Source organism: Hoeflea sp., from assembly GCF_039975035.1.
GTDB lineage: Bacteria > Pseudomonadota > Alphaproteobacteria > Rhizobiales > Rhizobiaceae > Hoeflea.
Window position 1 is genome coordinate 1 of sequence record NZ_JBDWHW010000241.1, and the last position, 55,122, is coordinate 55,122.

The following is a 55,122-nucleotide window of genomic DNA, read 5'->3' on the forward strand; positions in this document are numbered from 1 at the left end:
CCGATCACCGGATCGAGCTTGCCTTCGCGCGCGACCTCGGTGAGATCGCGTGCGTATTTCTTCAGGGCATCGAAACCCTGCTCGGCTCCGGCGCTGTCAGCGGTCCGACCTTTGCGGATATCATTGATTGTTTGGTTAAGAGCCTGTGCCGTCAGACCGGCATTCTTCAGGATCTTCGAGGTTTCCGCCGAGGTTTCAACCACCAAGGCCAGAAGCAACCGCTCAACCGTGACAAAACTGTCGCCGGCCTTCTTGGAGGCGTCTTCGGCAGACTGGAACACCTTTGCGACGGGCGGCGAAAGGTAGAGCTGGCCGTTTCCACCGCTGACTTTCGGCAATTTCGCCAAAGCCGCCTCGTTGGCAAGCCGGACATCGGCGGGGCGACCACCGGCGCGTTCAATCAGCGACGACGCCATGCCCTGGTCGTCATCCATCAGCACCTTGAGCAAGTGCTCCGGCATGAACTGCTGATGACCTTGGGCCAATGCGTAAGATTGCGCCGACTGGATGAACCCGCGAACGCGTTCCGAGTATTTTTCAATATTCATGGTCTGCTCCTTTTCACGCCCCGCCCTTTTTGGCACGGGACAGTAGGTCCGGACAGGCTCCCGCAACCGGCAAGCCCGAATGATAAAACTGATATGGGTATTCACAAACGCGTGAAAAGACCTCCCAATCAATAAAAAACCCCGGTTGCGAACAACCGGGGTTAGGAACATCAAAGAAACTCGGGGGAATCAGTCGGCTCCCGCCGGCTCGACTGCAGCCGGAGTGTCGTCGGCCTTGGCCGCTCCATCGGCACTGTCCTCAGTGCGCACCCGCTTCGGTCGCCCGCGACGCCGCGGCGCTGGCCGTGGCGCGGCATCGGCTTCCGGGACATCCTGACCGATAGCCACTTCCGCCGGCACGCCCTCGATCACCGGTTGCGGCGCATCAGCGTCAAAAGCCGGCTTGGGCTGCTGATCCGACCGTGGTTGGCGTTCACGCCGTTCACTGCGTTCCGGGCGATCATTCCGGTCGGCACGATCCTGGCGTTCGCCGCGATCCTGACGATCATTGCGTTCACCGCGATCTTGTTGCGGCTGCCGTTCCGAACGGGCCTGCTGGTCGTTACGGTCGCCGCGTTGATCCTGCGAGTTGTTGTTGTTGTTGTTGTTGTTGTCATCATCTGCATCGCGATCATCATCGTCCTGATCCTGCGAATCGCGGTTTTGCGATGCGTTATCATCGCGCTGGAACCGTTCCTGCATCTGGGCCTGCGCCGTCAGAATGATCCGGTTGTAGTGTTCGGCGTGCTGCAGATAGTTCTCAGCCATGACCCGGTCACCCGAACTCTGCGCATCACGTGCGAGGTTCATGTATTTTTCCGCCACATGTTGGGCAGTTCCGCGGATTTTTACATCGGGACCGGAGCTGTCGTAGGTACGCGATAACGGGTTCTGGCCTTTGCGATTGCCGCCACCGTTATTTGGATTGTTTCCGCCGCGTCCGCGACCGCGCTTGTTTTGCTGTCCTGGCCTCATTCGATAGTCACCTGGTTATGTTCCTGAAAAAACTGTTGGGCGCGTTGGCCGAAAACCGGCTCGCAGGTTGCGCCGCGACAGAGGATCGTCCACCGATCCCGTCACCGTTATGGGTTCAAATGCAGATACCCGCGCCAGAGGCTGTCCTGTGAACCAGCCGCCAAACTGGCGGGTTCTTGGAACCGAGCCACGTCGGATCGAATCTGTTTCAAGACTTGCTATCCGGCGCTGCCCGGGAAACTAGCCATGTTTGCCTGCGATTCCAAGCCTTTTCTTGCCTGTCCTGCGAAAAGTCACTGCAAGTCGTTGCCCGGCCGCCTCAGTTCTTGAACAAAAGCACCCTGTCAACGCCACCAAGGTCCGCGATAACGCCCGACAATTCAAAGCCAAACGAGACAAAAAGCGCCGCAACCGAGACCCTCTGGCCGGTCCCGATTTCAAGCGCCACCAAGCCTCCTGGCTTGAGTCTGTCCGGCGCCTGGGCGGCAATCGTCCGATAGGCGGACAGACCGTCGGATCCTCCGTCGAGCGCCAGCACCGGGTCATGATCGACCACCTCCCGCGCCAGCGATGCCAGATCTGCGGTTGGGATATAAGGCGGATTGGAGACGATGAGATCAAACCTCGTCTCAATACCTGCAAACCAATCGCCGGTTACCGCGGCATAACGTGTCGACAAACCAAGCGACTTTGCGTTTTCAAGCGCCGTGTCGACGGCATCCGCCGACACGTCAACGCCAAGACACCCGGCTTCGGGACATTCGGCCAGCAGGGCCAAACCGATGGCCCCTGTTCCTATACCCAGATCCACAATGCTGCATGATCCGTTCGCTGCCACCGTCGAGCGCACGAACGGAAGAACTGCGTCAACCAGGGTTTCGGTATCCGGCCGCGGCTCAAGCGTTGCCGGGGAAAGCCCGAGCGACAGCCCGTAAAACTCCCTTGCGCCAAGGATACGGTGGACCGGCATGCCGTTCAGACGGTCCCAGGCCGCCTGCGCCAACCGCGCGCGTTGGGTGCCGGTCAGCGCGACATCCCCATCCGTCACCAGATGATGCGGATCAAGTCCAAACGCACCTGCCGCCAGCAACCGGGCATCCAGATCGGCTGTTTCCAGACCGGCCGACCGGAACATGGTTCGAACGCCCAGCCAGGCATCGCCAATCGTCCGCGCGCTTGCGAAATCAGGCCTTGTCATGGCCGCCAAGCGTCGCCAGCTGGCCCGCCTGATAATCGGAGATCAGGGCGTCTACGATTTCGTCGATCTCGCCGATCATCATCTTGTCCAGCTTGTAGAGCGTCAGGTTGATCCGGTGGTCGGTCACACGTCCCTGCGGAAAGTTATAGGTGCGGATCCGCTCCGAGCGGTCGCCGGAGCCAACCTGGCTCTTGCGGTCCGCCGACCGTTCGCTGTCTGCCTTCTGCCGCTCCATGTCGAAAAGGCGCGAACGTAGAACCTGCATGGCCTTGGCGCGGTTCTGATGTTGCGATTTCTCCGAAGATGTCACCACAAGCCCGGTCGGCAAATGGGTAATCCGCACAGCCGAGTCCGTCGTGTTGACATGCTGTCCGCCCGCGCCCGAGGCCCGCATGGTGTCGATCCGGATATCGTCGGGCTTGATTTCAATGTCGATGTCCTCGGCTTCCGGCAACACCGCAACGGTTGCCGCCGAAGTGTGAATGCGACCCCCCGATTCGGTTTCCGGAACCCGTTGCACGCGGTGCACCCCGGACTCGAACTTGAGCCGCGCGAACACGCCTTTGCCGCTCACCGTGGCAATAATTTCCTTGTAACCGCCGGCTTCGCCCTCGCTCGCCGACAGGACTTCCACCTTCCACCCCCGCGACGAAGCATAGCGCTCGTACATCCGGAACAGATCGCCAGCAAACAGCGCCGCCTCCGAACCACCTGTACCGGCTCTGATCTCGACGATAGCGCTGCGCTCGTCAGCGGCATCCTTGGGCAACAGCATGATCTCGATTGCCTGTTCAAGCTCTTCGATCCTGTTCCTGACTATCTTGAGATCCGCTTCAGCCAACTCGCGCATTTCGCGATCGGTTGACCGGTCTGCAAGCATGACCTCCAGATCGGTGCGCTCGGCCTGCGCCTTCTGAAGCTCGCGGATCTCGCCAACCAACGGCTGCAGCCCCGAATATTCAGAGGCCAGTTTTACATAGGTTTCCGCATCCGGGCCTGCGGACATGCGGGCCTCGACCTCGTCAAACCGACGTTCGAGTTCACGAATTTTCTGGGTCGGCAATTGTGCCATTGTCTGATCCTAAAGGCTCACGCCGTTGGCGTCTGCAAAGTCCATCAGAAACTCGCGCACTGTCTTTTCGCTCCGCGTGTCGGCGACTGCGGGCAACAAGCCTTCCTCAAGCCTGGCCAGATCGAGCGACAACAGCATCGATTTGACCGGGCCTATGGCTGCCGGCGACATCGAAATATTGCGGAACCCCAAACCCAGCAACGCCATCGCGGACAGCGGCTTTCCGGCGATTTCTCCGCACAGCGTCAGGGACGTACCGGCCTTGTTGGCCGCCACAACGATCTGACGCAAGACCCGCAGGAACGGCCGGCCCAAGGTATCGAAACGGTCGGCAACGCGGGAATTGCCCCGGTCAACAGCCATCACGAACTGAAACAGGTCGTTTGAACCGACGGAAACGAAGTCCACTTCTTCCATCAATTCATCAAGCTGCCACAACAGGCTGGGCACCTCCAGCATCGCGCCAAACTGCAGGCTGCGCGGCAACTGATGACCGAAGCGCGACAGATGCCGCACTTCCTTGTTGAGCAGTTCACGCGCCAGCCGGATTTCGTTGACCTCGGTGACCATCGGCAACATCAACTTGAGCTCAGTGCCTGCGGCGGCCTTCAGCAAGGCCCTCAACTGGGTGCGCAACAAACCCGGGCGATCCAGCGAAAGCCGGATGGCGCGCCAGCCGATTGCCGGATTCTCCTCTTCCGCCGAGCGGAAATAGGGCACAACCTTGTCACCGCCGATATCCAGAGTCCGGAAAGTAACCGGGCTGCCCTCAGCCTGCTTGAGCACGCTGCGGTAGAGACTTTCCTGCTCATCGACCTTGGGCATGGTCGAGGCGATCATGAACTGCAGTTCCGTTCGGAACAACCCGATGCCGCTGGCGCCGGACTCGCTCAATTGCGGCAAATCCACCAACAGGCCTGCATTCATCTGCAGCGTGATATCCTGGCCGTCGCGGGTGCGCGGTTCAACCGTACGCAGGGCCCGGAACTGTTCCTGCCGCGTGGCCCGGAACCGCACCTTCTCTGCATAGGCGCTCTCAACGTCTGAGATCGGACGCAGATGGACAATGCCGTCCTCACCGTCCACGATGATCGGATCGCGGTTCTCCGCCAGTGAGGCTATGCCGATCACCTGGCCGACAACCGGGATTCCCATTGCCCGCGCAACAATCACCACATGGCTGGTGACGGCGCCATCTTCCAGCACCAGCCCGCGGATTGCCTCACGCGGATAGTCGAGCAATTCCGCCGCTCCCATGGCGCGGGCCACGATGATCGCATCCTGCGGCAGACCGGAACCGCCCGGAACAAAGCCGGTCAGTTGCCTGAGCAGCCGGTTTGCCAGATCGTCAAAATCATGCAGCCGCTCGCGCAGATAGGGATCGGTCATGTGGATCATGCGGGCGCGGGTATCGCTCTGCACCTTTTCCACCGCTGCCTCGCAGGTCAGCCCGTTGCGGATGGCTTCCTCAAGCTTCCGCACCCAGCCACGGTCATGGGCAAACATCCGGTAGGCCTCAAGCACCGCCCGGTGCTCACCCTCCATCGAAACCTCCCGGCGCGACAACATGTCGTCAATCGATACCCTGAGCGATCCCAGGGCTTCTTCAAGACGTTTGAGCTCGGCGTCGATATCGTCATTGAGAAGTTCGGTGACCACGATACGCGGTTCGTGCAGGATGACATGCCCGAGGCCGAATCCGTCCCCGTATGCATCACCCTCAATCGTTACCGGTCGGCTCAGATCAAGTTCCAGTCCCGGCCGGATAATCTGCTTGAGTTCACCCGTGGCGATCATTTCGGCAAGAACCATTGCCGTGGTTTCCAGCGCCTCGACTTCTTCCTCGCGGTATTTCCGGTGCGCCTTGTTCTGAACGACCAGCACGCCCAGTGACCGCCCGGCCCTGAGTATGGGAACACCCAGGAAGGAATTGTAGATTTCTTCCCCGGTTTCCGGCAGATAGGTGAAAGCGGGATGCGACCGCGCATCGGACAGATTGAGCGAACGGGCGCTTGATGCGATGGTACCGACGAGGCCCTGACCCATTTTCAGCTGCGTCAGGTGTACTGCATCCTTGTTGAGACCTTCAGTCGCAAACAGCTCCAGAGCGCCATCGGCGCGCAGCACGTAAAACGAGCAAACTTCGGCGACCATATTGGCCGCGATCTGGCGGACAATACGGTCAAGGCGCTCCTGCGGCTCAAGGGGCTCCGCCATCAATTCGCGAAGCCGCCTGAGAAGGACGCGCGGACCCGCTGAAAGGTCTCTCATCGCGCTTCATTCTCCCAATTCGTGTGGCCGGTCCGGGACTGCTCCCGGCCGGTTCAATGTTCGGCTTTGGCCGTTCGATTTTGTCTCGTTGGACTAAGTCTTATCCAGACCGTAGACGGAATGCAAAGTCCGAACCGCAAGTTCGGCATAGGCTCCGTCGATCAGGATGGAAATCTTGATCTCGGAGGTTGTTATCGCCTTGATGTTGATCGACTTTTCAGCAAGCGCCTTGAAAGCGGTGGCCGCGACGCCGGCATGACTGCGCATGCCGATACCGATCACGGAAACCTTGGCCAGACCTGATTCGCTCTGGACAACGTCATAACCGATCGCCGGCTTCTCGCCTTCCAGCACCGAAAGCGCCTTGTCGGCATCACTCGACGGGACGGTAAACGTCATGTCGGTGCGGGATCCGTCCTCGGAGATGTTCTGGACAATCATGTCGACATTTATATGGGAGTCGGCAAGTGGCCCGAATATCGCCGCAGAAACGCCCGGCCGGTCGGCAAGCCGCCTGAGCGAAATCTGCGCTTCATCCTTGGCGTAGGCAATTCCGGTAACGACTTCCTGTTCCACGATTTCTTCCTCGTCGCAAATAAGAGTTCCGGGCGGATTGATCAGATCGCTCATCTCGGGCGCATTCGGATCGTCAAAACTCGACCGTACAAAGGTCCTCACCTTGTGCACCATGGCCAGTTCCACTGAACGGACCTGCAGCACCTTGGCGCCCAGGGAAGCCATTTCCAGCATTTCCTCGAACGCGATCTTTTTCATCCGTCGTGCCTTGGGCACAACACGTGGATCGGTGGTATAGACACCGTCGACATCGGTATAGATGTCACAGCGGTCCGCCTTGACGGCCGCAGCGATTGCCACAGCGCTGGTATCCGATCCGCCCCGGCCGAGTGTGGCGATCCGGTTGTCCGGGCCGATCCCCTGGAATCCGGCCACGACCGCAACCTGCCCCATTTCGAAACGCCGGATGAGTTCGCTCCCGTCGATATCGAGAATTCGCGCGGCGCCATGGGCATTGTCGGTCTTCACCGGAATCTGCCAGCCTTGCCATGAACGGGCGTCCACGCCCATGGATTGCAGCGCAATGGCAAGCAAGCCGCTGGACACTTGTTCGCCGGAAGCAACAATCGCATCATATTCGCGGGCATCATAGACAGATGCACTGGCGCCGGTGACCTTTGGCATTGCCTGCACCCAGCCGACCAACTCGTTGGTCTTGCCGGCCATGGCAGAGACCACGACAGCCACCTGGTGCCCGGCGTCAACTTCACGTTTGACATGCCGGGCAACATTATGGATCCGGTCAAGGTCGGCAACCGATGTGCCGCCAAACTTCATCACGATGCGGGCCATATTGAATTATCCGCTGGCTGGCCCGTTTCCGGGCAAGAAAAACCGCTCCTTGTTCGGGAGCGGAGAGTGGCGGTCTCATAACCAAATTTCCCGCAGCCTGCAACCGGATGGATCGTGCGACTTTGCCGACCCTTGACAAGTCCGGCCCGACGCCCGAGTTGAAGGCACAGGATTTAACGCTGGAGAGACCGATGGACCCGACCGCAAGGACAACGATTGATCAGGTCGAAGTCGAGCGCTTCTCGGCTATGGCGGCGGAATGGTGGGATCCGCAAGGCAAGTTCCGTCCGCTGCACAAATTCAATCCGGTGCGCCTGACTTACATTCGCGATCATGTTGCAGCGAATTTTGGCCGTGATCCCAGGGGTGACAAGCCCTTGGCGGGACTTAGGATTCTCGACATCGGCTGTGGCGGCGGGCTGCTCTGCGAGCCTATGGCGCGCATGGGCGCGGAAATGCTGGGTGCCGATGCATCGCAGACCAATATCGAAGTGGCCACAATTCACGCCAGGCAAGGCGGCGTCAATGTCAGTTACGAGGCGGTGACGTCGGAGCAACTGGCCGAGCGCGGCGAGAAGTTTGACGTGATCCTCAACATGGAAGTCGTCGAACACGTCTCCGATGTCGATTTGTTCCTTACGTCTTGCGCCGAAATGGTCAAGCCCGGCGGCCTGATGTTCATCGCCACCATCAACAGGACCATGAAGGCGATGGCACTCGCGATCGTCGGAGCGGAATATGTACTGCGCTGGCTGCCGCGCGGCACCCATCAATACGAAAGGCTGGTGCGGCCGGAAGAAATCGAAAAGCCGCTTGCGGCATCGGGATTGCGCATCATTGACCGGACCGGCGTATTCTACAATCCGCTGCAGGATCAGTGGAACCTGTCGCGGGATATGGATGTCAACTACATGATGCTGGCCGAGAGATCGAAAGCCGTCTGATTTCAGACCGGCATCGACCGGACTTGCTCCAACATATCCTGTTGTCCCGGGGCATTTGCCTCCACCAGAGCCTTCACCCGTGCGCGATCAACCTGTGTTGGTTGTCCTTCCATGGAATATGGGTGTTTGAACGTGAAAGCCAGCGGCCCCGGACCATGATCGTGCAGCCGCTCGAGCTTTCTGGCGCCTTGCTCCCAGTCCGGTCGTCTGCCCGCTTCAATCCACCACAACACCAGCGGCGGCCAGTCGTTCCTGGTGTTCCAGTTGCGCGCATTTTTGAGCGCCTCGGCATGCACTCCGGCATAGGAAAACGCCGACAGGCTTTCGATATCTTCCCACAGTGACAATGATGATGGCCCGGAGTCATGCCCGCTGCCCATGATAAAACGCGGGAACACCTGAACGCCCCAGCTTCCCGGCCCCGGCTCACCGACATAACCGGATCGTCCGACGAAGCCCGCAGCTTTCTCCGCTGCTGCAAAATTCACCGGTTCGCGGCGCACAAAACCCTGCACTTCGGGAGCATCGTAACTGGCGACATGCAGGCCAAAATTATACATCGCCAGATGAAAGCCGGACGTGCTCATTTCAACTCAGATCTTCGGGAAATTCCGGCAGGGGCGCTATTTCGATGCCTTCCTCGACCAGTGACCTGGCGTCTTCCTTCGAGGCCTGGCCAATGATGCCGCGGGCCTCGGCTTCGCCATGGTGAATCTTGCGCGCCTCGTCGGCGAACCGGTCACCGACATCCTCCGAATTCTGCTTGACCGCTTTCACCATATCCCGAAGCTTGCGCATCATGTCGCGCTTTTCCGGATCCATTGCCAATGGTCGCGCCGGAGTATCCCGCGAGACGGCGACCGCCGGTGCCATCAGCGCCTTGCCGACCTCGCGTGATCCGCAACGCGGGCACTCGACCAGGCCGCGTTCGCTTTGCCCGTCGAAATCCGCGCTCGATGCAAACCATCCCTCGAACTCATGATCCTTGTCGCAATGCAAAGAAAACCGGATCACGCCACTTGCGCTCCCTTGGCTGATTGCAATTCACTTTCAATCCGGTAACTCCGGGCGTTCTTCAGATTTGGAATCCTGGCCCGCGCAATCTTGACCTCTTCAAGCGCCAGAGTGGCGACAATGACACCGGGTTCGCTGCCCTTGGCTTCGGCAATCACCCGGCCCCACGGATCGACGATCAGCGAATGACCATAAGTCTCCCGCCCGTCCTCGTGCACGCCGCCCTGCGCCGCCGAAATCATGAATGCGCCGTTTTCAATTGCCCGGGCGCGCTGCAGCACATGCCAATGCGCCTCGCCGGTCTGTCGGGTGAAAGCCGCCGGCGCGGTCAGAATCTCTGCGCCGGCAAGCGCCAGATCGCGAAACAGATGCGGGAACCGGATATCGTAACAAATGCCCAATCCCAGTGTTGTGCCATCCAGATCAACAGTCCGGGCAACCTCTCCCGGCCGGTAAACCGCACTTTCACGCCAGCTCTCGCCATGGTCGAGATCAACGTCGAACATATGGATCTTGTCATACCGGCCCAGTACACTGCCATCGGATCCGAACACCACCGCCCGGTTTGCGGCCATTCCTCCACCCACGTCAATTGCCGTGGAACCGATATGCAGACAGATGCCAAGTTCGTCTGCCAGCGCCGAGGCGGCGCGCAGCACCGGATCATCGGACTCTGGTTTAAGAATCCGCTGCAACCCTGCCCGGTCTTTCTGGATGGCGCCGGTCATCTCCGGCGTTTGAACATATCGCGCGCCACCCGAAGCAGCTTCGCGAACCAGTTCCTGCATCACCGCGATGTTCGCCTCCGGCGTAACACCCGAACGCATCTGGACTGCGGCGACAACAAGTTCGTTCATGGTTCAGGCTCCTGCCAGCATCGTATCGAGCTTGCCGGCACGCTCGAGCGCGTGCAACTCGTCACAACCTCCGACATGAACGCCGTCAATGAAGATTTGCGGAAACGTCGCGCGACCGTTCGCCTTGGCGATCATTTCCTGTTTCAAATCCGGCGAAAATGTCGCATCGTGCTCAGTGTAGCCCACACCCTTTCCATCCAGCAACCGCTTGGCCGCCGTGCAAAATCCGCAAAACTGTCGGGTATAAAGGGTTACGTCGGCCATTCGGTTCTCCAGCTGTTGTGCCGCCAATCGGGCTCTTCAGGCATATATGGTTTCCTCTCCCTGGCTTGCAACCCTGGCAAAGGTCAACACATTGACCTGGCTGGCACCGCCGCGCAGCAGCGCACGTGTCGCCGCCTCAACTGTTGAGCCGGTGGTGAACACGTCATCGACCAGCAGGACTTTCAGCCCGAGCAACCGCTGCGCCTGTGCGGGCTCTATCGAGAATGCGCCCCGGACATTGTCCTGCCTGGCTCTCAACCCCAATCCCACCTGTTGTCTTGTCTTGCGAACGCGGCGCATCGCGCCGGCCATGAACGGTTTGCCCGACAACCGTGCAAGCGCCCGCGCCAGCTCCGCTGACTGATTGTAACGCCGCGCAAACAACCTGCCGCGATGCAACGGCACGGCGACGATCACATCGCTGTCGTCGATCACGTCCCTGCCTGCCCGAACCATCCATGCCGACATCATCACCGCCAGATCAGCCCGATCGGAATATTTCAGCCCATGGACGATATTGCGTGCTACCCCGTCATGAAGCACTGCCGCGCGGGCTCTTTGATAAGGGGGCGGATTGGCGATCGCGTCAGGTGACTCAAGACCCTCGCCCCTGTCATGATCGAACGGCAGGCCGGTAATCTCGCAATAGGGGCGCTCTATGAAGCGCACCGTCCCCCAGCAATCAGGGCACAACGCCGCGGCCTTTGCGGTCATTTTCCCACATCCGGCACACACCGGCGGGTAAACCACCTGCATCAATTGTGCCGCGCATCGCCCAAGCGAGCCTCTCAACCCACGCCGGTTCAGCCGATGTTCGGCGACCGACCGTCCGTTGCTGGCATGACTTGCTTCCACAGGGTTCATTGGTTGACATTACCGCCATTCCATCCAACAAGCGAGCCGGAGTTAATCCAGCGGATTGGATCATGGACCACCTCTTTGACCACACTCTCATGCGGCAACGCAGACTGCGCGCACTTGCCGGGTTCAAACCGGGTGCGGACTTCTTGGTCCGCAGGGTCGCCGAAGATATGGCCGATCGCCTTTCGGTGGTCGAACGCCAGTTCGAGCACCCTGTCCAGGTGCATGGCGGCCTCGCCGTTGCAGCCGAACTGATGTCCGCGACAGGAAAAACAGGCCAATTCAAATTTGTCGACCAATATGCCTTGCCGGGCCTTGATGTCGACGCCGTGGATCTCGCCGATCCTGATCATGTTCCTCTGGCTGCGGGAAGTGCGGATCTGATCGTCTCGCCGCTGGCGCTGCATATCACCAACGACACGCCCGGAGTTCTGGTGCAATTGCGCCGTGCGTTGAAGCCCGACGGATTACTGCTCGCAGCCACACCCGGCGCCGGAACCTTGGGCGAACTGCGTGAAAGCCTGCTCGCAGCGGAAAGCGAATTGACCGGCGGCGCCAATGCCAGGGTTCATCCCTTCGCCGATATTCGCGATTATGGAGCCTTGCTGCAACGCGCGGGCTTCGCGCTGCCTGTGACCGATATTGATGACATTGTGGTCAGATATGCCGATATGTTCGGCCTACTCAAGGATCTGCGCGCAATGGGCATGACCTCACTGCTTGCCGACCGAAGCCGCATGCCGGTGAACAGGTCTCTTTTCATACGGGCCGCGCAGATCTATGCCGAACGATTTTCGGACCCCGACGGTCGTATCCGCGCCAGTTTTCCGATTATTCACCTGTCCGGCTGGGCGCCGCATGAAAGCCAGCAAAAGCCACTCAAACCGGGGTCCGCCAAGGCGCGGCTTGCCGATGCCCTGCGCACGCCGGAACAAAAACTGCCGCGCTGATGCTTTTGCCTTATCGTTCAAATGGATCCATTTGAACACGGCACGCGAGCTTACTGGGTGTTCTTGAGGTGTTGCGCCGCCCCATCCAACGAACCATTGATGGCATTGCCAAGTGTCGTGGCTCCTCCAATCAAGGCGACCGATATCAGCGAGGCAATGAGCGCATACTCGATTGCTGTTGCGCCTAACTTGTCAGCCAGAAACCGGCAAATCATTGATCTCATACTCAAATTCCGATTCTGGTTGTGTGGTGAACTAACAGGGCCAGGTCAACAATCTCCGGTCTTTGTGCCATCATTTCCGATGATGCAAAGTGCGCCGGGACTATCCTGCAAAATCGACTTGCGGACCGTGTAGGTCGCGTTTTTCGATCTTTGCGGGATCGATCCGGTGGTGATGTTGTCATACTGGTCGGGCGTCCAGGCCACCCGGGACGCCGGTGAACGTTCAGCAAGGATCGGCGTCAGAATGGTAGCGACAGCCACTGCAGCGGTCCCAAAAAGCAGTGCTACGCGAAGTGCGCCAAATCGCTTGGGCGGGTTTTCCACGCCGTCTCGGTCCATTACAGTCATCCAAAAATCACCGTCGGGCATAACGTCTCCACTGACAATCCATCCGGATCAGTCGCTCACCCTGATAGTGCGTGAAGGGAATTGAAGTTTTATTAACGTTAATATCGACGATCGAAATTTAGTGAGCCGCACATCCAATCGGGTGCACAAATAACACCATAAGGCTTTGAAATGATGCATGTAAAAGCATCACGGATCAGCACAGCCGAAAAACTCACACAAGATCGATGAGATAGGGAACGAGCGGTTCGTCGGCAGGCGGCATCGGGTAATTTCGCATTTCACGAGGGCGGACCCATTTCAGCGCCTGGCCCTCAAGCCCTTGGGCGGTTCCCTCGAACCGGCGGCAGATGAAAAGCGGCATCAACAGATGAAAATCGTCATAGCTATGACTGGCGAAAGTCAGCGGGGCGAGACAGGCTTCCCTGGTCGTCACCCCGATTTCCTCGATGAGTTCGCGAATCAGCGCCGCTTCGGGTGTTTCCCCTGCCTCGACCTTGCCGCCGGGGAACTCCCAGAGTCCGGCGAGCTTTTTTCCCTCCGGCCTCTGCGTCAACAGCACCCGCCCATCGGCATCGACCAGCGCGCAGGCGGCAACCAGCATGATTTTCTTGATACTCATTGGATCAGTAACCCGGCTGCTGGCGATAGGCATAGCGGTAGACTTCATCAAATCCCAGCCCTTTGTAGAGCGCGACTGCCGCGATATTTGCACTCTCGACCTGCAGCCAGGCGGTTTCAGCGCCTCGGTACCGCGCCCAACGAAGTGCAGCCCTGACGACGTCGCGACCATGCCCTGCGCGCCGCTTGTCAATCCGCGTGGCAAGTTCGAACAATCCGGCCAGATCATTGTCATGAACGCATAGCGCGGTCGAAAGCGGGCCTGTCGCCTCTTCCTCCAGAACAAACAATCCACTGGGCGGACGGATCGCGCTCAGAACCTCGGTCAGGCCCGGCTTGAGCGATTGATCACGATCATGCACCGAAATGGCGGCATCGACATAGCGACCGACATCCTTGAGCGGCAGATGATCCATCCCGCCATCAATATCGAGATCGTCAATTTTACCGGTCATGACTATCGTTTCTTCAAAACGGCGCCAGCCGAGCGCATCAAGGTATGATTCCAGCGGTGGCGGCGCCAGTGGGGTCTGCCGGAACACCAGCGGCCGGTCATAGGAATCAAACCGCCGGGCAGCGCGCTCAACCCGGACTTCGATATCGTCATGGTCTGAAGGATCAAGCGGGTTGACGGAATTGAGCCGTTTTGACGGATGACCCGCGGTCAGCCTGATCTGCCAACTGCCGTCATACTGGATCGACGCGGCGGGCCAGGCGCGAAATCCAACGGCTTCAAGCCTTCTGACTATGGCTAGGTTTGGCACGGCACGCCCCGTTTTCGACGATGAATTCTCCCGCTCAACTGCGGTAGTCACCATTGATCTCAACATAAGCTTTCGTCAGGTCGCATGTGAAGACCCGAGCCCTGCCGCGGCCAATCCCGAGATCGACCCTGATGGCAATTTCATCCTGCTTCATAACGTCCGACGCGGCCGCTTCGCTGTAGCCGGGATCGCGTTCGCCATCCACGGCCACCCGCACATCACCGAACCAGATCGCAAGCTTGTCACGTTCCGCCTTTTCGCCGGCCTTGCCAACCGCCATGACAACGCGGCCCCAATTGGCGTCTTCGCCGGCAATCGCGGTCTTGACCAGCGGCGAATTGGCGATTGACCGGGCGATCCGACCCGCCGCTCTTGCCGAAGCCGCGCCGGTGACAGTGATTTCGACCTGCTTGCGGGCACCCTCGCCATCGCGCACAATCTGGATTGCCAGATCCTCCATCAAGCTGGACAAGGCCTTGGCAAAATCCCGGGCACGAGGGTCGCTGGCCAGGCTAATGAGGCCGGCCCCGCGTTCGGCGGCAGCACCGGTCGCAAACACCATCAGCGTATCGGAGGTCGATGTATCGCTGTCGACCGTGACCGCATTGAATGTCGCGCCGACGTGACGGCTCAGCATCGCCTGCAAGGCGGAAGGCTCGATATCGGCGTCGGTGACGATGAAGGACAGCATGGTCGCCATGTCAGGTGCGATCATTCCCGCACCCTTGGCCATGCCATTGAGTGTAACCGTCACACCGTCGATCCGCGCAGTCCTGGTGGCGACTTTTGGATAGGTGTCGGTGGTCATGATAGCCCGCGCCGCATCAATCCAGCGATCCGGGCTTGCCGTAACCGCCATCTGGTCCAGAACCATTGCGAATTTGCTTGCATCCAGCGGTTCGCCAATGACACCGGTCGAAGCCAGGAATATCTCGCTTTCCGAACATCCGACCGCCGCCGCTGCCGCCTTCGCGGTCAGGTCGGTCGCGTCGCGGCCCTTCTGGCCGGTAAAGGCATTGGCGTTGCCGGAATTGACCACCAGCGCCCGCGCCTGACCTCCACCGAGATTGCCCCGGCAAAAATCCACCGGAGCGGACGGACATTTTGAGGTGGTGAACACCCCGGCCACCGCCGCGGGCTTGTCAAACACCATCAGCATGACATCCGTCCGGTCCTTGTACTTGATCCCGGCCGCTGCCGTTTGAATGCGAACGCCCGCAATCGGCGGAAGCTCGGCATAAGATTTCGGAGCCAGCGGGGATATATCGGTGGACATCAGGCGACCCTCTCTACAAACGTCCGGCCGGAACGGCCTTTACTGCTGCTGGTTGATGGCCTCGTAGGCAGTCTTCAGGTCCGGGTCGAGAACTTCGATTTCGACTTCCCCGCGGGCTTCCTTGATGAGATCTCCATAGCGCTCGCGCATGACCACCTGGCGCACCTGGTCGGCAACCTCCTCGAACGCAGGTGGTGCGGCCTGGCGACGGTCTTCCAGCTTGATGACGTGCCAGCCGAACTGGGTCTTGACCGGCTCCTTGGCGTATTCACCAGGCTTGAGCGCAAAAGCAACGGCCTCGAACTCGGGAACCATACGACCCTTGGTGAAAAATCCCAGATCGCCGCCTTGCGCGGCGCTTGGGCCGGTGGACTTCTCTTTGGCCAACTCGGAGAAATCCTTGCCCGTATCAAGCTCGGCGATGATTGCCTTGGCTTCTTCCTCGGTTTTGACAAGGATATGGCGAGCGTTGACTTCTTCTTCCGTGGGGGTGGCAGCCACTTCCTTCTCATATCGCGCCTTGATATCGGCATCTGTCACCGGATCGACAACGGTCGATTTGAAAATGGCGTTGTGCAGGGCACGATCGCGCTGGAACACCATCAGTTTCTTGAAGTCCTCGCTCTGGTCGAGCTTCTCGGCTTCGGCCTTCCGGGCCAGCGTTTTGATATCGATCACGGCGGCGAGAGCCGCGACGCGACGCTGATCATCGGGCAGCCGGGCAAACTGCGGGTCAAGATCACCCTCCGCCAGCGTCAGCTCCGACGCAAGAATCTCTACACCTGAGACGGTGGCCACCACCGGGTCGGCTTCATCAGCCGCATGACCCTGGACTGGCAGAAAAGCGATTGCACTGAAGAGAAGCGTGGTTGCGAGCTGCGATAAGCGCATGGGGAGACCTTTCCTTGTGAGGCTTGTTCCGGGCGGCCAACCAGGTGCATGTGAATCTGGGCCACCTTAAGACGACCTTTCGCCGCCGTTGACATCGTTCGAGCCCCCTCTTATCTGTCAGCCAACCGTCCGTCCAGACGGCTTTCGCCTGAAGAAGGTTATCGGGACGGCGTTTTTCAATCGATTTGCCGGTCGCAGGCCAGCGCCGGTTTTTAGCCTTGCTCCAAGTGCAGCCCTAGGAAAGGACCATTGTAATGGTCAAGTTCGGCGCAATCGCCCGTAAATTGTTTGGTTCATCAAATGACCGCCGGATCCGGGCTTATCAACCTAAAATTGACGCGATCAATGCTCTGGAACCGGAACTCGTAGCGCTCAGCGATACTGAACTGGCGGACCGGACGAAACAGTTCCGCGATCAGATTGCCGCGGGCACCGAGCTCGACGATCTGTTGGTGCCGGCGTTTGCGACCGTGCGCGAAGCTGCGCGCCGCGCCATCGGATTGCGGCCGTTTGACGTGCAGCTGATCGGCGGCATGATCCTCAACGAAAACGCCATCGCCGAAATGAAGACCGGCGAAGGCAAGACGCTGGTCGCTACCCTGGCGGTTTATCTCAACGCATTGGCCGGAAAAGGCGTGCACGTTGTCACCGTCAATGACTATCTGGCCCGGCGCGACGCCGAATGGATGGCCCGGATTTATGGCTTCCTGGGCCTGACGACAGGCATCGTCGTGCACGGTATGGAGGATGATGAACGCCGGGAAGCCTATGCCTGCGACATCACCTATGCCACCAACAATGAGCTCGGTTTCGACTATCTTCGCGACAACATGAAATATGATCGCGCCCAGATGGTTCAGCGTGGCCACAACTACGCAATTGTCGACGAGGTGGACTCGATCCTGGTCGATGAAGCCCGCACGCCGCTGATCATTTCCGGACCACTTGATGACCGCTCGGATCTCTACAACAGAATCGACGTGCTGATCGGGCAGCTTGAACCTGACGATTACGAACTCGACGAGAAGCAGCGGTCCGCCACATTCACCGAATCCGGCACCGAAAAGCTGGAAGCCATGCTGGCTGAAGCCGATATGCTCAAGGGTGAATCACTTTACGATGTTGAAAACGTCGCCGTGGTCCACCACATCAACAATGCGCTCAAGGCCCACCGGCTTTTCACCCGCGACAAGGATTATATCGTCCGCAACGACGAGATCGTCATCATCGACGAATTCACCGGCCGCATGATGCCGGGCCGGCGTTATTCGGAAGGTCAGCATCAGGCGCTGGAAGCCAAGGAAGGCGTCAAGATCCAGCCGGAAAACCAGACGCTGGCATCGATCACGTTCCAGAACTATTTCCGGATGTATTCCAAGCTTGGCGGCATGACCGGCACGGCCTCGACAGAAGCCGAGGAATTCGGCGACATCTACGGACTTGAAGTGGTGGAGGTGCCGACCAACGTGCCGATCGCCCGTATTGATGAAGATGATGAGGTGTACCGCACCGTCGAGGAAAAATATCAGGCCATCATCGACGACATCAAACTGTCGCGTGAGAAAAAGCAACCGGTTCTGGTGGGGACCACATCCATCGAAAAGTCGGAAATCCTCGCCGATTTGCTGCGCAAGGCAGGCATCGAAGACTTCAAGGTGCTCAACGCCCGCTACCATGAGCAGGAAGCCTATATCGTCTCCCAGGCCGGTGTCCCCGGTGCGGTCACTATCGCTACCAACATGGCCGGCCGCGGCACCGACATCCAGCTTGGCGGCAACGCCGACATGCGCGTTGCCCAGGAACTCGGGGACATGCCCGAAGGTCCCGAGCGCGATGAAAAAGAAAAAGTCATTCGTGCCGAGATCAAGGCACTCAAGGATGAAGCAATCGCAGCCGGAGGCCTTTATATCCTTGCCACAGAGCGTCATGAAAGCCGACGCATCGACAACCAGTTGCGTGGCCGGGCGGGTCGTCAGGGCGACCCCGGGCGTTCCAAGTTCTTCCTGTCGCTGCAGGATGATCTGATGCGCATTTTCGGCTCCGAGCGCATGGACAGCATGCTCAAGACGCTTGGTCTGAAGGACGGTGAGCCGATCATCCATCCCTGGATCAACAAGGCGCTGGAGCGCGCGCAGAAAAAGGTCGAAGCCCGCAACTTCGACATCCGCAAGAACCTGCTCAAATTCGACGACGTCATGAACGACCAGCGCAAGGTTGTATTCGAACAGCGCAAGGAACTGATGGATTCGGAATCGATTTCCGAGACCATCGAGGACATGCGGCAGGAAGTCATTGACGGGCTGGTCACCCTGCACATTCCTGAAAGGGCCTACGCCGAACAATGGAATGTCGCGGAGCTCAAGAAAGGCGTCCAGGCCTATCTCAATCTCGATTTGCCGATTGAACAATGGGCAGCGGAAGAAGGCATTGCCGAAGACGACATCCGCAGCCGCATCATCGAAGCCAGTGACAATCTCGCCAGGGAGCGGGCTGAGCGGTTCGGTCCCGAAATCATGACCTATGTGGAGAAGTCCGTTGTTCTCCAGACGCTCGACCATCTCTGGCGCGAGCATCTGGTCAATCTCGACCACCTTCGCTCGGTGGTCGGATTCCGCGGCTATGCACAGCGTGATCCGCTTCAGGAATACAAATCCGAGGCCTTTGAACTGTTTCAGGCCCTGCTCGCCAATTTGAGACAGGCCGTCATGGCACAATTGATGCGGGTCGAGATCGTGCGCGAAGCCGCCGCCACTCCGGAACCTGAATTGCCGGAAGGCATGGAAGGCCACCACGTCGACGCCACAACCGGACAAGATGAGTTCGATTCATCGGGAACGCAACTGGCCGCAGCAGTCGTGGCGCCCGAAGACCGTGACCCGCAAGACGAATCCACCTGGGGCAAGGTCGGCCGCAATGAGGCTTGCCCGTGCGGTTCGGGCAAGAAATACAAGCATTGTCACGGTGCCTACTAGTGGTGCGATCCTGACAGATGGTTCCCATCTGTCAGGACAAATCGCCCCACCAGATCAATAGCTTGTGGGCTGACTTTTCGAAACAGATGGGTATCATCTGTTTCGGTCAGACCACTAGGCCCGTTCATCCTTCAGACCGGGTTTCTGATTGAAAATGGCCGGATCCGCAGGCGCGGGTTCGGCCATTTTCGATTCCGCACCTGCGAATTCCAAGACATCATCCCATGCATTTCTGGCGCATTTTCCAGCCGGGGAATCTCGCGCCCGCGCCGGATAAACCAGACCGTTGCGGTGTTGTGCCGGCAGGATCATCCCAGTCCCGAAATACACAATTCCTGACGTTGCCACTCAAACCGTTTCTTAACATCGCCATGACAAGGTGCTTGCGCAACAACAGGATAGACACCTGACCATGACGTTGATCAACACCGCCGGCAAAATACTGCCGCCGCGCTACGCAGCGCGGCTGATGCCGGTATGTGATCGTCTGACCACGCTCCTGACCGCGACGGACGAAACCAGTGCGGCAAGCCGCATGGCCATGATTGCCTTTGCCATCCGCATTGTCAGCGCAGCGATCGCCTTTGTTTCCCAGATAATCCTGGCCCGCCTGATGGGCGAATTCGAATACGGCGTTTTCGTCTTTGTCTGGGTGATCGTTATTATCCTGGGCAATCTTTCCTGCCTCGGGTTTCACACTGCCGTTATCCGGTTCCTTCCACAATATCGAACGGCGGGAGCTGACGAAGCCATCATGGGGCTCACCGCGACAGCGCGGATATTTGCGATGGTGTCGGCCACGCTGATAGCCGCCACCGGCATCGCCGCGCTGTATCTGCTTGGCGACAAGATCGAATCCCACTACGTCCAGCCGCTGTTCGTAGGCGCCTTCGTGCTGCCGATGATTGCCTTGGGGGATGTGCTCGACGGCACCGCCCGCGCCAATGGCTGGCCCGTTCACGCGCTCAGCCCCACCTACATTGTACGCCCGCTGCTCATTCTTGCCTTCGTCGCCTGCGCCATTGGGCTGGGACGAATGGCAGACGCCAATACCGCCATTCTCGCAGCGCTTGCAGCGGCCTATCTGACGACAATCGTCCAGTTTCTTGTGGTGACCGGCAAACTCCGGAGCCGGTTTCCGGCCCGCCGGGTGGAGATCCATTTCAGGACGTGGCTGTTGGTCGCCTTCCCGATCTTCCTGATCGAGGGCTTCTACTTCATGCTCACCAATGCCGATGTCATCATTGTCGGGCTGTACCTTCCACCGGAAAAGGTGGCCGTTTATTTCGCCGCAGCCAAGACCATGGCGATGGTCCACTTTGTCTATTTCGCCGTCAAGGCCGCCGCGGCACAGAGGTTTTCAGGCCTTGTATCAGGCGCCGACCACGCCGCTCTGGCGGCATTCGCCCGCCAGACCGTGCAGTGGACCTTCTGGCCCTCGCTGCTGGTTGGCGGTCTGGTGATCGCCGCGGGACCGTTCCTGCTTTCCCTGTTTGGACCGGCATTTCAGGATGGTCACATGATCATGGTTGTGCTTTTTGCCGGCATTCTCGCCAAAGCCATGATTGGTCCTGGCGAAGTCTTGTTGACCATGGCGGGTGAACACAGGATCTGCGCGGCGATCTACGCGGTGGCTCTGGCTGCCAATCTTGCCCTCAATGTCACGCTGATCCCGGCCTGGGGATTGCTCGGCGCGGCGACCGCTACAGCCTCCGCCATGGTGGTGGAGGCGAGTTTGCTTCACATCATCGTGCGGCGGAGACTTGGAATCGTCATGTTCATTGCGTCCCGCGCGCCTGCAAGCCACCGACATTCCACAGCGGAGGTCGTATAAGATCATGGCTTCCAGTCCCATTACTCACGAAGAAGTCGCGAGCCAGGCCAACACGCTGATTGGCGAATTCGCCGATGTCGAGACTGCCCGCCCGCTGCCCGACCACGAAATCGCTGTCGGCCGCCGGGGCAGGCATCTGGCAATCTATCCCGCACGCGCGGGCTACGAACTGCAGGAAGAACTTGATTTTCTGACGAACCGGGCCCTGGAACCGAATGTGTTCTTCTCGGGCCGCTTCCTGGCACCTGCAATGCCAAGGCTTGAAGACAGGGTCATTCGCCTCATGCTGATGCGTGATGAAACCGAAACGCATTCCCGCATGCGGCTGATGCTGCCGTTCTCGGTCGAAAAACCCGGATTTTCGGTCGGCGCTTCCATTATCCGCGCCTGGGCCAATCCTTTCGGTCCATTGGGCACCCCGCTGCTTGATCGTGAAGATGCCGCCGAAACGTTCGACAACATGCTTGAAGCGCTTGGCCGGCCTGATTCCGGCTTGCCCGGCATCCTCGTATTGCCGGATATGCGGCTGAACGGTCCCGTGGCTCGCCTGATGCGCGCTGTTGCCGCGGGCCGCAATCTTTCAGTCGTCGTCACCGACGAGCTTGAGCGGCCATTTCTGGAAAGCACGCTGGACGTCGATGAATATCTCGCCCATTCGGTTTCCCGGCGTCACCGCCACGAGATGCGCCGGCAATGGCGCCGCCTGTCCGAGCACGGAGAACTCACCTACACGGTGGCCCGCCAGCCCGAAGAAGTCCGCTTCCACCTCGAGGAGTTCCTGACGCTTGAGGACTCGGGCTGGAAAGGCCGCCGCAAGTCCGCAATGGTTGCCGACCGCTATCGCGCGGCCTTTGCCCGGGAGGCGATCAACAGTCTCGCCGAAACCGACAGCGTGCGCATTCACAGCCTGGCGCTCGATGGCGAGCCGATTGCGTCAATGATCGTGTTCGTCGCATCCGGCGAGGCGTGGACCTGGAAAACCGCCTATGATGAAACCTATGCGCGCTATTCGCCGGGCAAGCTGCTGGTTGACCGGCTCACCGAGTGGCATCTGGATGATCCCAACATTCTGCGCACCGATTCCTGCGCGGTGCCGGATCATCCGGTGATGAGCCGCATGTGGACGGAGCGGGAAAAGATGGGCACAATGGTCATTGGTCTTGATCCCAAGCATGACCGCGATGTGCGGCAGGTCGCAACCCAGCTCCATATCTACCGCAACACCCGCAATATAGCCCGGCTTCTGCGGGAAAAAATACGCGGCATGGCCCGCCGCTAATCAGGTCTCGTCTGCTGTCGTTCGGATACCTGCCTCGTCAATCGCCCGGTCTCTGAGAACCCGCCGGATAACCTTGCCGGTGGTGGTCAGGGGCAGACTGTCGACAAATTCGATCTCACGCGGATACTCGTGCGCCGACAGCCGGATCTTGACCCAATCGCGAACCGACGCAGCCAGACCCGCATCCGCCTCAACCCCGGGCGCGACCACGATATAGGCCTTGACGATTTCGGTGCGCATGGGATCGGGTTTGCCCACAACCGCGGCCAGCGCCACAGCGGGATGGCCGGTCAGGCAATCCTCGATCTCGCCCGGTCCGATCCGGTAACCGGAAGACGTGATCACATCGTCGTCGCGGCCGAAAAATGAAAAATATCCATCGCTGTCTCGAACGCCCTGATCTCCGGTGAGCATCCAGTCTCCGATGAATTTGGCTTCGGTCGCCTCTTCGTTTTGCCAATAGCCCAGAAACATGACCGGATCGGGACGCTTGACGGCGATCTGGCCGGAGATCCCGTCGGCAACAACATGCCCCTGATCATCAATGATTGCGACCTGGTGCCCGGGAACGGGCTTGCCAATGGCGCCGCCACGGCTGACACCCAGCCCGACAGCGGATGCCAGCACCAGATTGCATTCGGTCTGGCCATAGAACTCGTTGATGGTCAGTCCCAGGACCGCTTTCGCCCACTCATAGGTTTCACGGCCCAGCGCTTCGCCACCGGATCCAATCGTGCGAAGTCCGAGTCGGTGGCGCGCCAGTGGATCGGACACGGTGCGCATGATTCTCAGCGCCGTTGGCGGAATGAACGCATTGCGAACCTCCATCTCCGCCATGATCCGGTAGGCCAGTTCCGGATCGAACTTCTGCGCCCTGGACGAAACCACAGGAACACCCAGCATCAACCCGGGCAAAAGCACATTGAGCAGGCCGCCGGCCCAGGCCCAGTCCGCCGGCGTCCACAGCTTGTCGCCGGGTTGCGGCATGAATTCATGGTGGGTTTGAACCCCCGGGATATGGCCGATCAGCACACGATGCCCGTGCAACGCGCCCTTTGGCGGACCGGTCGTGCCGGAGGTGAAGATCATCATCGCAGGGTCTTCGGCTCGGGTCTCAATCGCGACCGGCGCATCTGAATGACCATTCTCCAGCCTGCTGAAGCAGATCTCAGCATCTGCATCATCAAGGGCCTCATCTCCGGCATCGTCTCCGGCGACGATGATGGCTTCAAGCCCGCTCAGACGCTGCCGGATGGCAATCACCTTGTCCCGCCCCCCGGCAGTGGTCACCAGCACCTTGGCGCCGGAGGCGGCCAGCCTGTGTTCAACGGCCTCAACCCCGAACAACAGCGCCAGCGGCACGGCGATGGCGCCCAGCTTGTAAATCGCGACATGGGCGATGGCCGTTTCAAATCCTTGCGGCAGCATCAGCGCCACTCGATCCCCGGTTTGCACACCAAGAGACCTGAGCCCCCTTGCAAACGCATTGGAACGCCGCGCCAGTTCCTCATAGCTCAACCGGTCCGGCGCCCCGTCAGGATTGAAATGCTCAAGGCAGATCCGCCCGGGATCGCGCTCTGCCCAAGCGTCGGATACGGCACTGCCGATATTGAAGAATTCAGGAACGTCCCACTCGAAACGCGAGGCGATGTCATCAAGACTCTGTCCGGCCGGCAACAGCATGAATGATAATCCTTGCACGAACGCCTCGGTCCGCCCGCAGCGAGACTGATTGGCGATAAGACAATATGGGTCGGCAATCCCTATCAGGCGTTGGGTTTGGTTTGAAGAGGTCCAGCATTTTAACCGCCGGACCGGTCCGGCATGAACATATGGTGCAGCCCGGATTCAAGCTGGTTTCCATCCCCGAAACTCGCAGACATGGATTGATGTCCATCAAGGCGACGGACCGGGATCACGCTATCATTCCATATCTTCGCCAAACTTGAACATTAATTTCGTGGATATCTGGAGATCACGCGGTTGGCTACAGGGCGTACTTTTCGCTTTGAAACGGAGGAAAGCCAGTGATTGAGTTTATGAGTGAAAGCAACGGCAACACGATTGGTATTCGTGCCGGCGGCAAGTGAACCAAGACCGACTATGACGCCATCGAGGTTTTCCGTCCCGATCAACTTAATCAGGCTTGGCGGTGGATCCGGAGTTGAGCTTCAGCCGCCGCCTGCCCAATGTTCGCATTCTTTCAATTTTTCAAAGGAGTTCCACCTGATGCGCGAGAGCAAGGATATTTCGGAAGCAATGCAGAGAGTCCAAACCCTGGAAACCCAATTGGCGGAAAAACTCCGGGCACTGTTTGGCGCGAAGCCCCCCGCGCCTGACGTGTCTGAAAAAGCCGATGCGATTCGCGGCAAGTCAGGTGAACTCACCAAGAAGCTGGCCGAAAAGGATGGGGCTCTCTGGACGGGTGTCAAGGATGAAGTGAATCGCGATCTGCATGCCCTTGAAAGCAATTTTAATCATTGGATTCAATATCTTGATGAGCATTACAAGAATTAGGGAACACCCTGCCAGCAGCCAGAAATAACGCGCGTGACGCTGGTCAGGGCGACTTGCCGGGAACAGATTGCGCTGGATCGACCGGGCAAACATGGCCCCAACCCTGAAGCAGCCACCCAAATGACCGATAAGCTGACCGGATTGAAGTCGAAACCAGAACTCCGCGCCGAGGTCCAGTTGTTTTCCATTTCGGTCCAGCCGCCATATGGCCCGGACCAGACTTCCTTGCCGGTTCGAAAACAAAACGATTGACCGCGTAGGCGGCGTGGCAACACAAGGAAATGGTGCCCCCTTCCGGACTCGAACCGGAACTCCTTGCGGAACCGCATTTTGAGTGCGGCGCGTCTACCAATTCCGCCAAAGGGGCAACACGCCGGTCGAACCGGCATGGACGGCGGGACTATAGTCGGCGATTTGTTCCGGTCAAACGCTTTTTCAGGAATTCTTCCGTCATAAACCAATATCGAACGGCTCCGGCTTCCCGCTGTTTACCCGGACCCGCTTTCCAATTAAGACGCAGCCATTGCCGTTGCCCGAGAAGAAGGTTCTTCATGCTTCGCAGACTTTACGACTGGACCATGTCGCTGGCCGCTACGCGGCATGCCGAAAAAGCGTTGTTCTCGGTGTCTTTCGCGGAAAGTTCGTTCTTTCCGATTCCGCCGGACGTGCTGCTCATTCCGATGACTCTTGCCAAGCCGCGGAACTGGTTGCGCTTGGCCCTCATCTGCACCATCGCATCGGTCATAGGCGCATTTGTCGGTTATGCCATCGGTATGTTTTTATACGAAAGCATCGGAGTTCGGCTGCTCGAGACCTATGGCGCCGCCGACAAGTTCGAGAAAATCTCCGAATGGTACAATACCTGGGGCGGATGGGGCGTGCTCTTTGCGGCGATTACACCGTTTCCCTACAAGGTCCTGACAATCTTTTCAGGCGCTACCGGTCTCAATCTGGCTGTCTTCGCAGCCGTCAGCATCATTGGCCGCTCATTCCGGTTCTTTCTGGTAACCTGGCTCTTGTCCCGGTTCGGCGAACCGATCAGGGTTTTCATCGAAAAATATCTTGGCCTTCTTTTCACCCTGTTTATGGTGCTTCTCGTCGGCGGATTCTATGCAATCAAATATGTGTTTTGATCATGTCAATTTCTGATCTCTCTCATCCCGCAAGCCCTCGGACGAGAACCATGACGGCGCTGTTTCTGGCTGCAGCCATGGCGATTGTCGTGGGCACGGCGCTCGGGTTCGAGCATATGGGCGGCTACATTCCCTGCGCCCTGTGCCTGACCCAGCGCACTCCCTATTACATAGGCGCCCCGCTGATGCTGATCGCCGCGCTGATCTCGGCGGCGGGGGGGCCTTCATGGGCGGTCCGTGGTCTGCTCGGCGTCGGCGGATTGCTGATGCTGTACGGCCTCGGGCTCGGTATCTACCATTCCGGCGTCGAATGGCACTGGTGGCAGGGCCCCGCATCCTGCGCGACATCCGCAGACGCGGTGACCACTGACGCCGGATCGCTGCTTGGCGATCTCACCTCGAAAAAGCCGCCCTCCTGCGATGCCGCCGCATTGCGCGTTTTGGGACTGTCATTCGCCGGCTGGAATGTGCTAGCCAGCGCCGCACTCGCTGCATTAGCTTTCCGCGGCGCCTTGGCGAAAGGCTGATCTGCACAGGCTTATAAAGTGATGCAGCGTCTTATGCGCACTCCATTGGATGCGCGACGTCAATCACATCACGGCTGCAGTTCGGCATCCCAGTAGAGATAGTCCATCCAGCTTTCATGCATGAAGTTGGGTGGGAACATCCGCCCATTGTTGTGCAGGTCCTGCACACTGGGCTGGTAGGGCTTTTGGCGCGGGATCATGCCCGCCTGCTTGGGCATCGCACCGCCCTTCTTCAGATTGCACGGGGAGCACGCCGCCACCACATTTTCCCAGGTCGTCTCTCCGCCGCAGCGTCGCGGGATCACATGGTCAAAGGTCAGCTCATTCGGCGATCCGCAATACTGGCATTCGAACCGGTCGCGCAGGAATAGGTTGAACCGCGTGAATGCCGGGAAGCGTGATGGCTTGATGTAGGTCTTCAGGCAGACCACGCTCGGCAACCGCATCGAAAATGTCGGGGAAGACACAGCCTGATCATATTCCGCAACGATTTGCACCCGATCAAGGAAGACGGCCTTGACCGCATCCTGCCACGACCACAGCGACAGCGGATAATAACTCAAAGGCCTGTAATCAGCGTTCAGGACGAGCGCTGGCAAGGACTGCGGGGATACAAAAATCGTCAAGCGGCTCTCCTGAGCGAGTGCGATTCGGCATCTGCAAGCAACATATTAGGCTGGTCATGACAGTATTGTGAAGCACCTGCTTTTGAAATGATTTTCTGGGCGCAATCAGACCGGCTTCAGGCACCGAGCGGGGTGGCGTCGCGGCGCATGATTTCGGCATAATAGGCCCACAACAGCCGCGCCGCCACGCCGCGCCACGGGCTCCACCGGGCGGCCAGATCCGACAGCTCCCTCAATTGCGGCCGCACCTCAAGACCCAGCACATGCGCGGCCGCACTCTGCAACGCCACATCACCGGCGGGAAAAATGTCGGGATGGCCGGCGCAGAACAACAAATAGACCTCGGCGGTCCACGGTCCGACGCCCTTGATCGCCGTCATCGCGCCGATCGCCTCGAGACCATCAAGCGCACAAAGGTGTTCAAGATCGAGTTCGCCGGCAAGCACCGCCTTGCCGACCCGCTGCAATGTCTCGGCCTTGGCGCGCGACAGGCCCGCTGCCCTCAGCGTCTCGGGCGACAGATTGAGAACCGACGCCGGGCTGATCTCTCCCGCTGCCAGTTCCAGCTTGCGCCACAAGGCATTGGCACTGGCTTTCGACACCATTTGCGACAGGATGATTTCCGCGAGTGCCGCGTAGCCAGGTGGTTTGCGTCTCAACGGAACAGGTCCAGCCAGAGCGATGGCGCGCGCCAGATGCGAATCGCAGTGCGCCAACGCCGAAAGACCCTCCGCAATATCCTCGCTGCTGTCGATACGGCGCATGTCGCTGTTTCCTGGCACGTGATGCATACCGCTCGGGTTGCCCGGTGACGAGACCGGAAAAAAATGACATGAAACACTATGTCAAACGCCAACGCCACAGCCAACGCGGGGTTGAGCACTCCGATTGTCCGCTTCGCCCCCAGCCCGAACGGACTGCTCCATGTCGGTCATGCCAGATCGGCGCTTCTCAACTGGCAATTCGCCCACGCCAATGGTGGCAAGTTCTTGCTGCGGCTCGAGGATATCGATCTTACACGGGCGCGGCCCGAATTCGAGACGGCGATATTTGAGGATCTCGCCTGGCTCGGCCTTGAATGGCCCCGCCCGGTTCGTCGTCAGTCCCGGCACTTTTCCGATTACGAGACGGCGCTGTCCGAATTGCGCAAGCTTGATCTGATCTATCCGGCCTTTCTGAGCCGCACGGAAGCAGCCGAACGGGTGCGCAAAGCCGAAGCCGGCGGTAGAAACTGGCCGCGCGATCCAGATGGCGCGCCGCATTATCCCGGCGACGATCGCACTTTGACGGTTGCGCAACGCACCAAGCGCATTTCCGATGGTGAACCGCATGCCTGGCGGCTGGACATGAAGGCAACACTCACCGGCCTCGCGGGGTCGATGTGTTGGGACGAATTGGGAGCCGGACCGAACGGTGAAACCGGCAAAATAACAGCAACTCCGGCAGAATGGGGCGACGTCATTCTGGCCCGGCGCGATATCCCGACAAGCTATCATCTGGCGGTAACCATCGATGACAGCATTCAAGGCGTGACCGATGTGATTCGCGGGGAAGACCTGTTCGCGGCGACATCTGTGCACCGTTTGCTGCAGCAATTGCTTGGATTGCCAGTCCCGCGTTACCGTCACCACGGGCTGGTCCTCGACACCGGTGGCCGGAAGCTTTCCAAGAGTGAAGACGCGACGTCGATCGCATCATGGCGCGAACAGGGCGCAACCCCGGCCGATATCATCGCCATGGCCAGGCTGGATTCTGAGGCTTGATTTATGTCGGCCGAACCATCCGCTTGATGATGGCAAGCAGGAACAGGACCGTGAAAGCAGCGGCAATCGCAACCGGGATGATCATCGCCGATGGAACATGCCCGAAAGGAATGACATCCACCAGATTGAGACCAATGATGAAGCCGGCCAGCAACACAAGCATGTTGCCCAACGGACCAAAACCCAATGCGCCCAGCACCGAATCCATGGCGTTGCCGACAAAAAACGAAGCGGCGATCGACAATGCGACAAAGTACAGAATCATGTCTGAAGACAGCCCGGCAAACATCAACCAATCTCCTGTTCAGGTGCGCCTTGGCACCGCAGGGAATCTAGCATGGTAAACGTGGAACGGGTGGCTGACCGTGAATCTGGCTTAATAATTAACCTTCGGGGCTCGCGCTCTCCTGCTCCATTCTGGCACGCTGGCGCGCCTTGAGTATCGCCGCATTGAACTCGGCACCCAGAATGAAGATCGCCGCGACGATATAGAGAAACACCAGGGCAATCATGATCGAGGCGAGACCGGCGTAAGTTGAAACATAGGTCGCAAATTCCTGGAGATAGCTCGCAAACATCAAGGCCCCTGCCATCCAGGCGACCACCGTCACGCCGATTCCGGGGAGCACGTCGATCAGCCGGCGGTGGCCGTCCGGCAGCCAGAGATGCGAAAACACCAGCCCCAGCACCAGAACCGTGGCCGCGATAAGAATGCGCCAGTTGTCCACCGCCGAAATCAGGGTTCCCATCCATGGCGCGAACTGTCTCGCCAGTTTCAGCACCAGCGGCGCCAGGACCAGCAGAAAGCTGATCGAGGTGATGACCATCACGGCTATGATGACGAAACCCAGGCTTTGCGCGCGCGTCACATACCATGCCCGCGATTCCGTCACCCGGTAAGCGCGGTTGAGCGAAACTCTGAGCGCCTCCACACCGTTGGCCGAAAAGAAGGCGGCGGCAAGCACCGACAAGGTCAGCAACCCGCCGCGCTCGACCGTGAGCACCTTGACCACCTCGCGCGAGATCGGCGCCGCGATGGATTCGGGCCATGTATCGAAAATCAGATGCGAGGCCGTCTCCGCATAGGCTTCGGCGCCCATGAAGCTCGCCAGCGCCGTTCCGAAGATCATGAACGGGAACAGCGCCATCAGAATCGACAGGGCAACGTGACTGGCCATCGCCCAGCCATCATCATTGTTGAAATGAGTAACAGCATCCATGATGACGGCTCTGAACGGTAGCAATGATGACTCCCTGCCTTGTTGCCGTTTGTCCGATCCGGCGTTATCACACCTGCGTGCATCCGGGTTTTTAAAACCTATCAGAAACAGGAACAGTCCGTATTATGATGGGTGAGCCCCGACAAAAAACAATCCTTGTGACCGGATGTTCCAGTGGAATCGGCGCCTATTGCGCTCGCGCGCTCAAGTCCGAGGGCTGGCAGGTGATCGCTTCGGCGCGCACGAAGGACCACATCTCGGAACTCAACGCCGACGGCATCGAGGCCTTTCGTCTCGATTATGCCGACACGGCCAGCATCACCGATTTTCATGAGCAGGCGATGGCCGCCACCGGCGGGCGTTGCGACGCGCTGTTCAACAATGGCGGCTATGGGCAGGTCGGCGCCATCGAGGACCTGCCGGTCGCGGCATTGAGGGCCCAGTTCGAAGCCAATTTCTTCGGTTATCACGAGTTGACGCGCAAGGTCATACCGGTGATGCGGGCCCAGGGCCATGGCCGCATCGTACAATGCTCATCGATCCTCGGTCTGGTTCCCATGCGGTTTCGCGGCGCTTACAATGCGTCCAAACACGCACTGGAAGGTTTGTCGGTCACGCTGGCGATGGAACTGGAGGGCTCCGGGATTCATGTCAGCCTGATCGAGCCCGGCGCCATCGTCAGCCGGTTCAGGGCCAATGCGCTGAAGCATTTCCATCGCAACATCGACATCGGGAACTCGGTCCACCGCCAGGATTACCAGGACCAGTTGCACCGCCTCGAAAAGCAGGAACAGTCAAACAGCGGCAAGCTTGGCCCCGAGGCCGTGCACAAGGTTCTGCGTCATGCCCTGACGGCGTCCCGCCCACGCTACCACTACGCGGTAACCCGTGAAGCCAGGCTGGGCGTTCTGGCCCGCCGGTTGTTGCCGGCGCGCCTGTTCTACCCCTGGCTGGCGAGGCAGGTCTGAACCCTCCCCGCCAGCAGCCCTGACAATGGACATGCCTGAAAAACAGCCTATGTTCCCATCCACAGACCAGCTCAAGGAAACCGCATGATGTCGTCCGTCACCTATGTCTTGTCCATCATCGTCATGCTGTCCGTGGCGGCCGTGCTGGTGCGCGGTCTGGTCAACATGGCGCGTGGCGGTTCGGGCAATCTCTCCAACAAGCTGATGCAGGCCCGTGTACTTTTGCAGTTTGTCGCCATCATTCTGATCGTCGCCACGTTGTGGCTCACCGGCGGCGGCCGTTGACGACACCCCCTCGGATGGGGCGTATTCCGTAATCCGGGTCAACCCGCGGCCCCAGGCAGAAAGCATGCGCAATGGTCAAACTCAACAAGATCTACACCAGAACCGGGGATGACGGGACAACCGGTCTGGTTTCAGGTGAGCGGCGCGCGAAATACGACCCGCGAATTGAGGCCTATGGCACCGTCGATGAAACCAACGCGGTCATCGGACTGGTGCGGCTGCACACATCCTCCCTTCCCGTGCTCGACGGCATGCTGATGCGCATCCAGAACGACTGCTTTGACCTCGGCGCCGATCTCGCCACACCCGACACAGGTGAGAAGGCAAAGTATGAACCGTTGCGCATTGTCGAGGCTCAGGTGACCAGGATCGAAGCCGACATCGACGCGCTCAATGCCGATCTTGAACCGCTGCGCTCTTTTGTCCTACCTGGCGGCACCGAAGCAGCCGCGCATCTGCATCTGGCCCGCACCGTCGCGCGCCGCGCTGAAAGGTTGATGGTCGAACTCGCCGCTCAGGACGGCGAGACGGTCAATCCGGCGGCGATCCAGTTCATCAACAGGCTCTCTGATTTTTTCTTTGTTGCCGCCCGCTGGGTCAATGATCATGGCCGCGCCGATGTGCTTTGGGTTCCTGGTATAAACCGTTAGGTTCGACACCAACGGCTTGGGAGCAGCCAGGGCGATAGGGGGAATCCGAAATGTTCATTCCACTGCATGATTCCAACGACCTCAAGCACATCAAGCTGCAATGGGTGACATGGTCTCTGATCGCCATCAATGTGCTTGTCTGGGTGGTGACCGGATTTTCAGGCGAAGACAGCGAGTTTACCAACGCCGCATTCCTGGGCCTGGGTTTCATTCCCTCCGTGGTCCACGACATTGTCGAACTGCCAACGTCGCTCGTTCTCGTGCCCGAAGACGCGACCTATATCACTTACAGCTTTTTGCATGCGAACCTGTTCCATCTCGGCTCGAACATGCTGTTTCTGTGGGTTTTTGGCGACAATGTCGAAGACGCCATGGGCCACATCAGGTTTCTGATTTTCTATTTCCTGTGCGCCGCCGCCGGCGCCTTCATGCACGGTTTGCTTCTGCCGGACTCCGAAGGACCCTTGATCGGCGCGTCCGGTGCGGTGGCGGGCGTCATTGCTGCCTATCTCCTACTTCATCCCCGGGTACGGGTCTGGGTGCTTGTGCTGGGGCGTATCCCGCTGCCCTTGCCTGCTTATATTCCGCTTGTGTTCTGGGTCGGCATGCAATTCTTCATGGTCGTGAGCGATCTTGGCGGAGAGGTGTCCTGGGGCGCCCATATCGGCGGCATCATAGCCGGAGCGATTCTGGTGCTGTTCCTGCGCCGGTCCGGCGTTCCGTTGTTTGACCGAACCATCGACACCCCGAAAGCCGTGATCCATGAACCCCCGCAACCGGAACCACAAAACTCAGCCGCGAAGGCTCCTCCGCCGAAGTGGGGACGCTAGTGCTGGCACTCCGGAATTGACGCGAACGTACGCGTCATTTATTTCGCATTGCAAAATCTCCTGTGCAACAGCGATTGAATTTGGAGAGAAATCGCGTATCCATGTCGCCAATCGGCTATCCGGGTGGCGTTTGCACAAGCAAAATCCGGATTATCGGCCTGATGCCGGGATTATCCGGGCTAATCAGGACACGGCCGAAACAGTGAGGCCTAGCAAAGTGAGGAAAGCAAACCGATGAAAATTCTCGTGCCGGTCAAGCGGGTTGTTGACTACAACGTCAAAATACGGGTCAAGCCAGATGGCAGCGGCGTCGATCTCGCCAATGTGAAGATGTCGATGAATCCGTTCGATGAAATCGCCATCGAAGAAGCCCTGCGGCTTCGGGAAGCCGGCAAGGCCACGGAAGTGATCGCCGTTTCCATCGGACCTGCCAAGGCGGAAGAGACCCTGCGAACGGCACTTGCAATGGGCGCCGACCGGGCCATCCTGGTCGAGGCAGACACGCTGGTCGAACCCCTTGCTGTCGCCAAGATCCTCAAGGCCATTGTCGGCGAAGAAAGCCCCGATCTGGTGATTCTCGGCAAGCAGGCCATCGATGACGACGCCAACCAGACTGGCCAGATGCTGTCGGCATTGCTCGGCTGGAGCCAGGCCACATTCGCCTCCAAGGTCGAAATCGGCGACGGCACGGCCGACGTCACCCGCGAAGTCGACGGCGGCCTGCAGACCATCTCGGTCAAGCTGCCGGCAATCGTGACCACCGACCTGCGTCTCAACGAGCCGCGTTACGCCTCCTTGCCCAACATCATGAAGGCCAAGAAGAAGCCGCTCGACAAGAAGACAGCCGCGGATTACGGCGTCGACATCGCAGCCCGGCTCGAGGTCATCAAGACCGAGGAACCCGGCGGCCGCAAGGCCGGTGTCAAGGTCGGCTCGGTCGCCGAACTCGTCGACAAACTCAAGAACGAAGCAGGCGTGCTGTAAGCGCGGGAAAGGGAGATATTATCATGGCCATTCTCATCATAGCCGAACACGACCACGCCTCGCTGTCCGACCAGACCGCAAAGGCTGTCAGCGCAGCCAGCCAGATTGGCGGCGACGTGCATATTCTCGTAGCCGGCAAGGACGCCAAGGCTGCTGCCGACGCAGCCGCCAAGCTTGACGGCGTGTCAAAGGTTCTCCATGCCGAAGGCGACGAATACGCCAACCGCCTGGCCGAGCCGCTGGCAGCCCTCGTCGTTTCACTTGCCGACGGTTACGACACGCTGATGGCGCCCGCCACCACGTCCGGCAAGAACGTCATGCCGCGCGTCGCGGCGCTTCTCGATGTGATGCAGATTTCCGACATCATCGAGGTTATCTCGGCTGACACGTTCAAGCGGCCGATCTATGCCGGCAACGCGCTGCAGACGGTCAAGTCGACCGACGCCACGCGGGTCATCACCGTGCGCACAGCGTCGTTCTCCGCTGCTGGAGAAGGTGGATCGGCTTCTGTCGAAACCGTTGCTGCGGCGGGCGATCCAGGCCTGTCCTCCTTCGTCAAGGACGCGATTGCCACAAGCGATCGTCCTGAACTGACATCGGCCAAGATCATCATCTCGGGTGGCCGTGCGCTTGGATCCTCGGAAAAGTTCCAGAGCGTCATTCTGCCTGTGGCCGACAAGCTCGGCGCCGCCGTCGGCGCATCGCGCGCTGCCGTTGATGCGGGCTATGCTCCCAATGACTGGCAGGTCGGCCAGACCGGCAAGGTGGTCGCACCCGACCTCTACATCGCCTGCGGTATTTCCGGCGCTATCCAGCACCTGGCGGGCATGAAGGACTCCAAGGTCATCGTCGCCATCAACAAGGACGAAGAGGCGCCGATTTTCCAGGTGGCGGACTACGGACTGGTCGCGGACCTGTTCGAAGCCTTGCCCGAACTTGAAAAAGCGCTTTGATCCGTCAGAATTTGACGGCAAGATCAATGGCCGGGCTGGACGTCTCCAGCCCGGCCATTTAGGTTTATGTCCCGGGCATCCTCACACATAGGCACCCGGCAGCATCCTAAAATCAGTCAGGCGGGACAAATGGGCAACCAGATCAAGAGTGTCGGCATCATTGGCGCAGGACAGATGGGCGGCGGGATCGCCCATGTTTGCGCCATGGCGGAATACGATGTTCACGTTCATGATGTCTCCGCTGACACCTTGCAGGCCATGCTCGCCACCATCAGCGGCAATCTTGCCCGGCAGGTTGCCTCGGGCAAGACCACTGAAGCCGAGCGCGAAGCAGCGCTTGGCCGAATTCACTTCTCCCCCGAGATGAACGGCCTGGCGACGATGGACCTGGTCATCGAAGCGGCGACCGAGGACGAGACGGTCAAGCGCAAGATTTATCAGCAGCTCTGCCCGGTCCTGAACCCCGAGGCGATCCTCGCCACCAACACCTCATCGCTGTCGATCACCCGTCTGGCTTCGGCGACCGACCGGCCCGAACGCTTTATCGGCATTCACTTCATGAACCCCGTGCCGGTGATGAAACTGGTCGAACTGGTGCGCGGCATCGCCACCGAGGAAACCACCTTCAAGTCCGCACGTGCCTTCATCGAGACCCTCGACAAGACAATTACCGTTGCCGAAGATTTCCCCGCCTTCATCGTCAACCGTATCCTGCTGCCGATGATCAACGAGGCAATCTATACCCTCTATGAGGGCGTCGGTTCGGTGGAGGCCATCGACACCGCCATGAAGCTTGGCGCCAATCATCCGATGGGGCCGCTGCAACTGGCCGATTTCATCGGGCTGGACACCTGCCTGTCGATCATGCAGGTCCTCCATGACGGGTTGTCAGACTCGAAATACCGGCCCTGCCCGCTCTTGGTCAAATATGTCGAGGCCGGCTGGCTTGGCCGCAAATCCGGCCGCGGATTTTATGACTATCGTGGCGATATCCCTGTTCCCACGCGGTAAACCGGTCAATGAAAGCCAGATCGCTCCGCCGCAGCATGAACCTGTGGCCGCCGCTGCTGGGTGCCGGCATCCGGATCATGCACATCAGCGATGATTTCCGCGCGGTCGATGTCGAACTCCGCGAACGGTTCTACAACAAGAACTATGTCGGCTGTCATTTTGGCGGCTCGCTGTTTGCCATGACCGACCCGTTCTGGATGCTGATGGTGATGCGCAATCTTGATCGCAGCTACACGGTCTGGGACAAATCCGCAGGGATCGAATTCCTGCGGCCCGGACACGGCACGGTCGCAGCCCGGTTCCGTCTCACGAATGAAGCCCTGGACGACATCCGCGCCAATACGACCGAAGACGGCGCCAGATATCTTCGAAGCTTTCCGGTCGAGATCGTCAACACCGACGGCGATCCTGTCGCGCGCGTCACCAAGACCCTGCACATCAGGCGCAAGCCAGATACAAGAAACCGCATAAGCGGGTAACGAAAGCAAATTCCTGGCATTGTTCTCGACAAACGGCCCTGCTGGCCTATGACGTCAATGTCACATCATTTATATAAAACATATTGAATATAGAATCTTAAATTGCTATATATGGGTTCAGTTTGAAGCCGCCAGGACACCTGGCGGCGGGGCAAGGCCCCGAATCGCGTAAAGGAAATCGAAATGACGCTTGATCGTGTAATACTGATATTCGCGGGATTTATGGTGCTCGTGTCCGTGGCTCTTGCTGTGTACGTATCGCCCTACTGGCATTGGCTGACTGTTTTCGTCGGGTTCAACCTGATCCAGTCCTCATTCACCGGCTTTTGCCCGGCAGCCATGGTCTTCAAGAAAATGGGTGTAAAACCGGGTTGCGCGTGCAGCTAACACCCAAAGTCACCCACTTTAACGCGCAATACCGAGGGCTCGGGCGGAATTTCCGTCCGGGCCCAGTGTTTTTCAACTTCCCTTGAGTGCGCCAACCAGAGCCTTGGCGTCCTTGCTGGCCCATTCCGCCGGACCGTTCATGGCGCCAATCATGCAGCCATCCTTGCCGACAATCAGCGTCACCGGAAGTCCAAACGCCAGCCCTTCCTTCTTCAGCGTATTGAACACGTCCATCGACGCATCCCGGTAAAGCCCCAGATTGGCGACACCGATCTCGTCCAGAAAAGCCTTCGGTTTCGCCACATCGCCAGTATCGATGTTGATCGCCAACACCTTGAAGCCGTCATCGCCCAGCTCCGCCTGCAATTCCGATAAGGCTGGCATCTCCGCGCGGCAGGGCGCGCACCACGTTGCCCACAGATTGACCAGCATCGCCTGACCGGCAAAATCGGCAAGCGTCATTGCATCGCCTTGCTCGGACACGAAACCCAGTTCCGGGAGCACCACCGGTTTTTCCCGAATACCCATTGCAGCGACCTCGCCTTTGGCGAGCGGCTTCAGCTTCGCCAGCATCTCGGGATCGGCCTTGCACGCCGTGTTTTCGGCAGCAGCGAGACTTTCCGTGGCAGGCGCATTGCCAGAGGGCGATGCTTTCCAGTATATCCCGGCAGCCCCCACAACAGCGCCCAACGCAATTGCGATTGCGACCAGGGTGGCGGTGGACAGGCGGTTGCGCGATTGGCTCATGACAAACTCCAAGGCAGGCTCATGTCGACAGATAAGGACAAACAGGCGTCAAACCAGATGTGGGGTGGCCGATTTGCCTCCGGACCAGATGCCATCATGGAGGAAATCAACGCCAGTATCGATTTCGACCGCAAGCTCTATGCCCAGGATATTCGCGGTTCCCTCGCACATGCGGCCATGCTTGCCAAGACTGGCATAATTTCGAGCGAAGACTGCGACAAGATTACTCACGGACTGAACACAATCTTGTCAGAGATCGAAGAAGGCCGGTTTGTCTTCTCGCGCCAACTCGAAGACATCCACATGAACATCGAATCCAGACTTGCGGAACTGATCGGGCCCGTTGCCGGACGGCTGCACACGGCTCGTTCGCGCAATGACCAGGTGGCGCTCGACTTCCGTCTCTGGGTCAAGGAAGAGTTGATCCGCACCGAAGCGGCGCTGACCCGGCTGATCACGGCATTTCTCGACAAGGCGGACCTGCATGCCGACACCGTGATGCCCGGCTTTACTCATCTCCAGTCGGCGCAGCCGGTCACCTTTGGTCATCATTGCATGGCTTATGTCGAAATGTTCGGCCGTGACCGCCAGCGTGTGCGCCATGCCATCGAACATATGGACGAGAGCCCGATCGGCGCCGCGGCCCTTGCCGGTACCGGCTTCCCGATCGACCGGCAGATGACAGCCAAGGCTCTCGGCTTTCGCGAACCCACCCGCAATTCGATCGACACCGTGTCCGATCGCGATTTCGCGCTTGAATTTCTGTCACTCGCCTCGATCTGTGCGGTTCACCTGTCACGGCTGGCCGAGGAAATCGTTATCTGGTCGACGCCGCAATTCGGCTTTGTCCGGCTCTCCGACGCGTTCTCCACCGGCTCCTCGATCATGCCGCAAAAGAAAAACCCCGATGCAGCGGAGCTGGTGCGCGCCAAGACCGGCCGCATCAACGGTTCGCTGATCGCGCTCCTGACCATCATGAAGGGGTTGCCGCTCGCCTATTCCAAGGACATGCAGGAAGACAAGGAACAGGTTTTCGACTCAGCCGAGAGCCTGGAGCTGTCGATCGCCGCGATGACCGGCATGGTGCAGGACATGGCGATTCGCACGGATCAGATGCGCAAGGCCGCCGGATCAGGCTATTCCACCGCCACCGACCTTGCCGACTGGCTGGTACGCGAAGCGGGCCTGCCGTTCCGCGATGCCCATCACGCCACCGGACACGCTGTCGCCATGGCCGAGGAAAAAGGCTGCGAACTCGCCGAATTGTCGCTTGCGGAGTTGCAAACCATCAACCCTGCGATCACCGACGGAATCTTTGACGTCCTGTCCGTCGACGCGTCGGTCGCCAGCCGTCAGAGCTTTGGCGGCACGGCACCCTCGCAGGTTCGCAAACAAATCGCCTGGTGGCGGGCGCAAAGCTGAGACCGCCACCGCGATTCGGCGGACAAAACGGGGTGCACATCGCACCGAAAACTTGTATGTAGGCCAGCCTGCCCCATGCGAAGTGTAAAGCCATATCGGGCTATTGTGAGGAACAGCGAATGACGACCGGTCCCTGGATCAAAATCATATGCGCGGTAGCCCTTTCCGGAGCAGTCCTGTCGGGCTGTGGGCGCAAAGGTCCGCTCGAGCGCCCGGGTGTGGCAGTGGTGCCGGCAAACGCGGCAGATGCGGCAACTGATCCCGCTCCGGCCAAGGAACGGCGTTTCGTCCTTGACGGTTTGCTCGAATAGGCGCGCCCGGTGAATCATTTTGAATATCAGGATGGCGTTCTGCACGCCGAAGACGTCAGCCTGCCCGACGTTGCAGCCCAGGTCGGCACTCCGTTTTATTGTTATTCGACCGCGACTCTGACCCGGCACTACAAGGTGTTTTCAGGCGCCTTCGCCGATATCGATTCGATGGTCTGCTACGCCATGAAGGCCAACTCCAACCAGGCGGTGCTCAAAACCCTGGCGCAGCTCGGATCGGGCGTGGATGTGGTCTCGGAGGGCGAACTGCGGCGCGCGCTGGCCGCCGGAATTCCCGCCTCGAAAATCATGTTTTCCGGTGTTGGCAAAACCGCGCGCGAGATCGATGCTGCGCTGACCGCCGACATTTACTGCTTCAACATCGAATCCGAACCCGAACTTGAGCTGCTCAATGCCCGCGCACTGGCGATGGGCAAGGTCGCGCCGATTTCGTTCCGGATCAATCCCGATGTCGACGCCAGAACTCACGCCAAGATCTCCACCGGCAAGAAGGAGGACAAATTCGGTATTTCCTGGCAGCGCGCCCGGGCAGCGTACAAACATGCAGCAGGTCTTCCCGGGGTGCGGGTCACCGGCATAGACATGCACATAGGCAGCCAGATCACCGAGCTGCAACCATTCGATGACGCGTTGAAGCTGATGGTGGAACTCATCGGCACGCTCCGCGCGGATGGCCATGCCATCAGTCATTTCGATATCGGCGGTGGCCTGGGCGTGCCTTATCGCGATGACAATGCTGCGCCGCCCGATCCTGATGCCTATGGCGAAATGGTCAAGGCCCGCTTGCGCGATTTCGATTGCAAGATCATTCTCGAACCGGGCCGGCTGATCGTTGCCAATGCTGGTGTGCTGGTGTCCGAAGTCATTTATGTCAAGGACGGCGGCGACAAGACCTTTGTCATTGTCGACGCTGCCATGAACGATCTGATCCGGCCGACCCTCTATGAAGCATGGCATGAAATCCGGCCGGTCAGACTGTCGGCTGCAAGCGCCCCGCGCATCCGCGCCGATATCGTCGGTCCTGTCTGTGAAAGCGGCGATTATCTCGCCAAAGACCGTGAACTGCCGGCGCTCAAATCCGGCGATCTGATCGCCGTCGGTTCCGCTGGCGCCTATGGCGCGGTTCAGGCGGGAACCTACAATACCCGGCTTCTTGTCCCGGAAGTGCTGGTCCATGGCGACCGCTTCCACGTCGTGCGCGAACGGCCCTCCTATGACGACCTGATCGGCCTCGATTCAGTGCCCGCCTGGCTCGACTGAGCCCGGTCCAGCTTTGTCCTGTCTTCGTCAGACCGGTAATATTTCACTGACGGAGGCAATCCTGCCTCACTTTTATGTCACAGGCCTCGCCTTGGCCGCAAAGGCTGCTATCTTCTTGTCTGACGCTGAAGGAAGATGACATGGCAGGCACACCCGACGGCATGACAAAGCCCCCAGAGAACCCTGGCGACGAGACCCGGCGCTCGGTTGCCTTTGGCCGTCTGCGAATGCGCCTCAATCTCTCGCTTGGCCGCCTGATCACACTTGCCGCACCGCTCTTCGGTATCATCGCAGTTTTCATGTCCATGTCCTGGTTCGGCATTTTCCGGATTGTTCCGGACTGGCTGCGGTTGATGCTGCTGGGACTGTTCGCAGTCGGGTTGCTGGTGTCAATTTGGCCACTGACGCGGTTCCGTTCGCCCGACCGCGGTGAAATCGACGCCCGTCTGGAAGCGGAAAACAAGATCGCCAATCAGGCGATTGCCACCCAGGACGACAGGATCGAAGCCGCCGGCCCCTTCGCACGCGCGCTCTGGGAAGAACACCGCCGCCGCATGGCGCAACAGATCGGAGCGCTTGAAACCGGCCTGCCGCGCTCGAGCCTGCCGATGCACGATCCCTGGGGCATCCGGGTCGCAATCACACTTTTGCTGTTTGTAGCCTTTGGCTATTCTTTCTCTGGCAATTCCGGCCGGCCCGGGGACGCCTTCACAAGCCATGTGGAGAACGGCCTGCCTGACATCCGTATCGACGCCTGGATTACGCCGCCATCCTATGTCAATCAGGCGCCGGTGTTCCTGACAGGTCTCAACCGTCCTGACGGTGAGACCGTCGGCGCCATCGAAGGCAGCGAGATAACCATCCGCATCGGCGGCGACGGCGAAAACGCAAATGCACAGGTGATGTGGGGACCCGATGAGACGTCGCTGAGCCCGGTGGAGCAGGCCAATGCAACCCATCCCGCCCAGGCTGCATCCTCAAACGGGTCGACCTGGATTTTCAAGCCCGACGCCGATGGCCGGTTGAAGATCAACGCCGGGCGATCCGCAGCCGAATTTGCCATTCATGTCATTGCCGATGAAGCACCGGTCGCGGCCTTCATTGAAACGCCGCGCCGGGCAACCAATGGTGCTCTGGAGCTGGCCTATACGCTGTCCGATGACCATGGAATTGCCACAGCCGAAGCCGAGATCGTGTCTGCATCCGAACCGGCACCTGACGCTCGACCATTGTTTGATCCGCCCCAATACCGGCTCACGCTGCCGCGGCGCTCCTCGCAGGACAACCGGGCGGTTTCCAGCCACGATCTGACCGAGCATCCGCTCGCCGGTCAGAAGGTGCGAATAACCCTGATCGCCACCGATGGCGCCGGACAGGAAGGCCGCAGCGAGACGCTTGAGACGGTTCTGCCCGGACGCCGGTTTTCCGAACCGCTTGCGGGCGCGGTTGTCGAACAACGCGGTGTGTTGGCGCTCGACGCCAACAATCTCCCGAGAGTGTTTGATCTGCATGATGCACTCACCATCGCCCCTGAGGAAACCATTCCCAACCTGACCCACTTTCTGTTGCTGCAATCGGTCCGGGGTCGTCTTGAGAACGCCCGTTCGGATGAGGATTTGCGCGCGGCAATCGACTATATGTGGGGCGTGGCCCTTCAGCTTGAAGACGGCGACCTGTCCCTGGCCGAACGACGTCTGCGCGACGCCCAGAATGCGCTGGCCGAAGCGCTGGAAAACGGGGCCACGGATGCAGAGATCGCTCAGCTGATGGATGAGCTGCGCGACGCCATGCAAGACTATATTCGTGAACTGGCACGCCAGAATCCGGCCAACCAGAACGGCCAGAATCAGCAGGCGACGCCTGAAAACATGCTGCGGCAGCGCGATCTCGACAACATGCTTGACCAGATCGAGAATCTGGCCCGATCCGGCGCCCGCGACCAGGCTCAGCAGATGCTGCAGGAACTGCAGCGCATGATGAACAATCTTCAGGCCGGCCGGCAGCAGCGTCCGCAGCAGCAAGGCGGTCCGATGCGCCAGCAGATGGACAAGCTGGGAGAACTGATGCGAAAGCAGCAGCAACTCATGGATGAAACCATGCGTGCCGATCGTGATCGCCAGAGCCAGTCCGGAGAGGGCCGCGACCGCCAGCAACAGGGACAGCAGCAGCCTGGTTCGGGCCAGGATCAGGGTCAGCAGGGACAGGGCGATCAATCGCTGGAAGACATGCTGGGGGCCCTGGGCCGCAGCCAGCAGGAGCTGCGGGACGCGCTCGGGCAGTTGCAAAGCGACCTTGAGGCTCTCGGCATCAATCCGTCGGAAGGGTTCGGCGAAGCCGGTGACGCCATGGGCGATGCGGCCGGAAACCTTGAGCAGGGGGAAACCGGACAGGCGCTCGGAGATCAGGGCCGTGCCCTGCAGGCCTTGCGTCAGGGCGCCGAAGACATGATGAACCAGATGATGCAGGCGATGGGAGCCCAGCAGGGCGAGGCAGAAGGCCAGGGGCCGGACCGCAACGGCAATCGCTCGGCTGATGATCGCGATCCGCTCGGTCGGCCGCGCTCGACCACCGGGCCGGATTTCGGCGGCCGGGTCAAGGTTCCCGACGAGATCGATATCCAGCGCGCCCGCGAGATACTGGACGCGATTCGCAAACGCCTGGGCGATCAATTGTCGCCGGAAATCGAAAAGCGTTATCTGGAACGCCTGCTCGATCTTCAGTGATATCTGTTTGAACCTGGGTGCTGAATGTCAGGCTGCCTTTGATGTCAACGCATCCGCCACAGCCTGCCGGATTTGCGGCAGGGTGAACGGCTTCGCAACGACGTCAACGACAATGCGCATCAGCGGTTCTGCCCGTTCGCGTTGCTCCGCGTAGCCTGTCATCAGCAGGATTGGCATCTCCGGGGAGAGATCGGCAGTTGCCGAGGCGAGGGCAATGCCATCCATGACCGGCATGCGGATATCCGACAGCAGCAGATCGAACGCCTCGGCCTCCAGATGCTCCAGCGCTTCAGCGCCATCGGCTGCCTCGACGATATCGTGCCCGTCCATGACGAGCGCCCGGGCGACAAAGCGCCTGAGCGTATCTTCATCTTCCGCAATCAGGATTCTGGCCATTGTCCATTCCTCCGGCTGTTGAACGGAACCTAGGGCTTAAACCTTGTCGCAACGTGACCACACACCGGCTTTTGCCTGCGGGTTGGAGATCAGGCAGGCTCAGGCGTCGCCCTTGACGATCCCGACAAAAGGCAATTCCCGGAAGGCGTAGGCCACATCCATGCCGTAGCCGACAACGAAATAGTCCGGGCATTCAAACCCGACATATTCAGCATCAAGACTGCCTTCACGGCGTGATCGCTTGTCAAGAAGCACCGCGATGTCGACATTCTTGGCTCCGCGCTCATACATCAGGTCACGGGCAAATCTCAGCGTCCGTCCCGACTCGAGAATATCATCGATCAATAAAACGTCACGTTCGCGCACATCGCTGTCAATATCCTTGATGATCTTGACGCCCTGGCTCGTGGTTCCCTTGCCGTAACTCGACAGGGTGATGAATTCGACCTCGGGTTCGAGCCCGGCGTCATGCAGCGCCCGGATCAGATCCGCGGCGAAAATGAATGATCCCTTGAGAATCGAGATGACCAGCAGATCTTTCTTCGGATTGACGGCGATCTCGGCCGCCATGGTGCGATTTCGCTCGGCGATCATCTCCGGCGTGAACAGGGGTTCGATTTGTTTTCCGCGCACAACCGGCATTTGCCGTTCTCCAGGAGGTTTGGTCAAAATTCTTGACCATTCCTAACGCAAAACTCGGCAAATCAAAACCGGTTTGAGGATGATCTTTCCACAGGGCGGGCGACCCATGACCCGCTCGCGTCAGGCGATCTGCCCCGGATTGATGGGCTTAGCCTCCGGCCGGCCGTATCATCAGGATCGAACCGGCTCTTTCGATCCGCGCCGGCCTTGGCGTGGGAGCAGTGAAACCGGCCTTGGCGCGCCCCGTTTCCCTGACAGGAATTGATGATGTGACCACCGGGTCCGCTGCCAGCGGTGCCGGGGCGGAGACTTGCGATGCTGCCGCAGCCGGGACCGATGACGGGATTTGAACGCGCGCTTGAGGCCACGGCTCCGGCACAGGACTGCCCGCCATCCAGAGGACCGTTGCGGCAAACCCGCAGACCGTCAGGACAATTGCGGGAACCACCACCGACAGCCGGCTTTCACCGGCCGCAAACACAGTCGCCTTGCCCCCAAACACGCCCAGTCGCCGGTTCCGGTCCGTCGCCTGGCGGGGCACATCATCAAAATGCGCGAAATCGGGAGGGAACGGGCCATGCTCGGGTGATCCGGTAAGGCGCGATTTGAACACACTGCCATTTTCACCGGTGGATGACTTGACTGAGAAGCCATCGCGAGACCTCCCGACGGTTTCGAAACACGCGTCCTCGACATCGCGCGTACGCGAAGCACGCAGCCTCCTGCCCTGTTCAGGAACCAGCAGATCGCCGTTTCCCGGCTCGATTGTGCGTGTCGTGCGGCTTGAAACGCCCATCAACCACTCCGTTTGCGCCTCTGTCATCCACAAAGCATTGAAACATCAATTACCAACGCGTAAACGGAAATGGTTAACGCTTGACGAACAGGCCATGTGATAAGGTCGGCTTGACTGGCGTTTTAACTTCGCATTAACCATGCCCGGTGAGTGTATGGTCCAGCGCGTGCGTGGCTTGGCGACCGCGCATATCCGCCCCCCGCGACAGGAATTGACCGTTGATCCATTTCGAAAATGTCGGGTTGCGCTATGGTATGGGACCTGAGGTCCTGCGCGACCTGACTTTTGACATCCCCAAAAGATCCTTCCAGTTCCTGACCGGCCCGTCAGGCGCGGGCAAGACGACCCTTATGCGGTTGCTGTTCATGTCGCTCAAACCGACACGCGGACTGATTCGCATGTTCGATCGCGATATTTCCGTGATCCCGGGCGAGGAGTTGCCGCTGCTGCGGCGCAGGATCGGTATCGTCTTCCAGGATTTCCGGCTGCTTGACCACATGACCACCTACGAGAATGTCGCCCTGCCGCTTCGGGTGCGCGGCAAGGATGAATCAAGCTACTGCTCCGATGTGATCGAACTTCTCAAATGGGTCGGGCTGGGCGAGCGAATCAACGTGCTGCCGCCGGTTCTCTCTGGCGGCGAAAAGCAACGGGTGGCGATCGCCCGCGCCCTGATCGATCAGCCGGAAATCCTGTTGGCCGATGAACCGACCGGCAATGTCGACCCGCCGATGGCCCAGCGCCTGCTCAACCTGTTCATCGAACTCAACCGGCTGGGCACGGCCGTGATCATCGCCACTCATGATCTAAGCCTGATGGACCGGGTCAATGCCCGCCGGATGATTCTCTCCGAGGGACGGCTCGATATTTATGACTGAACCCGCCGCCAGCACCCGGAATCCCGGCAGAAAGGAACGCCTGGTCACCTTGCGGCCGATGACGCCGATCGTGCCGCCGGTCAATGTCTCGGGCCGCGCCCTGGTGGTGGTGATCGCCATCATGGCGTTTTTGTGCGCCGTTACCCTCGGCACGGTGACCATGGTGCAGGAAAAGGCCGAAGCCTGGCAGGGCGATGTGTCCCGCGAGATCACCATTCAGGTCAAGCCTGACGAGGGGCTGGACATGGAAGCCGCACTGACCATGACCCGGGACATCGTTCTGGCCGCTCCCGGCGCCTTGTCGGCAAAAATCGTCGATCGCGCCTCGACCGCCAGGCTGCTCGAACCCTGGCTGGGCGAAGGCTTCGACATGGACGAACTGCCGGTGCCGCGCCTGGTCATTGTGACCATTGACGAGGCCGCCCCTCCGGATTTCGCCGCCTTGCGCCAATCCCTCGCCGAAGCCGTTCCCGCCGCCACGCTTGACGATCACCGCGCCTGGGCGGGCCGCTTGATCTCCATGGCCCGAATCACCGTCCTTATCGGCGTCGGCATCCTGGCGTTGATGCTCGCCACCACCATGCTGACCGTGATTTTTGCCACACGCGGTGCAATGGCGGGCAATCGCCACATTGTCGAAGTGCTGCATTTTGTCGGCGCCGAGACCAGTTTCATCGCATCTCAATTTCAGAAACGGTTCTTGCTGATCGGGCTCAAAGGTGCTGCATTCGGCGGCGGTGTTGCAGCAGTGGCGTTTCTGCTGCTCGCCGCTTGGCAGAGCAACACCATGGCCACGGCGCTCAATGATCAAGTTACCGCCCTGTTCGGCCGTTTCACCCTGAGCGGGGCCGGCTATTTTGGCATCGCCGGAATTATCATCCTCATATCGGCAATGACCGCCTTGACCACCCGCCTTACCGTGATCCGAACCATCCGCGAGATCGACCGGCAGCGTGCCGATCCGTCCTCGGCGGAAATCGGTTAACTGCCCGGTTTTCGCCGTAAATCCGACTGGTCCTCGCCAGAATCTCGGAGTATTCATTCATCATGAGTGTGGAATCCGCACAGCCAGAACCGGCAACACCGGGAACTTCGAAGACCGATGCGATCCGCCGTCTCCGGCGGGTGGGTCATCATGGACTGCGCATGGCCACTATCGCGACAATCATCGCCATAGCCCTGATCGCGATGGGTTTTTTCCGCTTTACCGACATCATCGCGGATTTGAAAGTCACTGAAACGCCCGGCGACGTCGATGCTATTGTCGCCCTGACCGGCGGATACCAGAGAATAGATCAGGCGCTGGCGTTGCTTGAAGACGGTGTTGGCGAGCGCCTGTTGATCTCCGGCGTCAACCCTTCGACAAGCAGTGCAGCGCTTCGCCGCGCCACCGGAACGGAATCCGCCACTTTCGATTGCTGCGTTGACATCGGCTATGAAGCGCTCGACACCATTGGCAACGCCAACGAAACCGCCGTCTGGATCCGCCAGCATCACTATACCCGGATCCTGGTTGTTACCAACAACTACCATATCCCGCGAAGCCTGCTCGAACTCTCGCAAGCCAGCCCCGATGTGACCTTCATCGCCCACCCGGTCACCCATGCCGATCTGAAAACGGAAACCTGGCTGTCCGACCCCGTGGCACTGCGTACCCTGTTCGTGGAGTACGCCAAATATTCCCTCGCCCGGCTGCGGAGCTGGAGCGGCGCCAAGACTGCAAGCGGTTTGCGCGCCGATACTGGCGGTGATCGTCCGGTCTCGGCCAGTTTGCACTGATTTTCGCCCGCGCAAAGGTTTTCCGCCGCCAGCCGATGGTGTAACCCGGATCCCATGGGTCTGCCGGAAGCATCGGCCGGGCCGCACGCCAATCCGGAATCCGCAATGATTGTTCTTCGATCCATACTCTTCAATATCGCGTTCTACATCAACTTGATCGGTCGCATGATCGTGTTCTCCCCCTATTATTTCCTGGCAGAGCGCAAGGCGGCCTGGAGCGTGCCGAAGAACTGGGTCCTGGCCAATCACTGGCTGCAAAAGAAGATTGTCGGCACCACCTTCGAGATCGAAGGCCTCGAGAACATCCCGGCAGGAGGCTATATCTTCGCTCCGAAGCACCAGTCGTTCTGGGATGCCTATGCGCTTCTGCCCTGGCTCGACGATCCGTTTTACATTCTCAAGCGCGAACTGATGTGGATCCCGCTTTTCGGGCAGTATGTCTCCAAAATGGAAATGATCCCGGTTGATCGCGGCGCCAAGGGCAAGGTCATGGCAGCGGTTCTGGAGCGCACGAAAGCCCAGATCGCAAATGGCCGCCAGTTGATCATTTATCCCGAAGGCACCCGTCGGGCCGCCGGAGCGCCACCAAATTACAAATACGGAATTGCCCGGTTGTACCGGGACCTCGATGTTCCGGTCGTGCCGGTGGTCATGCATCCGGGCTTGTTCTGGCCGCGACGCAAGTTCCTGCGCTTTCCGGGACATTTCAAGGTTCAGGTTCTTCCGCCAATCGAGCCCGGCCTGGACCCTGACGCCTTCATGGAAAGGCTGATCGATGAGATGGAAACCGCAAGCGACAAACTGCTCGTCGAGACGGTGAAGGCCAATCCGCAGGTCCCCCTGCGCCAGGACGCCCGCCGCAGGCTGGCCGAGCTCGGCGCGCTTCCATCAGTCGTTAAAGACCTGTAAGGCGCTTGGCAGCCCGCCCGAGTTGATCCGGTGCGCGATGGCCTCAAGGTGAACATCCCGAATCCTCAGGGTTTTGAGATGATCGGCGGTGTTGAGAACATATTCTTCATTTTTGCCTGACTGGCCGACAGCACCCGACACCCGGGCCAGCGCGTCATCAACGGAAAGCCCGCCAGCGTACTGGGTGTGGCCCCGGTCAACCACATAGGTAACAGCGCTGACCCGGTGACCGGTCTCCAGCCGCACCAGGCTGGTTTTTTCGACATAGACATTGGTAACAAGCTCGCGCTCGCGTAAATAGGCAAGAACCGCATCCCGGGTATCCGACCGCACGCGGAAGGCGACTCCATGGCATGATCCGCCGCGATCAAGCCCCAGCACCAACCCCGGCCTTTCCGGCGTGCCGCGGTGAACAAAAGATCGCACACACAGCGCCCGGTGATAACCGAATAGCCGCGCCTGTCGGGTTTCTTCATGATCGAAACCCGGCCGCCACATCAGCGATCCGTAGCCAAACACCCAAAAATCGTCCATATCCGAATCCATATAGTCAAGCGCGACCGCCCTATGAAGCTAGGCAGTTGTGTCTTGATCCACCTTTCCGGCTGGCAAATCCTTCCGGATCTTGTTCCGACCACAATGACTGTCCTTATTGCAGGCCGTAAAGCGAGAACGCAATGCCATCCATTTCTCCAGAACCACACTCATTTTCATCGTCCCGCAAGATCGGCTGGCTTGCAGCGGCGACGGTCGCCGGGTGCGTGCTCTGGACCATTGGCTGGTTCCTCGTCGCCGAAAAGATCGAAGACAACCTGCCGGAGACGATGGCCCGGATCAGCGGCCCGAACGCAAGCGCAGGCTGCGCAAGGGCGGAGGTCCGCGGTTACCCTTTCCGTTTCGGCCTGTTTTGCCAAACCCTGTCCTACGGCAATACTTCCGAGGGCGTGACCGTCCTTTCAGGTGCGTTGCGCTCGGCCGCGCAATTCTATCGGCCCGGTCACGTCGTCGCCGAAATCGATGGACCACTGGCGATCACCGCGCCCGGTCTCGACGCCCGGGTGGATTGGCAAGTGCTGCAATCAAGCGTTCAGGCTGCGCCCGGCGGACTCAACCGCGGTTCGCTGGACGTCCGCAACGTCCGCTTCGACATCGATGCCGCCGGTTTGACGCGAAAATTTGCGATCCAGGCCGACAAAATTATCGCTCATGGCCGCAAGAATGGACCGGACCTCGATATCGCGCTCTATGGGGAGCAGCTTCAAAACAATCTTGTCACCAAACTGGTCGCAAAAGCCTTCACGCTGGAAGCAACCCTGCCCGGCCAGGCTGGCGTACTGGACGCGCCCTACAAGCCGATTTCCGGCCCATTCGATGTCCGGTTCCACCGCCTTGCAATCGAGCTGGATGACACATCCTCGCTGGAAATTTCCGGCCCGGTTCAAATCGGCGCCGACGGCCGGTTATCCGGGACTCTCGAGGTGACGGTCCGCAACCAGAAACGCTTCATTGAGCTTTCGACAAATATCAGTCCGGAGATCGCCAACCTGTTTAATCGCTTCGCCCCGGTGATTTCGTCACTCGACAGCAAGCCGGGCAAGGACGGCATTACCCTGCCGCTGACAATCGAGAACAATCGCGTCTCGCTGGGCATGTTCCCGCTCGGACAATTGCCTAACTTCTGATGGCCGTTACTCGGTTGCTGGCTTCAGGTCTGTCTTGTTGGCGTTGCGGCCAAAGTTCGGCGCGTCGGTATCCTGTCCGGCTTCGACGATGGACCTGCGAATTCCGCGGGTCCTGGTGAACAGCTCGAACAACTTGTCGCCATCGCCCCAGCGAACCGCCCGTTGCAACGAGGACAGATCCTCGGAGAACCGTGCCAGCATCTCCAGGATCGCATCCTTGTTGTGCAGGCAGACATCTCGCCACATCACCGGGTCCGAGGCGGCCAGACGTGTGAAATCGCGAAAACCAGACGCTGAATACTTGATCACTTCCGACTTGGTCACAGCTTCCAGATCATCGGCGGTGCCGACGATGTTGTAGGCAATGATGTGCGGCAGATGTGAAACGATCGCAAGCACCAGATCATGGTGCTCCGGATCCATTTGTTCGACCGTGGACCCGCAGGCTTCCCAGAATTCGGTGAGCCGCGCGATGGCCTTGGCGTCAGTGCCTTCCACCGGCGTCAGGATACACCAGCGTCCCTCGAACAGTTCCGCAAACCCGGCCTCCGGCCCGCTTTGTTCGGTACCGGCGATCGGGTGACCCGCGATAAAGTGAACATTGTCCGGCAAATGCGGCTGCATCTGGCGGACGACGGACGCCTTGGTCGATCCCACATCGGTGACGATCGCGCCCGGTTTGAGATGCGGCCCTATCTCCTGCGCCACTTGCCCGGATGCGCCGACAGGTACGGACACGATCACCAGATCGGCGTTGGCGACCGCTTCAGCGTTGGAAAGAAAATAGTCATCACCCAGACCAAGCGCGCGCGCGGCGTCGAGCGTCTCGGCGCTTCTGGTGGCGATTGTGACATGACCGGCCAGTCCCTTGGCACGGATTACACGCGCCAAGGATGAGCCGATAAGACCGATCCCGATCAGGGTGACATTTTCAAACAGCGGATCACTCATATGCTCAGGCCATAAATCCCTTCAGCGCGTCCATCACGCCGAGGTTGGCTTCCTCGCTGCCGATAGTCATCCGCAACGCATCGGGCAGGCCATAACCCGCCACCCGGCGCAAGATGAAGCCTCGCTGAGACAGGTACTCGTCCGCGTCCGCGGCGGTCTTGCCTGCCTCCGCCGGGAAATGAATCAGCACGAAATTGCCTACAGATGGCGTCGCCCTCAGGCCGAGGGTTTCCAGCGCTTCGCAGACGCGTCCAAGCCATTCTTCATTGTGTTCGACGGCGCGCTCGACATGCGCCCGGTCGCCAATCGCCGCCGCACCCGCGGTGATCGCCAGAGCGTTGACATTGAACGGTCCGCGCACGCGATTGCAGGCGTCGATGATGGCTTCATGGGCGTACATCCAGCCGATCCGGAGACCGGCAAGCCCGTGAATTTTCGAGAACGTCCGGGTCATCACGACATTCGGATTGGCCGAAACCAGTTCGATACCCGCTTCATAATCATTGCGGCGCACATATTCCGCATAGGCGGCATCCAGCACCAGGACCACATCGCCGGGTAGTCCCGCATGCAGCCGCCGAACTTCGCTGACCGGAATATAGGTTCCGGTCGGATTGTTCGGGTTGGCCAGAAACACGATTCTGGTCTTGTCGGTGACCGCTGCAAGTATCGCGTCGACATCAGTCGTCAGATCGGTATCGGGAACTGAAACCGGCGTCGCACCGGCGGCCATGATCTGGATCTTGTAGACAAGAAATCCATGCTCGGTGAACAAGCCCTCGTCGCCTGGCGTCAAATAGGTCTGGCACAGCAGCCCGAGCAGTTCGTCTGACCCATTGCCGCACAGTATGTTGGCGGGATTGAGCCCGTGAGCCCGGCCGATCGCATCCCGCAGCACATGCGCCGAGCCATCGGGATAGATCGCCAGATCGGCATTCCTGGCGGCCAGCGCCTCGGCAACCTTCGGACTGGGTCCCAGCGGTGATTCGTTGGACGACAGCTTGTGCACCTTGGCCACGCCGTGAGCCGTCTCACGTCCCGGCACATAGGCGGCGATATCCATAACGCCCGGTTTCGGGCGGGGCATGTCGGTGCGGCTCATGGAAAAGGTTCCTTGCAAACGAAAAACCAAGCGTAGAGAGGCGGAAATAGCCTCTCGCAGCGGTCTTGTCGAGAGTGGGGTCAGTCAGCGCGGTTTACTCTCCGGTGCGCCGAGCGCGACGTCTGCGGCGACAGCACCGGAACAAACACCCGGCGCGAAGCCCGCGCAGCCACCGGCAACCCCTGATACAGCCGCTTTTGCGCCTCAACGATGATGACGCCGGAGAACACCGGCCACATCTTGCGGCCAATCCGTTCGAACACGGCGCGCATGCGCAGGATCACCGCTCGTTCCGAGGGTGGAAAAAACAAGGCTTCGGCGAAAGCACCGGGGGTAAAGTTGCTTTCCCGCAGGATCGCGATAAGCTGGCCACGGGAATAAGGTCTGCCTGCGCCAAACGGCGTGTGCTCGAACCGGGCCCAGACCCCTCGGCGATTTGGCGCGACGATCACCAGTCGCCCGCCTGGCGCCAGCACCCGCCAGAGTTCCTTGAGCGTTTCGCGTGGGTTTTCGGCGAATTCCAGCGAATGCACCATCAAGATGCGGTCAAGTGCTGCATCCGGCAACGGCAGCTCTTCATCAAACACCAATGCCGTGGCCGACGGGCCGCCCGTTGGCCAGTTCACTGCACCCTGGCCCGCAGGCATGAAGGCGAAGGCACGCTCGGCATCGGGGCCGAACCGGTCAAGATACGGCACCGCATAGCCAAGCCCCATCAACCGCTCGCCCGGCAGGTTGGCCCAGATCGAAGACAGCGCCATGGCCACCGACTGTTCGGCAAGCCTGCCGAGCCGGGAATGATAGAACTGTCTCAAATCAACAATATCGGCATGCATGAGTGTGAACCTGAATGGATCGGGCGGCCTCGAAGGCAATCTTACACGCGTGAGACGAGCCCGACACCCGGAAAATCCATCTCAGTCAACTTGTCCTGAAGCCTGCGATCCATCAAACTTGGCATTGCGACCGGTCCCAAGGTGACGAACGGGGCACCCATGGTTATGCTCGGGCAATTGATTCAATCTCTCTTGGAGAAAAGCGGATGACAAGCCTCATGATCGACCAGTTTTCCTGCAGACAGGACAATTTCGGCGTCATTCTGCACGATCCTTTAACCGGTGAAACGGCGAGCATCGACGCGCCGGACGGGGGCGTGATCGCCAGGCGCCTTGAACAGGCCGGCTGGGAGCTCACCCATCTTCTGGTCACGCACCACCATCCGGATCATGTCGAAGGAATTGCCGCCCTGACTGAAGCCTGGTCGCCCGAGGTTATAGGTCCGTCCGCCGAGGCCGGCAAGATCGCGGGCCTGACCCGAACGCTCAGTGATGGCGACACGTTCGAATTTGCCGGCAGGATCGTGAAAATCATCTCCACGCCGGGCCACACGGCCGGGCATATCTGCTTTTACATTGCTGACGAAGATCTGCTGTTTGCAGGTGATACGCTGTTCGCGCTCGGTTGCGGTCGCCTGTTCGAAGGTTCGCCCGAGGACATGTTCGGCTCGCTTGCCCGTCTGGGCGAGCTTCCTGATGCGACCCGGGTCTATTGCGGCCATGAGTACACGCAATCCAATGCCCGCTTCGCTCTCACCGTCGATCCGGACAATCAGGCGCTGGCCGAGCGCGCCAAGCAGATCAACGACATGCGCGCCGAGGGATTGCCGACCCTGCCCACCACCATCGGGTTTGAGAAACGTACCAATCCCTTCATGCGAACCGGCGATCAATCGATCCGCAAGCACCTGGGCCTGGAGGCCGCCAGCGACGTCGCCGTGTTTGCCGAATTGCGCCGCCGCAAGGACAGTTTCTGATCATGAACCCAACCCTGTCGGCTCGCGAAATCATTGCCCTTTTGGACATGCGGGTACATCCCGAAGGCGGCTGGTACCGCGAAACATTCCGGGATACCGAAGGTGGGGAACGCGGCAATTCGACGGCGATTTACTATCTGCTTGAAGGTGGAGACTGTTCGCATTGGCATCGTGTCACCGACGCCGTGGAAATCTGGCATTGGCATGGCGGCGGGCCTCTAGCCCTGACCCTGTCGGCGGATGGATGCAACGCCGAGTCTCACCGGCTGGGCATGAACCTGAGCAATGGCGAACGGCCCCAGATTGTCGTGCCTGCCGGCTGCTGGCAATCAGCCGCTTCTCTGGGCGCCTGGACGCTGGTCGGCTGCACCGTTGCGCCGGGGTTCGAATTCTCCAGCTTCGAAATGGCGCCGCCGGACTGGCGACCCTCGCCGTTTCAGGGCGCACCGATCAAGCCAGAAGGCCAAGCGTGATCAGCAACTGGCCCGCATAATACAGCACCCACACCGCCGGGCTGGTCAAATGCCGGTAGGGACTGGTCTGCGCCATCAGAAATTTTTCCGACCCCAGAATCGCATCCGACGCCATGAACAACGCAACTCCGGCAAGCACCAGCCCGCCCAGCGTCACGCCGCCCAACCCCATGATGGCGATCGCCAGCACATAGGCCGCCACTGGCCCCGCCAGCGGACCTGCATTGCGCACCATTAAGTATCCCATTCCGAGCGCGAAAACCGCAATGGCCAGAAAACCCGGAACGCCTGCCGCTGTAAGTCCTGGACCCGACGAGATGAACAGCATGGCATAGACAATGTGAGCGGCAAGAAAA

Annotated in this window: 60 protein-coding genes and 1 tRNA gene (1 of these 61 only partly in view); 29 read left to right on the forward strand and 32 right to left on the reverse strand. The window is 59.6% G+C overall.

All coding sequences use genetic code 11. The features are described 5' to 3' along the window. From ABJN75_RS21295 to ABJN75_RS21320, 6 genes are all read right to left on the reverse strand, one after another. Window positions 1-548, reverse strand: a 548-nt coding sequence (locus tag ABJN75_RS21295) for a Clp protease N-terminal domain-containing protein (RefSeq protein WP_348441621.1), incomplete at its 3' end; no start/stop codon positions are given. 189 nt (window positions 549-737) lie between these two features. After that, window positions 738-1,523 carry a DUF4167 domain-containing protein gene (locus ABJN75_RS21300; protein WP_348441623.1) on the reverse strand — a complete coding sequence of 262 codons (786 nt, stop codon included), beginning with the start codon at window positions 1,521-1,523 and terminating at the stop codon, window positions 738-740. A 319-nt stretch (window positions 1,524-1,842) separates the two neighbouring features. Next, on the reverse strand, window positions 1,843-2,721 hold the full coding sequence (gene prmC / locus ABJN75_RS21305) for a peptide chain release factor N(5)-glutamine methyltransferase (protein ID WP_348441624.1): 879 nt from the start codon (window positions 2,719-2,721) through the stop codon (window positions 1,843-1,845). Then, entirely contained in the window at window positions 2,708-3,793 is a 1,086-nt protein-coding gene (prfA, locus tag ABJN75_RS21310) for a peptide chain release factor 1 (protein ID WP_348441625.1), read from the reverse strand. The genes prmC and prfA overlap by 14 nt, the downstream gene beginning before the upstream one ends. Window positions 3,794-3,802: 9 nt before the next feature. Beyond that, a complete protein-coding gene (gene ptsP, locus ABJN75_RS21315; protein ID WP_348441626.1) occupies window positions 3,803-6,064 on the reverse strand; it encodes a phosphoenolpyruvate--protein phosphotransferase in 2,262 nt (753 codons plus the stop codon). A 93-nt stretch (window positions 6,065-6,157) separates the two neighbouring features. Continuing rightward, window positions 6,158-7,432, reverse strand: coding sequence for an aspartate kinase (locus ABJN75_RS21320; protein WP_348441627.1), 1,275 nt, complete (start codon window positions 7,430-7,432; stop codon window positions 6,158-6,160). Window positions 7,433-7,623: 191 nt separating this feature from the next. Here ABJN75_RS21320 and ubiG point away from each other — a divergent pair, with 191 nt between their 5' ends. After that, complete coding sequence (ubiG, locus tag ABJN75_RS21325) at window positions 7,624-8,376, forward strand: bifunctional 2-polyprenyl-6-hydroxyphenol methylase/3-demethylubiquinol 3-O-methyltransferase UbiG (protein ID WP_348441628.1); 753 nt, start codon at window positions 7,624-7,626, stop codon at window positions 8,374-8,376. A gap of 2 nt (window positions 8,377-8,378) precedes the next feature. Here ubiG and ABJN75_RS21330 read toward each other — a convergent pair whose 3' ends face one another. The 5 genes from ABJN75_RS21330 to ABJN75_RS21350 are packed head-to-tail and all read right to left on the reverse strand — an operon-like array spanning window position 8,379 to window position 11,267. After that, complete coding sequence (locus ABJN75_RS21330; protein ID WP_348441629.1) at window positions 8,379-8,963, reverse strand: DUF3291 domain-containing protein; 585 nt, start codon at window positions 8,961-8,963, stop codon at window positions 8,379-8,381. Window position 8,964: 1 nt separating this feature from the next. Continuing rightward, a complete protein-coding gene (locus ABJN75_RS21335) occupies window positions 8,965-9,390 on the reverse strand; it encodes a DUF1178 family protein (protein WP_348441630.1) in 426 nt (141 codons plus the stop codon). Then, window positions 9,387-10,247, reverse strand: coding sequence for a carbon-nitrogen hydrolase family protein (locus ABJN75_RS21340; protein ID WP_348441631.1), 861 nt, complete (start codon window positions 10,245-10,247; stop codon window positions 9,387-9,389). The genes ABJN75_RS21335 and ABJN75_RS21340 overlap by 4 nt, the downstream gene beginning before the upstream one ends. Window positions 10,248-10,250: 3 nt before the next feature. After that, window positions 10,251-10,511: a glutaredoxin 3 gene (gene grxC / locus ABJN75_RS21345; protein ID WP_348441632.1), complete on the reverse strand. Its 261-nt coding sequence runs from the start codon at window positions 10,509-10,511 to the stop codon at window positions 10,251-10,253. A gap of 36 nt (window positions 10,512-10,547) precedes the next feature. After that, the gene (locus ABJN75_RS21350) at window positions 10,548-11,267 is read right to left on the reverse strand and encodes a ComF family protein (RefSeq protein WP_348441633.1); all 720 of its coding nucleotides are present in this window, start codon (window positions 11,265-11,267) and stop codon (window positions 10,548-10,550) included. A gap of 170 nt (window positions 11,268-11,437) precedes the next feature. On the opposite strand from ABJN75_RS21350, the gene ABJN75_RS21355 reads away from it, so the two are divergent. Further along, window positions 11,438-12,322 carry a methyltransferase domain-containing protein gene (locus ABJN75_RS21355; protein WP_348441634.1) on the forward strand — a complete coding sequence of 295 codons (885 nt, stop codon included), beginning with the start codon at window positions 11,438-11,440 and terminating at the stop codon, window positions 12,320-12,322. A gap of 50 nt (window positions 12,323-12,372) precedes the next feature. Here the strand turns inward: ABJN75_RS21355 and ABJN75_RS21360 are convergent, their stop codons facing one another. The 6 genes from ABJN75_RS21360 to ABJN75_RS21385 all read right to left on the reverse strand — a co-directional run bounded on the left by ABJN75_RS21360 (window position 12,373) and on the right by ABJN75_RS21385 (window position 16,446). Beyond that, the gene (locus ABJN75_RS21360) at window positions 12,373-12,546 is read right to left on the reverse strand and encodes a Flp family type IVb pilin (RefSeq protein WP_348441635.1); all 174 of its coding nucleotides are present in this window, start codon (window positions 12,544-12,546) and stop codon (window positions 12,373-12,375) included. Between the two features lie 45 nt (window positions 12,547-12,591). Next, window positions 12,592-12,915: a hypothetical protein gene (locus ABJN75_RS21365; RefSeq protein WP_348441636.1), complete on the reverse strand. Its 324-nt coding sequence runs from the start codon at window positions 12,913-12,915 to the stop codon at window positions 12,592-12,594. Between the two features lie 193 nt (window positions 12,916-13,108). After that, window positions 13,109-13,516 carry an 8-oxo-dGTP diphosphatase MutT gene (gene mutT, locus ABJN75_RS21370; protein ID WP_348441637.1) on the reverse strand — a complete coding sequence of 136 codons (408 nt, stop codon included), beginning with the start codon at window positions 13,514-13,516 and terminating at the stop codon, window positions 13,109-13,111. A 4-nt stretch (window positions 13,517-13,520) separates the two neighbouring features. After that, window positions 13,521-14,279 carry a GNAT family N-acetyltransferase gene (locus ABJN75_RS21375; RefSeq protein WP_348441639.1) on the reverse strand — a complete coding sequence of 253 codons (759 nt, stop codon included), beginning with the start codon at window positions 14,277-14,279 and terminating at the stop codon, window positions 13,521-13,523. A 34-nt stretch (window positions 14,280-14,313) separates the two neighbouring features. After that, entirely contained in the window at window positions 14,314-15,555 is a 1,242-nt protein-coding gene (gene argJ / locus ABJN75_RS21380; protein WP_348441640.1) for a bifunctional glutamate N-acetyltransferase/amino-acid acetyltransferase ArgJ, read from the reverse strand. Window positions 15,556-15,594: 39 nt separating this feature from the next. Further along, a complete protein-coding gene (locus ABJN75_RS21385) occupies window positions 15,595-16,446 on the reverse strand; it encodes a peptidylprolyl isomerase (protein WP_348441641.1) in 852 nt (283 codons plus the stop codon). A 254-nt stretch (window positions 16,447-16,700) separates the two neighbouring features. Here ABJN75_RS21385 and secA point away from each other — a divergent pair, with 254 nt between their 5' ends. The 3 genes from secA to ABJN75_RS21400 all read left to right on the forward strand — a co-directional run bounded on the left by secA (window position 16,701) and on the right by ABJN75_RS21400 (window position 22,531). Beyond that, complete coding sequence (gene secA, locus ABJN75_RS21390; RefSeq protein ID WP_348441642.1) at window positions 16,701-19,418, forward strand: preprotein translocase subunit SecA; 2,718 nt, start codon at window positions 16,701-16,703, stop codon at window positions 19,416-19,418. 412 nt (window positions 19,419-19,830) lie between these two features. Further along, window positions 19,831-21,252 (forward strand): lipopolysaccharide biosynthesis protein, encoded by a 1,422-nt coding sequence (locus ABJN75_RS21395; RefSeq protein ID WP_348441643.1) that lies wholly within the window; start codon window positions 19,831-19,833, stop codon window positions 21,250-21,252. A gap of 4 nt (window positions 21,253-21,256) precedes the next feature. After that, the gene (locus tag ABJN75_RS21400) at window positions 21,257-22,531 is read left to right on the forward strand and encodes a GNAT family N-acetyltransferase (protein ID WP_348441644.1); all 1,275 of its coding nucleotides are present in this window, start codon (window positions 21,257-21,259) and stop codon (window positions 22,529-22,531) included. On the opposite strand, the gene ABJN75_RS21405 is transcribed toward ABJN75_RS21400, so the two are convergent. After that, window positions 22,532-24,211: an AMP-binding protein gene (locus ABJN75_RS21405; protein ID WP_348441697.1), complete on the reverse strand. Its 1,680-nt coding sequence runs from the start codon at window positions 24,209-24,211 to the stop codon at window positions 22,532-22,534. A gap of 549 nt (window positions 24,212-24,760) precedes the next feature. Between ABJN75_RS21405 and ABJN75_RS21410 the strand changes: the two genes are divergently transcribed. After that, window positions 24,761-25,048, forward strand: coding sequence for a hypothetical protein (locus ABJN75_RS21410; RefSeq protein WP_348441645.1), 288 nt, complete (start codon window positions 24,761-24,763; stop codon window positions 25,046-25,048). 282 nt (window positions 25,049-25,330) lie between these two features. Here ABJN75_RS21410 and ABJN75_RS21415 read toward each other — a convergent pair. Beyond that, window positions 25,331-25,415 (reverse strand) — tRNA-Leu (locus ABJN75_RS21415). A gap of 184 nt (window positions 25,416-25,599) precedes the next feature. On the opposite strand from ABJN75_RS21415, the gene ABJN75_RS21420 reads away from it, so the two are divergent. Further along, window positions 25,600-26,181, forward strand: coding sequence for a YqaA family protein (locus ABJN75_RS21420; protein ID WP_348441646.1), 582 nt, complete (start codon window positions 25,600-25,602; stop codon window positions 26,179-26,181). A gap of 50 nt (window positions 26,182-26,231) precedes the next feature. Beyond that, window positions 26,232-26,708: a disulfide bond formation protein B gene (locus tag ABJN75_RS21425; RefSeq protein WP_348441647.1), complete on the forward strand. Its 477-nt coding sequence runs from the start codon at window positions 26,232-26,234 to the stop codon at window positions 26,706-26,708. A 68-nt stretch (window positions 26,709-26,776) separates the two neighbouring features. Here ABJN75_RS21425 and ABJN75_RS21430 read toward each other — a convergent pair whose 3' ends face one another. Both ABJN75_RS21430 and ABJN75_RS21435 read right to left on the reverse strand, forming a co-directional pair. Beyond that, window positions 26,777-27,334 carry an HNH endonuclease gene (locus tag ABJN75_RS21430; protein WP_348441648.1) on the reverse strand — a complete coding sequence of 186 codons (558 nt, stop codon included), beginning with the start codon at window positions 27,332-27,334 and terminating at the stop codon, window positions 26,777-26,779. A gap of 116 nt (window positions 27,335-27,450) precedes the next feature. Further along, window positions 27,451-28,098, reverse strand: coding sequence for a DNA-3-methyladenine glycosylase (locus tag ABJN75_RS21435; RefSeq protein ID WP_348441649.1), 648 nt, complete (start codon window positions 28,096-28,098; stop codon window positions 27,451-27,453). 78 nt (window positions 28,099-28,176) lie between these two features. On the opposite strand from ABJN75_RS21435, the gene gluQRS reads away from it, so the two are divergent. Beyond that, entirely contained in the window at window positions 28,177-29,097 is a 921-nt protein-coding gene (gene gluQRS / locus ABJN75_RS21440) for a tRNA glutamyl-Q(34) synthetase GluQRS (RefSeq protein WP_348441650.1), read from the forward strand. A 1-nt stretch (window position 29,098) separates the two neighbouring features. Here gluQRS and ABJN75_RS21445 read toward each other — a convergent pair whose 3' ends face one another. Further along, window positions 29,099-29,386, reverse strand: a complete 288-nt coding sequence (locus ABJN75_RS21445; RefSeq protein WP_348441651.1) for a hypothetical protein — start codon at window positions 29,384-29,386, stop codon at window positions 29,099-29,101. A 94-nt stretch (window positions 29,387-29,480) separates the two neighbouring features. After that, window positions 29,481-30,317, reverse strand: a complete 837-nt coding sequence (locus tag ABJN75_RS21450; protein WP_348441698.1) for a YihY/virulence factor BrkB family protein — start codon at window positions 30,315-30,317, stop codon at window positions 29,481-29,483. 125 nt (window positions 30,318-30,442) lie between these two features. Here ABJN75_RS21450 and ABJN75_RS21455 point away from each other — a divergent pair, with 125 nt between their 5' ends. The 9 genes from ABJN75_RS21455 (at window position 30,443) to ABJN75_RS21495 (ending at window position 36,864) form a co-directional block, all read left to right on the forward strand. After that, on the forward strand, window positions 30,443-31,285 hold the full coding sequence (locus ABJN75_RS21455; RefSeq protein WP_348441652.1) for an SDR family oxidoreductase: 843 nt from the start codon (window positions 30,443-30,445) through the stop codon (window positions 31,283-31,285). Between the two features lie 87 nt (window positions 31,286-31,372). Then, entirely contained in the window at window positions 31,373-31,570 is a 198-nt protein-coding gene (locus tag ABJN75_RS21460; RefSeq protein ID WP_348441699.1) for a twin transmembrane helix small protein, read from the forward strand. A 71-nt stretch (window positions 31,571-31,641) separates the two neighbouring features. Further along, on the forward strand, window positions 31,642-32,220 hold the full coding sequence (locus ABJN75_RS21465) for a cob(I)yrinic acid a,c-diamide adenosyltransferase (protein WP_348441653.1): 579 nt from the start codon (window positions 31,642-31,644) through the stop codon (window positions 32,218-32,220). Between the two features lie 50 nt (window positions 32,221-32,270). Next, window positions 32,271-33,050, forward strand: coding sequence for a rhomboid family intramembrane serine protease (locus ABJN75_RS21470; RefSeq protein ID WP_348441654.1), 780 nt, complete (start codon window positions 32,271-32,273; stop codon window positions 33,048-33,050). A gap of 234 nt (window positions 33,051-33,284) precedes the next feature. Further along, on the forward strand, window positions 33,285-34,034 hold the full coding sequence (locus tag ABJN75_RS21475) for an electron transfer flavoprotein subunit beta/FixA family protein (protein ID WP_348441655.1): 750 nt from the start codon (window positions 33,285-33,287) through the stop codon (window positions 34,032-34,034). 23 nt (window positions 34,035-34,057) lie between these two features. Next, window positions 34,058-34,987 carry an electron transfer flavoprotein subunit alpha/FixB family protein gene (locus tag ABJN75_RS21480; RefSeq protein WP_348441656.1) on the forward strand — a complete coding sequence of 310 codons (930 nt, stop codon included), beginning with the start codon at window positions 34,058-34,060 and terminating at the stop codon, window positions 34,985-34,987. Window positions 34,988-35,116: 129 nt separating this feature from the next. Continuing rightward, on the forward strand, window positions 35,117-35,998 hold the full coding sequence (locus ABJN75_RS21485; RefSeq protein WP_348441657.1) for a 3-hydroxybutyryl-CoA dehydrogenase: 882 nt from the start codon (window positions 35,117-35,119) through the stop codon (window positions 35,996-35,998). Window positions 35,999-36,006: 8 nt separating this feature from the next. Next, a complete protein-coding gene (locus ABJN75_RS21490; protein WP_348441658.1) occupies window positions 36,007-36,477 on the forward strand; it encodes a DUF4442 domain-containing protein in 471 nt (156 codons plus the stop codon). A gap of 183 nt (window positions 36,478-36,660) precedes the next feature. Continuing rightward, window positions 36,661-36,864, forward strand: a complete 204-nt coding sequence (locus ABJN75_RS21495) for a DUF2892 domain-containing protein (RefSeq protein WP_348441659.1) — start codon at window positions 36,661-36,663, stop codon at window positions 36,862-36,864. 72 nt (window positions 36,865-36,936) lie between these two features. On the opposite strand, the gene ABJN75_RS21500 is transcribed toward ABJN75_RS21495, so the two are convergent. Continuing rightward, entirely contained in the window at window positions 36,937-37,611 is a 675-nt protein-coding gene (locus tag ABJN75_RS21500) for a TlpA disulfide reductase family protein (RefSeq protein ID WP_348441660.1), read from the reverse strand. 21 nt (window positions 37,612-37,632) lie between these two features. Here ABJN75_RS21500 and argH point away from each other — a divergent pair, with 21 nt between their 5' ends. The 4 genes from argH (at window position 37,633) to ABJN75_RS21520 (ending at window position 43,345) form a co-directional block, all read left to right on the forward strand. Next, window positions 37,633-39,033: an argininosuccinate lyase gene (gene argH / locus ABJN75_RS21505; protein ID WP_348441661.1), complete on the forward strand. Its 1,401-nt coding sequence runs from the start codon at window positions 37,633-37,635 to the stop codon at window positions 39,031-39,033. Between the two features lie 119 nt (window positions 39,034-39,152). Beyond that, on the forward strand, window positions 39,153-39,344 hold the full coding sequence (locus tag ABJN75_RS21510) for a lipoprotein (protein WP_348441662.1): 192 nt from the start codon (window positions 39,153-39,155) through the stop codon (window positions 39,342-39,344). A gap of 9 nt (window positions 39,345-39,353) precedes the next feature. Next, window positions 39,354-40,622, forward strand: a complete 1,269-nt coding sequence (lysA, locus tag ABJN75_RS21515) for a diaminopimelate decarboxylase (RefSeq protein WP_348441663.1) — start codon at window positions 39,354-39,356, stop codon at window positions 40,620-40,622. Window positions 40,623-40,783: 161 nt separating this feature from the next. Further along, window positions 40,784-43,345, forward strand: a complete 2,562-nt coding sequence (locus tag ABJN75_RS21520) for a TIGR02302 family protein (protein WP_348441700.1) — start codon at window positions 40,784-40,786, stop codon at window positions 43,343-43,345. Between the two features lie 27 nt (window positions 43,346-43,372). Here ABJN75_RS21520 and ABJN75_RS21525 read toward each other — a convergent pair whose 3' ends face one another. The 3 genes from ABJN75_RS21525 to ABJN75_RS21535 all read right to left on the reverse strand — a co-directional run bounded on the left by ABJN75_RS21525 (window position 43,373) and on the right by ABJN75_RS21535 (window position 45,179). Next, window positions 43,373-43,741: a response regulator gene (locus ABJN75_RS21525; RefSeq protein ID WP_348441664.1), complete on the reverse strand. Its 369-nt coding sequence runs from the start codon at window positions 43,739-43,741 to the stop codon at window positions 43,373-43,375. 99 nt (window positions 43,742-43,840) lie between these two features. Next, window positions 43,841-44,383 (reverse strand): hypoxanthine phosphoribosyltransferase, encoded by a 543-nt coding sequence (hpt, locus tag ABJN75_RS21530; RefSeq protein ID WP_348441665.1) that lies wholly within the window; start codon window positions 44,381-44,383, stop codon window positions 43,841-43,843. A 148-nt stretch (window positions 44,384-44,531) separates the two neighbouring features. After that, the gene (locus ABJN75_RS21535) at window positions 44,532-45,179 is read right to left on the reverse strand and encodes a hypothetical protein (protein ID WP_348441666.1); all 648 of its coding nucleotides are present in this window, start codon (window positions 45,177-45,179) and stop codon (window positions 44,532-44,534) included. Window positions 45,180-45,397: 218 nt separating this feature from the next. Between ABJN75_RS21535 and ftsE the strand changes: the two genes are divergently transcribed. The 4 genes from ftsE (at window position 45,398) to ABJN75_RS21555 (ending at window position 48,745) form a co-directional block, all read left to right on the forward strand. Continuing rightward, window positions 45,398-46,057 (forward strand): cell division ATP-binding protein FtsE, encoded by a 660-nt coding sequence (ftsE, locus tag ABJN75_RS21540; protein ID WP_348441667.1) that lies wholly within the window; start codon window positions 45,398-45,400, stop codon window positions 46,055-46,057. Next, entirely contained in the window at window positions 46,050-47,042 is a 993-nt protein-coding gene (locus ABJN75_RS21545) for an ABC transporter permease (protein WP_348441668.1), read from the forward strand. Before ftsE ends, ABJN75_RS21545 begins: the two co-directional genes overlap by 8 nt. A 62-nt stretch (window positions 47,043-47,104) precedes the next feature. Beyond that, a complete protein-coding gene (locus tag ABJN75_RS21550) occupies window positions 47,105-47,836 on the forward strand; it encodes a YdcF family protein (RefSeq protein WP_348441669.1) in 732 nt (243 codons plus the stop codon). A 105-nt stretch (window positions 47,837-47,941) separates the two neighbouring features. After that, entirely contained in the window at window positions 47,942-48,745 is an 804-nt protein-coding gene (locus tag ABJN75_RS21555) for a lysophospholipid acyltransferase family protein (protein ID WP_348441670.1), read from the forward strand. Here the strand turns inward: ABJN75_RS21555 and ABJN75_RS21560 are convergent. After that, the gene (locus ABJN75_RS21560) at window positions 48,725-49,279 is read right to left on the reverse strand and encodes a gamma-glutamylcyclotransferase (protein ID WP_348441672.1); all 555 of its coding nucleotides are present in this window, start codon (window positions 49,277-49,279) and stop codon (window positions 48,725-48,727) included. The two genes, ABJN75_RS21555 and ABJN75_RS21560, sit on opposite strands and share 21 nt — an antisense overlap. Window positions 49,280-49,422: 143 nt before the next feature. Between ABJN75_RS21560 and ABJN75_RS21565 the strand changes: the two genes are divergently transcribed. After that, window positions 49,423-50,427: a DUF2125 domain-containing protein gene (locus ABJN75_RS21565; RefSeq protein WP_348441673.1), complete on the forward strand. Its 1,005-nt coding sequence runs from the start codon at window positions 49,423-49,425 to the stop codon at window positions 50,425-50,427. Between the two features lie 6 nt (window positions 50,428-50,433). On the opposite strand, the gene ABJN75_RS21570 is transcribed toward ABJN75_RS21565, so the two are convergent. The 3 genes from ABJN75_RS21570 to ABJN75_RS21580 form a co-directional block, all read right to left on the reverse strand. Further along, window positions 50,434-51,378, reverse strand: a complete 945-nt coding sequence (locus ABJN75_RS21570) for a prephenate/arogenate dehydrogenase family protein (RefSeq protein ID WP_348441674.1) — start codon at window positions 51,376-51,378, stop codon at window positions 50,434-50,436. Window positions 51,379-51,382: 4 nt separating this feature from the next. Then, the gene (gene hisC / locus ABJN75_RS21575; RefSeq protein WP_348441675.1) at window positions 51,383-52,480 is read right to left on the reverse strand and encodes a histidinol-phosphate transaminase; all 1,098 of its coding nucleotides are present in this window, start codon (window positions 52,478-52,480) and stop codon (window positions 51,383-51,385) included. 80 nt (window positions 52,481-52,560) lie between these two features. Continuing rightward, complete coding sequence (locus tag ABJN75_RS21580) at window positions 52,561-53,316, reverse strand: class I SAM-dependent methyltransferase (protein ID WP_348441676.1); 756 nt, start codon at window positions 53,314-53,316, stop codon at window positions 52,561-52,563. Window positions 53,317-53,522: 206 nt separating this feature from the next. Here ABJN75_RS21580 and gloB point away from each other — a divergent pair, with 206 nt between their 5' ends. Then, window positions 53,523-54,293 carry a hydroxyacylglutathione hydrolase gene (gene gloB, locus ABJN75_RS21585; RefSeq protein WP_348441677.1) on the forward strand — a complete coding sequence of 257 codons (771 nt, stop codon included), beginning with the start codon at window positions 53,523-53,525 and terminating at the stop codon, window positions 54,291-54,293. Between the two features lie 2 nt (window positions 54,294-54,295). Next, a complete protein-coding gene (locus tag ABJN75_RS21590; protein ID WP_348441678.1) occupies window positions 54,296-54,766 on the forward strand; it encodes a cupin domain-containing protein in 471 nt (156 codons plus the stop codon). Here ABJN75_RS21590 and ABJN75_RS21595 read toward each other — a convergent pair. Continuing rightward, window positions 54,744-55,122, reverse strand: the 3' portion of a protein-coding gene (locus ABJN75_RS21595) for a lysoplasmalogenase family protein (protein WP_348441679.1). The gene runs 269 nt beyond the window's last position; only the last 379 of its 648 coding nucleotides appear in the window; the start codon falls outside the window, past its right edge — the gene reads right to left on this strand; it ends in the stop codon at window positions 54,744-54,746. The genes ABJN75_RS21590 and ABJN75_RS21595 overlap by 23 nt on opposite strands.

Excerpts from the sequence above, each read along its gene's own strand:
- grxC (WP_348441632.1), bottom strand. The coding sequence starts at position 10,511 with ATGGCCGACGTAACCCTTTATACCCGACAGTTTTGCGGATTTTGCACG.
- ABJN75_RS21420 (WP_348441646.1), top strand. The coding sequence starts at position 25,600 with ATGCTTCGCAGACTTTACGACTGGACCATGTCGCTGGCCGCTACGCGG.
- ABJN75_RS21455 (WP_348441652.1), top strand. The coding sequence starts at position 30,443 with ATGATGGGTGAGCCCCGACAAAAAACAATCCTTGTGACCGGATGTTCC.
- ABJN75_RS21590 (WP_348441678.1), top strand. The coding sequence starts at position 54,296 with ATGAACCCAACCCTGTCGGCTCGCGAAATCATTGCCCTTTTGGACATG.
- mutT (WP_348441637.1), bottom strand. The coding sequence starts at position 13,516 with ATGAGTATCAAGAAAATCATGCTGGTTGCCGCCTGCGCGCTGGTCGAT.
- ABJN75_RS21470 (WP_348441654.1), top strand. The coding sequence starts at position 32,271 with ATGTTCATTCCACTGCATGATTCCAACGACCTCAAGCACATCAAGCTG.
- ABJN75_RS21425 (WP_348441647.1), top strand. The coding sequence starts at position 26,232 with ATGACGGCGCTGTTTCTGGCTGCAGCCATGGCGATTGTCGTGGGCACG.
- ABJN75_RS21480 (WP_348441656.1), top strand. The coding sequence starts at position 34,058 with ATGGCCATTCTCATCATAGCCGAACACGACCACGCCTCGCTGTCCGAC.
- ABJN75_RS21560 (WP_348441672.1), bottom strand. The coding sequence starts at position 49,279 with ATGGACGATTTTTGGGTGTTTGGCTACGGATCGCTGATGTGGCGGCCG.
- ABJN75_RS21385 (WP_348441641.1), bottom strand. The coding sequence starts at position 16,446 with ATGCGCTTATCGCAGCTCGCAACCACGCTTCTCTTCAGTGCAATCGCT.
- gluQRS (WP_348441650.1), top strand. The coding sequence starts at position 28,177 with ATGTCAAACGCCAACGCCACAGCCAACGCGGGGTTGAGCACTCCGATT.
- ptsP (WP_348441626.1), bottom strand. The coding sequence starts at position 6,064 with ATGAGAGACCTTTCAGCGGGTCCGCGCGTCCTTCTCAGGCGGCTTCGC.
- ABJN75_RS21400 (WP_348441644.1), top strand. The coding sequence starts at position 21,257 with ATGGCTTCCAGTCCCATTACTCACGAAGAAGTCGCGAGCCAGGCCAAC.
- ABJN75_RS21355 (WP_348441634.1), top strand. The coding sequence starts at position 11,438 with ATGGACCACCTCTTTGACCACACTCTCATGCGGCAACGCAGACTGCGC.
- ABJN75_RS21465 (WP_348441653.1), top strand. The coding sequence starts at position 31,642 with ATGGTCAAACTCAACAAGATCTACACCAGAACCGGGGATGACGGGACA.
- ABJN75_RS21445 (WP_348441651.1), bottom strand. The coding sequence starts at position 29,386 with ATGTTTGCCGGGCTGTCTTCAGACATGATTCTGTACTTTGTCGCATTG.
- gloB (WP_348441677.1), top strand. The coding sequence starts at position 53,523 with ATGACAAGCCTCATGATCGACCAGTTTTCCTGCAGACAGGACAATTTC.
- ABJN75_RS21495 (WP_348441659.1), top strand. The coding sequence starts at position 36,661 with ATGACGCTTGATCGTGTAATACTGATATTCGCGGGATTTATGGTGCTC.
- secA (WP_348441642.1), top strand. The coding sequence starts at position 16,701 with ATGGTCAAGTTCGGCGCAATCGCCCGTAAATTGTTTGGTTCATCAAAT.
- ABJN75_RS21565 (WP_348441673.1), top strand. The coding sequence starts at position 49,423 with ATGCCATCCATTTCTCCAGAACCACACTCATTTTCATCGTCCCGCAAG.
- ABJN75_RS21330 (WP_348441629.1), bottom strand. The coding sequence starts at position 8,963 with ATGAGCACGTCCGGCTTTCATCTGGCGATGTATAATTTTGGCCTGCAT.
- argH (WP_348441661.1), top strand. The coding sequence starts at position 37,633 with ATGTCGACAGATAAGGACAAACAGGCGTCAAACCAGATGTGGGGTGGC.
- ABJN75_RS21535 (WP_348441666.1), bottom strand. The coding sequence starts at position 45,179 with ATGGGCGTTTCAAGCCGCACGACACGCACAATCGAGCCGGGAAACGGC.
- ABJN75_RS21525 (WP_348441664.1), bottom strand. The coding sequence starts at position 43,741 with ATGGCCAGAATCCTGATTGCGGAAGATGAAGATACGCTCAGGCGCTTT.
- ABJN75_RS21450 (WP_348441698.1), bottom strand. The coding sequence starts at position 30,317 with ATGGATGCTGTTACTCATTTCAACAATGATGATGGCTGGGCGATGGCC.
- ABJN75_RS21365 (WP_348441636.1), bottom strand. The coding sequence starts at position 12,915 with ATGCCCGACGGTGATTTTTGGATGACTGTAATGGACCGAGACGGCGTG.
- ABJN75_RS21360 (WP_348441635.1), bottom strand. The coding sequence starts at position 12,546 with ATGAGATCAATGATTTGCCGGTTTCTGGCTGACAAGTTAGGCGCAACA.
- ABJN75_RS21510 (WP_348441662.1), top strand. The coding sequence starts at position 39,153 with ATGACGACCGGTCCCTGGATCAAAATCATATGCGCGGTAGCCCTTTCC.
- ABJN75_RS21460 (WP_348441699.1), top strand. The coding sequence starts at position 31,373 with ATGTCGTCCGTCACCTATGTCTTGTCCATCATCGTCATGCTGTCCGTG.
- ABJN75_RS21320 (WP_348441627.1), bottom strand. The coding sequence starts at position 7,432 with ATGGCCCGCATCGTGATGAAGTTTGGCGGCACATCGGTTGCCGACCTT.
- ABJN75_RS21395 (WP_348441643.1), top strand. The coding sequence starts at position 19,831 with ATGACGTTGATCAACACCGCCGGCAAAATACTGCCGCCGCGCTACGCA.
- argJ (WP_348441640.1), bottom strand. The coding sequence starts at position 15,555 with ATGTCCACCGATATATCCCCGCTGGCTCCGAAATCTTATGCCGAGCTT.
- ABJN75_RS21485 (WP_348441657.1), top strand. The coding sequence starts at position 35,117 with ATGGGCAACCAGATCAAGAGTGTCGGCATCATTGGCGCAGGACAGATG.
- ABJN75_RS21520 (WP_348441700.1), top strand. The coding sequence starts at position 40,784 with ATGACAAAGCCCCCAGAGAACCCTGGCGACGAGACCCGGCGCTCGGTT.
- ABJN75_RS21555 (WP_348441670.1), top strand. The coding sequence starts at position 47,942 with ATGATTGTTCTTCGATCCATACTCTTCAATATCGCGTTCTACATCAAC.
- ABJN75_RS21300 (WP_348441623.1), bottom strand. The coding sequence starts at position 1,523 with ATGAGGCCAGGACAGCAAAACAAGCGCGGTCGCGGACGCGGCGGAAAC.
- ABJN75_RS21410 (WP_348441645.1), top strand. The coding sequence starts at position 24,761 with ATGCGCGAGAGCAAGGATATTTCGGAAGCAATGCAGAGAGTCCAAACC.
- ABJN75_RS21550 (WP_348441669.1), top strand. The coding sequence starts at position 47,105 with ATGAGTGTGGAATCCGCACAGCCAGAACCGGCAACACCGGGAACTTCG.
- hpt (WP_348441665.1), bottom strand. The coding sequence starts at position 44,383 with ATGCCGGTTGTGCGCGGAAAACAAATCGAACCCCTGTTCACGCCGGAG.
- ABJN75_RS21340 (WP_348441631.1), bottom strand. The coding sequence starts at position 10,247 with ATGAACGAACTTGTTGTCGCCGCAGTCCAGATGCGTTCGGGTGTTACG.
- ABJN75_RS21490 (WP_348441658.1), top strand. The coding sequence starts at position 36,007 with ATGAAAGCCAGATCGCTCCGCCGCAGCATGAACCTGTGGCCGCCGCTG.
- ubiG (WP_348441628.1), top strand. The coding sequence starts at position 7,624 with ATGGACCCGACCGCAAGGACAACGATTGATCAGGTCGAAGTCGAGCGC.
- ABJN75_RS21545 (WP_348441668.1), top strand. The coding sequence starts at position 46,050 with ATGACTGAACCCGCCGCCAGCACCCGGAATCCCGGCAGAAAGGAACGC.
- ABJN75_RS21475 (WP_348441655.1), top strand. The coding sequence starts at position 33,285 with ATGAAAATTCTCGTGCCGGTCAAGCGGGTTGTTGACTACAACGTCAAA.
- hisC (WP_348441675.1), bottom strand. The coding sequence starts at position 52,480 with ATGAGCCGCACCGACATGCCCCGCCCGAAACCGGGCGTTATGGATATC.
- ABJN75_RS21580 (WP_348441676.1), bottom strand. The coding sequence starts at position 53,316 with ATGCATGCCGATATTGTTGATTTGAGACAGTTCTATCATTCCCGGCTC.
- ABJN75_RS21435 (WP_348441649.1), bottom strand. The coding sequence starts at position 28,098 with ATGCGCCGTATCGACAGCAGCGAGGATATTGCGGAGGGTCTTTCGGCG.
- ABJN75_RS21350 (WP_348441633.1), bottom strand. The coding sequence starts at position 11,267 with ATGCAGGTGGTTTACCCGCCGGTGTGTGCCGGATGTGGGAAAATGACC.
- prmC (WP_348441624.1), bottom strand. The coding sequence starts at position 2,721 with ATGACAAGGCCTGATTTCGCAAGCGCGCGGACGATTGGCGATGCCTGG.
- ABJN75_RS21500 (WP_348441660.1), bottom strand. The coding sequence starts at position 37,611 with ATGAGCCAATCGCGCAACCGCCTGTCCACCGCCACCCTGGTCGCAATC.
- prfA (WP_348441625.1), bottom strand. The coding sequence starts at position 3,793 with ATGGCACAATTGCCGACCCAGAAAATTCGTGAACTCGAACGTCGGTTT.
- ABJN75_RS21570 (WP_348441674.1), bottom strand. The coding sequence starts at position 51,378 with ATGAGTGATCCGCTGTTTGAAAATGTCACCCTGATCGGGATCGGTCTT.